The 55,121-nt window shown below is 73.4% G+C and carries 51 protein-coding genes and 3 pseudogenes (1 of these 54 running past the window's edge); 24 read left to right on the top strand and 30 right to left on the bottom strand.

All coding sequences use genetic code 11. From position 1 onward, the window contains the following. Positions 1-66: 66 nt before the first annotated feature. The 4 genes from katG to AB0F77_RS18035 all read right to left on the bottom strand — a co-directional run bounded on the left by katG (position 67) and on the right by AB0F77_RS18035 (position 4,974). Entirely contained in the window at positions 67-2,283 is a 2,217-nt protein-coding gene (gene katG / locus AB0F77_RS18020) for a catalase/peroxidase HPI (RefSeq protein ID WP_361948889.1), read from the bottom strand. Between the two features lie 33 nt (positions 2,284-2,316). Then, on the bottom strand, positions 2,317-2,754 hold the full coding sequence (locus AB0F77_RS18025) for a Fur family transcriptional regulator (RefSeq protein ID WP_361948892.1): 438 nt from the start codon (positions 2,752-2,754) through the stop codon (positions 2,317-2,319). A 132-nt stretch (positions 2,755-2,886) separates the two neighbouring features. Beyond that, positions 2,887-4,185, bottom strand: a complete 1,299-nt coding sequence (locus AB0F77_RS18030; protein ID WP_361948895.1) for an FtsX-like permease family protein — start codon at positions 4,183-4,185, stop codon at positions 2,887-2,889. A gap of 3 nt (positions 4,186-4,188) precedes the next feature. After that, complete coding sequence (locus AB0F77_RS18035) at positions 4,189-4,974, bottom strand: ABC transporter ATP-binding protein (RefSeq protein WP_361948898.1); 786 nt, start codon at positions 4,972-4,974, stop codon at positions 4,189-4,191. Positions 4,975-5,145: 171 nt separating this feature from the next. Between AB0F77_RS18035 and AB0F77_RS18040 the strand changes: the two genes are divergently transcribed. From AB0F77_RS18040 to AB0F77_RS18050, 3 genes are read left to right on the top strand one after another with little or no spacing between them, the layout of a single operon-like run. Beyond that, positions 5,146-5,826: an ABC transporter permease gene (locus tag AB0F77_RS18040; protein WP_361948901.1), complete on the top strand. Its 681-nt coding sequence runs from the start codon at positions 5,146-5,148 to the stop codon at positions 5,824-5,826. Further along, positions 5,823-6,494, top strand: a complete 672-nt coding sequence (locus tag AB0F77_RS18045) for an ABC transporter permease subunit (protein ID WP_361948904.1) — start codon at positions 5,823-5,825, stop codon at positions 6,492-6,494. The genes AB0F77_RS18040 and AB0F77_RS18045 overlap by 4 nt, the downstream gene beginning before the upstream one ends. Then, positions 6,491-7,429, top strand: coding sequence for an ABC transporter substrate-binding protein (locus AB0F77_RS18050; protein WP_361948907.1), 939 nt, complete (start codon positions 6,491-6,493; stop codon positions 7,427-7,429). Before AB0F77_RS18045 ends, AB0F77_RS18050 begins: the two co-directional genes overlap by 4 nt. 16 nt (positions 7,430-7,445) lie before the next feature. On the opposite strand, the gene AB0F77_RS18055 is transcribed toward AB0F77_RS18050, so the two are convergent. The 7 genes from AB0F77_RS18055 to rhaI all read right to left on the bottom strand — a co-directional run bounded on the left by AB0F77_RS18055 (position 7,446) and on the right by rhaI (position 16,370). After that, a complete protein-coding gene (locus AB0F77_RS18055) occupies positions 7,446-8,600 on the bottom strand; it encodes a betaine/proline/choline family ABC transporter ATP-binding protein (RefSeq protein WP_361948910.1) in 1,155 nt (384 codons plus the stop codon). Positions 8,601-8,625: 25 nt separating this feature from the next. Continuing rightward, a complete protein-coding gene (locus AB0F77_RS18060; protein ID WP_361948913.1) occupies positions 8,626-9,270 on the bottom strand; it encodes an LUD domain-containing protein in 645 nt (214 codons plus the stop codon). Beyond that, on the bottom strand, positions 9,267-10,772 hold the full coding sequence (locus AB0F77_RS18065; protein WP_361948916.1) for a LutB/LldF family L-lactate oxidation iron-sulfur protein: 1,506 nt from the start codon (positions 10,770-10,772) through the stop codon (positions 9,267-9,269). The genes AB0F77_RS18060 and AB0F77_RS18065 overlap by 4 nt, the downstream gene beginning before the upstream one ends. Then, positions 10,769-11,524, bottom strand: a complete 756-nt coding sequence (locus AB0F77_RS18070) for a (Fe-S)-binding protein (protein ID WP_361948919.1) — start codon at positions 11,522-11,524, stop codon at positions 10,769-10,771. Before AB0F77_RS18070 ends, AB0F77_RS18065 begins: the two co-directional genes overlap by 4 nt. Positions 11,525-11,595: 71 nt before the next feature. Then, a complete protein-coding gene (locus AB0F77_RS18075) occupies positions 11,596-13,056 on the bottom strand; it encodes a rhamnulokinase family protein (RefSeq protein ID WP_361948922.1) in 1,461 nt (486 codons plus the stop codon). Continuing rightward, positions 13,053-15,092: a bifunctional aldolase/short-chain dehydrogenase gene (locus AB0F77_RS18080; RefSeq protein ID WP_361948925.1), complete on the bottom strand. Its 2,040-nt coding sequence runs from the start codon at positions 15,090-15,092 to the stop codon at positions 13,053-13,055. Before AB0F77_RS18080 ends, AB0F77_RS18075 begins: the two co-directional genes overlap by 4 nt. Before the next feature lie 117 nt (positions 15,093-15,209). Further along, positions 15,210-16,370, bottom strand: coding sequence for an L-rhamnose isomerase (gene rhaI, locus AB0F77_RS18085; protein ID WP_361948928.1), 1,161 nt, complete (start codon positions 16,368-16,370; stop codon positions 15,210-15,212). Between the two features lie 273 nt (positions 16,371-16,643). Here rhaI and AB0F77_RS18090 point away from each other — a divergent pair, with 273 nt between their 5' ends. From AB0F77_RS18090 to AB0F77_RS18120, 7 genes and pseudogenes are all read left to right on the top strand, one after another. After that, positions 16,644-18,158 (top strand): sugar ABC transporter ATP-binding protein, encoded by a 1,515-nt coding sequence (locus AB0F77_RS18090; protein WP_361948931.1) that lies wholly within the window; start codon positions 16,644-16,646, stop codon positions 18,156-18,158. Further along, a pseudogene (locus AB0F77_RS18095) lies at positions 18,155-19,186 on the top strand (ABC transporter permease); the annotation flags it as partial. The gene AB0F77_RS18090 and the pseudogene AB0F77_RS18095, both read left to right, overlap by 4 nt. Before the next feature lie 127 nt (positions 19,187-19,313). Next, entirely contained in the window at positions 19,314-20,288 is a 975-nt protein-coding gene (locus AB0F77_RS18100) for an ABC transporter permease (RefSeq protein WP_361948934.1), read from the top strand. Between the two features lie 95 nt (positions 20,289-20,383). Further along, positions 20,384-21,469: a rhamnose ABC transporter substrate-binding protein gene (gene rhaS, locus AB0F77_RS18105; protein WP_361948937.1), complete on the top strand. Its 1,086-nt coding sequence runs from the start codon at positions 20,384-20,386 to the stop codon at positions 21,467-21,469. Positions 21,470-21,514: 45 nt separating this feature from the next. After that, complete coding sequence (locus AB0F77_RS18110) at positions 21,515-21,835, top strand: L-rhamnose mutarotase (RefSeq protein ID WP_361948940.1); 321 nt, start codon at positions 21,515-21,517, stop codon at positions 21,833-21,835. A gap of 226 nt (positions 21,836-22,061) precedes the next feature. Further along, positions 22,062-23,087 carry a LacI family DNA-binding transcriptional regulator gene (locus tag AB0F77_RS18115; protein WP_361948943.1) on the top strand — a complete coding sequence of 342 codons (1,026 nt, stop codon included), beginning with the start codon at positions 22,062-22,064 and terminating at the stop codon, positions 23,085-23,087. A gap of 99 nt (positions 23,088-23,186) precedes the next feature. Further along, on the top strand, positions 23,187-24,488 hold the full coding sequence (locus tag AB0F77_RS18120) for an alpha/beta fold hydrolase (protein ID WP_361948946.1): 1,302 nt from the start codon (positions 23,187-23,189) through the stop codon (positions 24,486-24,488). Positions 24,489-24,570: 82 nt separating this feature from the next. On the opposite strand, the gene AB0F77_RS18125 is transcribed toward AB0F77_RS18120, so the two are convergent. Together AB0F77_RS18125 and AB0F77_RS18130 are read right to left on the bottom strand one after the other, a co-directional pair. Continuing rightward, on the bottom strand, positions 24,571-24,771 hold the full coding sequence (locus tag AB0F77_RS18125; RefSeq protein ID WP_361948949.1) for a DUF5999 family protein: 201 nt from the start codon (positions 24,769-24,771) through the stop codon (positions 24,571-24,573). 143 nt (positions 24,772-24,914) lie between these two features. Then, positions 24,915-25,997: an aldo/keto reductase gene (locus tag AB0F77_RS18130; protein ID WP_361948952.1), complete on the bottom strand. Its 1,083-nt coding sequence runs from the start codon at positions 25,995-25,997 to the stop codon at positions 24,915-24,917. A 166-nt stretch (positions 25,998-26,163) separates the two neighbouring features. Here AB0F77_RS18130 and AB0F77_RS18135 point away from each other — a divergent pair, with 166 nt between their 5' ends. Continuing rightward, positions 26,164-26,994 (top strand): pentapeptide repeat-containing protein, encoded by an 831-nt coding sequence (locus AB0F77_RS18135; RefSeq protein WP_361948955.1) that lies wholly within the window; start codon positions 26,164-26,166, stop codon positions 26,992-26,994. Between the two features lie 178 nt (positions 26,995-27,172). Here AB0F77_RS18135 and AB0F77_RS18140 read toward each other — a convergent pair whose 3' ends face one another. Beyond that, positions 27,173-28,699: a cytochrome P450 gene (locus tag AB0F77_RS18140; RefSeq protein WP_361948958.1), complete on the bottom strand. Its 1,527-nt coding sequence runs from the start codon at positions 28,697-28,699 to the stop codon at positions 27,173-27,175. Between the two features lie 107 nt (positions 28,700-28,806). On the opposite strand from AB0F77_RS18140, the gene AB0F77_RS18145 reads away from it, so the two are divergent. Further along, positions 28,807-29,445 carry a TetR/AcrR family transcriptional regulator gene (locus AB0F77_RS18145; RefSeq protein WP_361948961.1) on the top strand — a complete coding sequence of 213 codons (639 nt, stop codon included), beginning with the start codon at positions 28,807-28,809 and terminating at the stop codon, positions 29,443-29,445. A 112-nt stretch (positions 29,446-29,557) separates the two neighbouring features. Beyond that, on the top strand, positions 29,558-30,283 hold the full coding sequence (locus tag AB0F77_RS18150; RefSeq protein WP_361948964.1) for a DUF2470 domain-containing protein: 726 nt from the start codon (positions 29,558-29,560) through the stop codon (positions 30,281-30,283). Here AB0F77_RS18150 and AB0F77_RS18155 read toward each other — a convergent pair. From AB0F77_RS18155 to AB0F77_RS18170, 4 genes are all read right to left on the bottom strand, one after another. Next, on the bottom strand, positions 30,251-31,456 hold the full coding sequence (locus AB0F77_RS18155; RefSeq protein WP_361948967.1) for a lactonase family protein: 1,206 nt from the start codon (positions 31,454-31,456) through the stop codon (positions 30,251-30,253). The two genes, AB0F77_RS18150 and AB0F77_RS18155, sit on opposite strands and share 33 nt — an antisense overlap. A gap of 138 nt (positions 31,457-31,594) precedes the next feature. Then, positions 31,595-32,650, bottom strand: coding sequence for a hypothetical protein (locus AB0F77_RS18160; RefSeq protein ID WP_361948969.1), 1,056 nt, complete (start codon positions 32,648-32,650; stop codon positions 31,595-31,597). Between the two features lie 63 nt (positions 32,651-32,713). Continuing rightward, a complete protein-coding gene (locus AB0F77_RS18165; protein ID WP_361948972.1) occupies positions 32,714-33,967 on the bottom strand; it encodes an aromatic acid exporter family protein in 1,254 nt (417 codons plus the stop codon). 100 nt (positions 33,968-34,067) lie between these two features. After that, the gene (locus tag AB0F77_RS18170; protein ID WP_361948975.1) at positions 34,068-34,646 is read right to left on the bottom strand and encodes an ABATE domain-containing protein; all 579 of its coding nucleotides are present in this window, start codon (positions 34,644-34,646) and stop codon (positions 34,068-34,070) included. A gap of 110 nt (positions 34,647-34,756) precedes the next feature. Between AB0F77_RS18170 and AB0F77_RS18175 the strand changes: the two genes are divergently transcribed. Then, positions 34,757-35,761 (top strand): zinc-binding alcohol dehydrogenase family protein, encoded by a 1,005-nt coding sequence (locus tag AB0F77_RS18175; RefSeq protein WP_361948978.1) that lies wholly within the window; start codon positions 34,757-34,759, stop codon positions 35,759-35,761. Between the two features lie 236 nt (positions 35,762-35,997). Beyond that, complete coding sequence (locus AB0F77_RS18180; RefSeq protein WP_361948981.1) at positions 35,998-37,299, top strand: ROK family transcriptional regulator; 1,302 nt, start codon at positions 35,998-36,000, stop codon at positions 37,297-37,299. Positions 37,300-37,562: 263 nt separating this feature from the next. Here the strand turns inward: AB0F77_RS18180 and AB0F77_RS18185 are convergent, their stop codons facing one another. Then, a complete protein-coding gene (locus tag AB0F77_RS18185; RefSeq protein ID WP_361948984.1) occupies positions 37,563-38,591 on the bottom strand; it encodes a PHP domain-containing protein in 1,029 nt (342 codons plus the stop codon). A 110-nt stretch (positions 38,592-38,701) separates the two neighbouring features. Between AB0F77_RS18185 and AB0F77_RS18190 the strand changes: the two genes are divergently transcribed. Then, positions 38,702-38,947, top strand: a complete 246-nt coding sequence (locus tag AB0F77_RS18190) for a hypothetical protein (RefSeq protein ID WP_361948987.1) — start codon at positions 38,702-38,704, stop codon at positions 38,945-38,947. A 45-nt stretch (positions 38,948-38,992) separates the two neighbouring features. Here the strand turns inward: AB0F77_RS18190 and AB0F77_RS18195 are convergent, their stop codons facing one another. From AB0F77_RS18195 to AB0F77_RS18205, 3 genes are all read right to left on the bottom strand, one after another. Further along, positions 38,993-40,225, bottom strand: coding sequence for a family 16 glycosylhydrolase (locus AB0F77_RS18195; protein ID WP_361948990.1), 1,233 nt, complete (start codon positions 40,223-40,225; stop codon positions 38,993-38,995). Positions 40,226-40,352: 127 nt separating this feature from the next. After that, on the bottom strand, positions 40,353-40,811 hold the full coding sequence (locus AB0F77_RS18200) for a VanZ family protein (RefSeq protein WP_361949383.1): 459 nt from the start codon (positions 40,809-40,811) through the stop codon (positions 40,353-40,355). A 329-nt stretch (positions 40,812-41,140) separates the two neighbouring features. Then, entirely contained in the window at positions 41,141-41,803 is a 663-nt protein-coding gene (locus AB0F77_RS18205) for a DUF4230 domain-containing protein (RefSeq protein WP_361948993.1), read from the bottom strand. A gap of 174 nt (positions 41,804-41,977) precedes the next feature. Here AB0F77_RS18205 and AB0F77_RS18210 point away from each other — a divergent pair, with 174 nt between their 5' ends. Further along, the gene (locus tag AB0F77_RS18210; protein WP_361948996.1) at positions 41,978-42,940 is read left to right on the top strand and encodes a ribose-phosphate diphosphokinase; all 963 of its coding nucleotides are present in this window, start codon (positions 41,978-41,980) and stop codon (positions 42,938-42,940) included. Positions 42,941-42,986: 46 nt separating this feature from the next. Here AB0F77_RS18210 and AB0F77_RS18215 read toward each other — a convergent pair whose 3' ends face one another. Beyond that, complete coding sequence (locus AB0F77_RS18215) at positions 42,987-43,379, bottom strand: anti-sigma factor antagonist (protein WP_361948999.1); 393 nt, start codon at positions 43,377-43,379, stop codon at positions 42,987-42,989. 228 nt (positions 43,380-43,607) lie between these two features. Next, on the bottom strand, positions 43,608-44,558 hold the full coding sequence (locus tag AB0F77_RS18220) for an NADP-dependent oxidoreductase (protein ID WP_361949002.1): 951 nt from the start codon (positions 44,556-44,558) through the stop codon (positions 43,608-43,610). Between the two features lie 71 nt (positions 44,559-44,629). Between AB0F77_RS18220 and AB0F77_RS18225 the strand changes: the two genes are divergently transcribed. Continuing rightward, the gene (locus AB0F77_RS18225) at positions 44,630-45,589 is read left to right on the top strand and encodes a helix-turn-helix domain-containing protein (RefSeq protein ID WP_361949005.1); all 960 of its coding nucleotides are present in this window, start codon (positions 44,630-44,632) and stop codon (positions 45,587-45,589) included. A 425-nt stretch (positions 45,590-46,014) separates the two neighbouring features. Here AB0F77_RS18225 and AB0F77_RS18230 read toward each other — a convergent pair whose 3' ends face one another. Both AB0F77_RS18230 and AB0F77_RS18235 read right to left on the bottom strand, forming a co-directional pair. Next, the gene (locus tag AB0F77_RS18230) at positions 46,015-46,578 is read right to left on the bottom strand and encodes a TetR/AcrR family transcriptional regulator (RefSeq protein ID WP_361949008.1); all 564 of its coding nucleotides are present in this window, start codon (positions 46,576-46,578) and stop codon (positions 46,015-46,017) included. Next, the gene (locus AB0F77_RS18235; protein ID WP_361949011.1) at positions 46,575-46,937 is read right to left on the bottom strand and encodes a DUF1304 domain-containing protein; all 363 of its coding nucleotides are present in this window, start codon (positions 46,935-46,937) and stop codon (positions 46,575-46,577) included. Before AB0F77_RS18235 ends, AB0F77_RS18230 begins: the two co-directional genes overlap by 4 nt. Positions 46,938-47,250: 313 nt before the next feature. Here AB0F77_RS18235 and AB0F77_RS18240 point away from each other — a divergent pair, with 313 nt between their 5' ends. The 5 genes from AB0F77_RS18240 to AB0F77_RS18260 are packed head-to-tail and all read left to right on the top strand — an operon-like array spanning position 47,251 to position 51,742. After that, positions 47,251-49,086: an ATP-binding protein gene (locus AB0F77_RS18240; RefSeq protein ID WP_361949014.1), complete on the top strand. Its 1,836-nt coding sequence runs from the start codon at positions 47,251-47,253 to the stop codon at positions 49,084-49,086. A gap of 5 nt (positions 49,087-49,091) precedes the next feature. Beyond that, complete coding sequence (locus AB0F77_RS18245) at positions 49,092-49,502, top strand: roadblock/LC7 domain-containing protein (RefSeq protein WP_360750736.1); 411 nt, start codon at positions 49,092-49,094, stop codon at positions 49,500-49,502. Beyond that, positions 49,499-49,909 carry a DUF742 domain-containing protein gene (locus AB0F77_RS18250; RefSeq protein WP_361949018.1) on the top strand — a complete coding sequence of 137 codons (411 nt, stop codon included), beginning with the start codon at positions 49,499-49,501 and terminating at the stop codon, positions 49,907-49,909. The genes AB0F77_RS18245 and AB0F77_RS18250 overlap by 4 nt, the downstream gene beginning before the upstream one ends. Then, the gene (locus tag AB0F77_RS18255; RefSeq protein WP_361949021.1) at positions 49,890-50,498 is read left to right on the top strand and encodes an ATP/GTP-binding protein; all 609 of its coding nucleotides are present in this window, start codon (positions 49,890-49,892) and stop codon (positions 50,496-50,498) included. Before AB0F77_RS18250 ends, AB0F77_RS18255 begins: the two co-directional genes overlap by 20 nt. Then, positions 50,495-51,742 (top strand): cytochrome P450, encoded by a 1,248-nt coding sequence (locus AB0F77_RS18260; protein WP_361949024.1) that lies wholly within the window; start codon positions 50,495-50,497, stop codon positions 51,740-51,742. Before AB0F77_RS18255 ends, AB0F77_RS18260 begins: the two co-directional genes overlap by 4 nt. Positions 51,743-51,876: 134 nt before the next feature. Here the strand turns inward: AB0F77_RS18260 and AB0F77_RS18265 are convergent, their stop codons facing one another. The 4 genes and pseudogenes from AB0F77_RS18265 to AB0F77_RS18280 form a co-directional block, all read right to left on the bottom strand. Beyond that, positions 51,877-52,908, bottom strand: a complete 1,032-nt coding sequence (locus tag AB0F77_RS18265) for a 7-epi-alpha-eudesmol synthase (RefSeq protein ID WP_361949027.1) — start codon at positions 52,906-52,908, stop codon at positions 51,877-51,879. A gap of 397 nt (positions 52,909-53,305) precedes the next feature. After that, positions 53,306-53,755, bottom strand: a complete 450-nt coding sequence (locus AB0F77_RS18270; protein WP_361949030.1) for a nitroreductase family deazaflavin-dependent oxidoreductase — start codon at positions 53,753-53,755, stop codon at positions 53,306-53,308. 85 nt (positions 53,756-53,840) lie between these two features. After that, a pseudogene (locus AB0F77_RS18275) lies at positions 53,841-54,143 on the bottom strand (lysine transporter LysE); the annotation flags it as partial. A gap of 342 nt (positions 54,144-54,485) precedes the next feature. Next, positions 54,486-54,779 (bottom strand): annotated as a pseudogene (locus AB0F77_RS18280) (LysE family transporter); the annotation flags it as partial. Between the two features lie 290 nt (positions 54,780-55,069). Here AB0F77_RS18280 and AB0F77_RS18285 point away from each other — a divergent pair. Next, positions 55,070-55,121, top strand: the 5' end (the start) of a protein-coding gene (locus AB0F77_RS18285; RefSeq protein ID WP_361949033.1) for a cytochrome P450. 1,190 nt of this gene lie beyond the right edge of the window; only the first 52 of its 1,242 coding nucleotides appear in the window; the start codon lies at positions 55,070-55,072; its stop codon lies beyond the right edge, outside the window.

Here is a 55,121-nt window from a genome sequence, read left to right on the forward strand (position 1 = left end):
GGGGGGGGGGGGGTGGGGCCCCGGACCTCAGGGCCGGGGCACCACCCGCTCAGTCGCCGGCAGGCGTCAGCGCAGGTCGAAGCGGTCCAGGTCCATGACCTTCGCCCACGCCGCGACGAAGTCCGTCACGAACTTCGCCCTGGCGTCGTCGCTCGCGTACACCTCGGCGACCGCACGCAGCTCCGAGTGGGAGCCGAAGACCAGGTCGGCACGGGTGCCGGTCCACTTGACCTCGCCGGTGGCGTCGTCGCGGCCCTCGAAGGTGTTCTGGTCCTCGGAGGTCGCCGACCATGTCGTGCCCAGGTCGAGCAGGTTGGCGAAGAAGTCGTTGGTCAGCGTGCCCGGGGTGTCCGTGAAGACACCGAGCTTCGAGTTGTCGTAGTTGGTGCCCAGCACCCGCAGACCGCCGACCAGGACGGTCATCTCGGGCGTGCTCAGGGTGAGCAGGTTCGCGCGGTCGACCAGCAGGAACTCGGCGGGCAGCCGGTTGGCCTTGCCGAGGTAGTTGCGGAAGCCGTCCGCGCCGGGCTCCAACGCGGCGAACGACTCGGCGTCCGTGTGCTCCTCCGTCGCGTCCACACGGCCCGCGTGGAACGGCACCTCGACCTCGAAGCCGGCGTCCCGGGCGGCCTTCTCGACGGCGGCGGCACCGCCGAGCACGATCAGGTCGGCCAGCGAGACGTTCTTGCCACCGGCGTTGAAGTCGCGCCGGACGCCCTCCAGGGTGCGCAGCACCGAGGCGAGCTGGTCGGGGTTGTTGACCTCCCAGCCGCTCTGCGGCTGGAGCCGGATGCGGGCGCCGTTGGCACCGCCGCGCTTGTCGCTGCCGCGGTACGTCGAGGCCGACGCCCACGCGGTGGAGACCAGCTGGGAGACGGTCAGACCCGAGTCGAGGAGCTTCGCCTTGAGCGCGGCCACGTCGGCGGCGTCGATCGTCTCCTCGGGGGCCGCCGGCAGCGGGTCCTGCCACAGCAGGGTCTCCGCCGGGACCTCCGGGCCGAGGAACAGCGACTTCGGACCCATGTCACGGTGGGTCAGCTTGTACCAGGCGCGCGCGAAGGCGTCCGCGAACTCCTGCGGGTTCTCGTGGAAGCGGCGGGAGATCGGCTCGTAGATCGGGTCGAAGCGCAGCGACAGGTCGGTGGTGAGCATCGACGGCGCGATCTTCTTCGAGTCGTCGTGGGCGTGCGGGACGGTGCCCTCGCCCGCGCCGTCCTTCGGCTTCCACTGCTTGGCGCCGGCCGGGCTCTCCGTCAGCTCCCACTCGTAGCCGAAGAGGTTGTCGAAGAAGCCGTTGCTCCAGCGGGTCGGCGTGGTGGTCCAGGTGACCTCCAGGCCGGAGGTGATGGCGTCCGCGCCCTTGCCGGTGCCGTACGTGCTCTTCCAGCCGAGGCCCTGCTGCTCCAGCGGGGCGCCCTCGGGGTCGGCGCCGACGTTGTCCGCCGGACCGGCGCCGTGCGTCTTGCCGAAGGTGTGACCGCCCGCGATCAGGGCGACCGTCTCCTCGTCGTTCATCGCCATCCGGCGGAACGTCTCACGGATGTCGCGGGCCGCGGCGATCGGGTCCGGGTTGCCGTTGGGGCCCTCCGGGTTGACGTAGATGAGGCCCATCTGCACCGCGCCGAGCGGGCTCTCCAGCTCGCGGTCGCCGGTGTAGCGCTCGTCGCCGAGCCAGGTGGTCTCGGGACCCCAGTAGACGTCCTCCTCGGCCTCCCAGACGTCGGCCCGGCCGCCGCCGAAGCCGAAGGTCTCGAAGCCCATCGACTCCAGGGCCACATTGCCGGCGAGGACCATCAGGTCGGCCCAGGACAGGCTCTGGCCGTACTTCTTCTTCACCGGCCACAGCAGCCGGCGGGCCTTGTCGAGGTTGCCGTTGTCCGGCCAGCTGTTGAGCGGGGCGAACCGCTGCTGACCGGCACCGGCGCCGCCGCGGCCGTCGCTGATGCGGTACGTGCCCGCGCTGTGCCAGGCCATCCGGATCATGAACGGGCCGTAGTGCCCGAAGTCGGCCGGCCACCAGTCCTGCGAGGTGGTCAGCACCTCCTCGATGTCCCGCTTCACGGCCGGGAGGTCGAGGGTCTTGAACGCCTCCGCGTAGTCGAACTCCTCACCGAGCGGGTTCGAGACCGAGGGGTTCTTGGCGAGGACCTTCAGATTGAGCCGCTCGGGCCACCACTGGCGGTTGCCGCCCCCCTGCGTCGGGTGCGGAGCGCGCCCGTGCGCGACCGGGCAGCCACCCGCCTCCGTCGCCTCTGCGCCGATGGCCTCGTGGTTCTCAGACATGGATTTCCTTCCGAACGTGGCGTGACACGGTGCTCAAGAACTGCGCGCGGTGGAACATTCGGGACACAGGCCCCAGTAGATGACCTCGGCCTCGTCGATCGAGAAGCCGTGGTCCTCGGACGCGGTCAGACAGGGCGCCTGCCCCGTGGCGCAGTCGACGTCGGCGACCACGCCGCAGGAGCGGCACACGACATGGTGGTGGTTGTCCCCGATGCGCCCCTCGAACCTGGCCGGGCTGCCGGCCGGTTCGATACGCCGTATGAGGCCCGCCGCGGTCAGCGCGTGCAGGGCCTCGTAGACGGCCTGGAGCGAGATGTGGCCCACCCGGTCCCGCACCCGGATGGCGATCGCCTCGACCCCGAGGTGATCACCGTCGCGGACGGTCTCCAGGAGGGCGACGCGGGCCGCCGTCACCCGCAGGCCGGCACCGCGCAGTTCGTCGGCGGTGTGCGGAGTCCGGGGCGAGGTCATGGCGCCGAACCTACCGCCACAAACACGAACGGTACAAGAAAACGACACGTTCAATTCTGGTGTCGCCGAGGATCCGCGCCGGAACACACCGACGCGGTACGGGGTGACCGCCCCGTACCGCGTCCGGGCAGGTCAGCCCGCAGAGGCGACGGCCGCGACCGCCGGGGTCCGCAGCACCCTCCTGGCCGTGCCGAGCCCCGTCCCGAGCGTCACCGCGGCGCACACCGCCGCCACCGCGAGCCAGATCCCGAGCGCCCGGCCGGGCAGCGTGCCGTCGGTGCGCACCACCGTGAACGGGACGATCCCGGCGAGCGCGGCCGCCGTGCCCAGCAGGACCCCGGCCGCCGTCAGCACCGCGGTCTCCACGCCCACCGCGCGCAGCACCTGGCCCGGCGTCGCGCCCGCGAGCCGCTGCGCGCCGAACTCGGGACCCCGGTGGACGGTCGCCGCGTAGAGCGAGTTCACGAGCATCAGGCAGACGAACACCGCGATGATCCCGACGACCGTCAGGTTCACCGCCTCCACCGTCCGGCCGTCGGCCGTCCTCGCCGCCCCCGTGCCGGACTCCACGGACTGCATGGTCAGCGTCGCCGTGCTCACCGCCGTGAACAGCACCAGGGACATCAGCACACCGGAGACGTGGTCGAGGCGGCGGCGCAGCGTGCGCACCGCCAGCCAGCCGCTCGCCCCGGCCGGCACCGGCGCCGCGAGCAGCGCGGACAGCAGCCGCGGCGCGAGCAGGGCCAGCCCCACCGACAGCAGGATCGTGCCGTACGCCGGAGCCGCCATCAGCGCCGGATCCGTCGACGGGAACAGGAACGTCGCGGACACCGAACCCGCCCCGGCGACCAGCGCGCCGTACGCCAGGACCGTGCGCCCCCGGCCCCGGCGCACCGCCGCCCGGCCCGCCCGGCGCAGCGCGAGCAGCGCCGCGCCCGCCGCCGCGCCCAGGGTGGTCCCGGCGCCCGTCAGCAGCGCGCCGGGGCCGAAGACGTGGTCGGCCGAGCGCGCCACCAGGCCGCCGTCCTGGAACAGCCCGAGCAGGACCCGTCCGCCGAGCACCGCCGGGCCGATCGCGAGCAGCGTGCCCGCCAGGGCCACGGCCACCGCCTCGCCCGCCACCATCCGCCGCAGCTGTGCCGGGGTCGCCCCCGCGCGGCGCAGCAGCTCCAGCTCGGGGGCGCGCCGGCGGACCTCGACCGTCAGGGCGGAGGCCACCGCGAAGAACACCAGCAGGGAGCCGTAGCCGCCGACGACGCTCGCCGAGATGCCGAGCGCGTCCGCGCTCGCCGGGTCCAGACCGCGCTGGGCGGCCGTGTCGCGCAGGGAGCCGAACGCCATGACCACCGTCGCGCCGAGGAACGCGGACAGCAGCGTCGCGAGGAAGCGGCCGGGGCGCCGCCGTATCGACCGCAGAGCCAGGACGAGCATCGCTCACACCCCCGCCGGCACGTCGTCGCCGAGGTGGGCGAGGCGCTCGGCGACCGCGTCGGCCGTCGGCGCGTGCAGCCGTCCGGCGAGCCGGCCGTCCGCGAGGAACAGCACCGAGTCGGCGTACGAGGCGGCGACCGGGTCGTGGGTCACCATCACCACCGTCCGGCCGTGGACCCGCACCGCCTCCTGGAGCAGCGCCAGCACCTCCCGCGCGCTGCGGGTGTCCAGCGCGCCGGTCGGCTCGTCCGCGAAGATCACCCGGGGCTCGGCGAGGAGCGCCCGCGCGATCGCCACCCGCTGCCGCTGACCGCCCGACAGCTCGCCCGGCAGATGTCCGAGCCGGTCGCCGAGCCCGACGGACGCCAGGACCTCCCGGGCCCGCCGCCGGTCCACCCGACGGCCCGCCAGCCGCAGCGGCAGCACCGCGTTCTGGGCGACCGTCAGCGTCTCCAGCAGGTTGTACTGCTGGAACACGAACCCCACCCGGTCCCGCCGGAACCGGGTCAGCCCGGCCTCCCCGACCCCCGTCACCTCGGTGCCGTCGAGCATCACGATCCCGCTGTCCGGCCGGTCCAGGCCGGCCGCGCACTGCAGCAGCGTCGACTTGCCCGAACCGGACGGGCCCATCACCGCGGTGAACGAGCCCCGCGGCAGACCGAGCGTGATCCCGTCCAGCGCGGTCACCGCGCTCCCGTCGCTGCCGTAGGTCTTCGTCACCTTCACCAGGCGCAGCGCCTCGGCGGCGGGCCCCGTGTCGTGGTCGCGTCGCGAACCCGTGCGAAACATCCTCGTCCACCCTTCGTCCCGGGCACCGTCCGTGCCCCCGTGAACGACGCTACGGAGCGGGAGTGTCCGGCACACGGGGCGCAGGACCCGTGTTCCGGGGTGTACCCGGCGACACCCCGGACGGGTCACCACAACGAGCCGGGCCGAGCGCCCGCCCGGTCCAATGGACCCGTGACCGCGCCCCCGGACGACTGCCTCGCCCGCAACGAGTGGATCTGCGGCGAGTATCTGAGCACCCGCCGCCACGTCCTGCTCGACGCGGTCCTCCAGCACCTCCAGCTGACGGCCCTCTCGGTGCTCCTCGCCCTCGTCGTCGCCGTGCCCCTCGCGGTGCTCGCCCGCCGCCTGGGCTGGGCCGCGGGACCCGTCCTCGGCGTGACGACGGTCCTCTACACCATCCCCTCCCTGGCGATGTTCTCCCTGCTGCTGCCGCTGTACGGCCTGTCCGCCACCCTGGTCGTCGCCGGACTGGTGCTGTACTCGCTCACCCTGCTCGTGCGCAACGTCCTCGCCGGCCTCAGGGCCGTCCCCGAGGAGACCCGGCAGGCCGCGCGCGGCCTCGGCCACGGCCCCCTCCGGCTGCTGCTCACCGTCGAACTCCCGCTCGCCCTGCCCGCCGCGATGGCCGGGCTGCGCATCGCCACCGTCTCCGCGGTCTCCCTGGTGACGGTCGGCGCGATCGTCGGCTTCGGCGGACTCGGCAACCTCATCTACTCCGGCATGAACACCTACTTCAGGGCCCAGGTCCTCACCGCGTCCGTGCTGTGCGTGGTGATCGCCGTCGCGGCCGACCTGCTGCTCCTCGCGGTGCAGCGGCTCATCACGCCCTGGACCCGGGCGGCCCGCGCATGACGGTCCTCGCCGACGCCTGGCGGTGGCTCACCGACCCCGCGCACTGGACGGGCGACGACGGCATCGGCAACCGGCTCCTGCAGCACCTGGTGCTCACCGCCGTCTGCCTGGCCGTCAGCTGCGCCGTCGCCCTGCCCGTCGCCCTCGTCCTCGGCCACCTCGGCAGGGGCGGCGCCCTGGCCGTCAACCTCGCCAACGTCGGCCGGGCCGTGCCCACCTTCGCCGTGCTGGTCCTGCTGCTCCTCACCCCGGTCGGCACCTGGGGCGAGGGGCCCACCGTGGTCGCGCTGGTCCTGTTCGCCGTGCCGCCGCTGCTCACCAACGCCTACGTCGGCATGCGCGAGGTCGACCGGGACGTGGTGCGTGCGGCGCGCGGGATGGGGATGACCGGCCGGCAGACCCTGCTGCGGGTGGAGCTGCCGCTCGCGCTCCCGATGGTCATGACCGGGGTGCGCCTCGCCGCCGTCCAGCTCGTCGCCACGGCCACGGTCGCGGCACTGGCCGGCGGGGGCGGGCTCGGACGCCTCATCACCGCCGGGTTCAACCTGGCCAGCACGCCCCAGGTCGTGGCGGGCGCCGCGCTGGTCGCCGTGTTCGCGCTGATCGTCGAGGGTCTCTTCGCGGCCGCCGAACGCCTCGTGCCCCGCCGCGCGGGGAGACCGGGATGAGACGCCCCTCCGCGCCGCTCCTGGCCGCCCTGCTCGCCCTCGCCGGCTGCGCCACCGGCCCCTCCCTGGAGAACCGCGGCGCGGTCACCGCGCCGCCCGGGGACAGCCACCGGCTGACGATCGGCTCGGCCGGGTTCACCGAGAGCGACCTGCTCGCCCGGATGTACGCCCTGCTGCTCGGCCGGGCCGGGTACCGGACGTCGATCCTGACCGTCGCCAACCGCGAACTGTACGAACCCGCCCTGGAGTCCGGGCAGATCGACGTCGTGCCCGAGTACGCGGCGACCTTCGCCGACTGGCTGAACGCCAAGGCCCACGGTCCGGAAGCGCCCCCGGTCGGCTCGCCCGACCTCGCCGTCACCATGAAGGCCCTGCGCTCCCTGGCCGCGCCGCGCGGCCTCGCGGTCCTGGACCCCGGCGGGGCCGTCGACCAGAACGCCTTCGCCGTGACGCGCGCCTACGCCGGGCGGCACCGTCTCAGGACCCTCAGCGACCTCGGCGCCTCGGGACTGGAGGTGCGGCTCGCGGCGGGCGACGAATGCGTGCGACGGCCGTACTGCGCACCCGGGCTGAGGAAGACCTACGGCATCGACGTCACCGCCGTCGACCCCAAGGGCGTGGGCACCACCCAGGCCAAGCGGGCCGTGCAGAGCGGCCGGGACCAGATGGTCCTCACCACCACGACGGACGCCACCCTCGACGAGTTCGGTCTCGTCCTGCTCGCCGACGACAGACACCTCCAGAACGCCGACCACGTCGTCCCCGTCGTCAACCGCGCCCGCGCCGGAGGCCCGGGAGTCACCCGGGCGCTCGGCCGTCTCACCGACGTCCTCACCACCGCCGACCTCGCCTCCATGAACCGGCAGGTCGACAGCTGGCGCCGGCTGCCCGAGGACGTCGCCCGCGCCTGTCTGAAGGACAAGGGCCTGCTCTGACACCCGGGGAGGGGGATCAGGCGCCGGCGACCGAGGCGAACGGCACCTGACCGCGCGGCACGCCCCGCGCGTCCGCGTCCACCGAGCGGCGCAGCGCCTCGTGCAGCCCCGCCGGGGTGAGCACGCCCAGGAAGCGCGCGCCGTCCAGCACCGCTACCCATCCGGCGTCGTACTGGAGCATCACCCCGAACGCCTGCTTCAGCGGGGCGCCCACCGGCACCCACGCCGTCATCCGCCGGGCCGCGTCCCCGACCGTGCCGCCCGCGCCCAGGTCGTTGATGCCGACCCAGCCGTGCAGGTCACCGGCCGCGTCCAGGACGACGGCCCAGCGGGCGCCCCCGGCCGCCAGCCGCTCCCGGGCCGGTCCGGCGTCCTCGTCCGGGCGGGCGACGGGCGGCTGTTCCAGGTCGTCCGGCTCGATCGCGGTCACCGACAGCCGCTTCAGCCCCCGGTCGGCGCCCACGAACCCGGCGACGTACGGCGTGGCCGGGTGGCCCAGCACCGTGCCCGGCGTGTCGAACTGCTCGACGCGGCCCCGCCCGTACACCGCGATGCGGTCGCCGAGCCGCACCGCCTCCTCGATGTCGTGGGTGACCAGCAGCACCGTCTTGCGCACCGCGGCCTGCATGCGCAGGAACTCGTCCTGCAACTGCTCGCGCACGACGGGGTCGACCGCGCCGAACGGCTCGTCCATCAGCAGCACCGGCGGATCGGCGGCCAGCGCCCGCGCCACCCCGACACGCTGGCGCTGGCCGCCGGAGAGCTGGTCCGGATAGCGCGGCCCGTACGTCGACGGGTCGAGGCCGACCAGGTCCAGCAGCTCGGCGGCGCGCGCCCGTGCCCTCGCCCTCTTCCAGCCGAGCAGCGCGGGCACGGTCGCCGTGTTGTCGAGGACCGTGCGGTGCGGGAAGAGGCCGACCTGCTGGATGACGTACCCGATGCGGCGGCGCAGCAGCACCGGGTCGACCGCGGCGACGTCCTCGCCGTTCACGAGGATCCGGCCCGAGGTGGGTTCGACGAGCCGGTTGACCATCATCATGGTCGTCGTCTTGCCGCACCCGGACGGGCCGACCAGGGTGACGAGTTCGCCCTCGGACACCTCGAACGACAGCCCGTCCACCGCGGTCGTGCCGTCCGGATACCGCTTGGTGACCTGCTCGAACCGGATCATTCCCCCACGCTAACGGCGCGGGTCGCTACCCGCTCACCAGCACCACCTCCAGGGTGCGCGGACCGTGCACCCCCTCGACCCGGTCCAGTTCGATGTCGCTGGTCGCCGACGGGCCCGAGATCCAGGTCAGCGGGCGCGTGGGGTCGAGGCGTCCGAGGGCCTGCGGGACGGAGGCCACCACCTGGTCCGGGACCCGGACCACGCAGACGTGGTGGTCGGGGACCAGGGTGATGCGGCGGCGGCCCTGGTCGGGCGAGCCGTCGAGGACCAGGGTGCCGGTCTCGGCGATCGCGACCGCGCAGCCGGTGACCACGCTGTCCACCCGGTCCAGCTCGTGCGGTGTGCCGTCCGCCCGGTCGGCGACCCGCGCCACCTCCGTCGCGGCCAGCCAGCCCTCGTCGAGTCCGGGCGGCACCAGCACCGACGCCGCCTTCCGCGCCGCCAGCAACCCGGCGATCACCCCGGGCAGTTCGGCGGCCGTGCAGCGGTGCACGAGCGCCCGGTAGTCCGCCAGGTTCTCCGCGAGCAGATCCACCGTCGCGGCGACGTCCCGGTCACCGTGCTCCCGCAGATAGTCGCGCGGCACGGCCTGTTCGTACGGCGTGTCGTCGGGCGGCACGTCCGCGAGCGCGCGCCGCACCCGGCCCAGGATCCGGTCCCTGCCGCTCACTCGGCGTCCCCCTTCGGTCCGTGCGTGCGCTGCCACCAGTCGCGGAACGGCTCCGCCGGTACGGCGGGCAGGTCCCGGGTGCCGCTCCACGCCCTGCCGGGCCCCGGCAGCGTGCGCGGATGCAGCCGGCGGGTGCGCGAGGCGAGCCGCTGCCCGGTGCGCAGCGCGCCCGGACGGGTGAACGCCCAGCGTGCCGCGCGCATGGCGGCCCGCTCGGCGGCGTGCCCCTTCGCGGGCCGCAGCACCACCTTGTTGCCCCGCAGGACCGTCTCGCCGCCCTCCACGACCCGCTCCCTGAGGTGCACCAGCACCTCGGGGATGTCGATGGCGACCGGGCACACCTCGTAGCACGCCCCGCACAGCGAGGACGCGTACGGCAGCGAGGCGTCGATCTCGCTGCCGGTGCCCCGCAGCTGGGGGCTGAGGATCGCGCCGATCGGGCCCGGGTAGACCGAGCCGTACGCGTGCCCGCCCGCCCGCTCGTACACCGGGCACACGTTGAGGCAGGCCGAGCAGCGGATGCAGCGCAGCGCCTGCCGGCCGACCTCGTCGGCGAGGGTGTCGGTGCGGCCGTTGTCCAGGAGCACCAGGTGGAAGGTCCGGGGGCCGTCCTCGTCGGTGGTCCCGGTCCACATGCTCGTGTACGGGTTCATGCGCTCGGCGGTCGAGGAGCGCGGGAGGGTCTGGAGGAACACCTCCAGGTCCCGCCAGGTCGGCACGATCTTCTCGATGCCGACGACCGAGATCAGCGTCTCGGGCAGGGTGAGGCACATCCGCCCGTTGCCCTCGGATTCGACCACGACCAGCGTGCCGGTCTCGGCGACCATGAAGTTGGCGCCGGAGACACCGACCTTGGCCCGCAGGAACTTCTCCCGCAGGTGCAGCCGGGCCGCCTCCGCGAGTTCGGCCGGCGTGTCCGTCAGGCCCTCGGGCGCCGGGCGGCCCCACTCGGCCATCTCGGAGCGGAAGATGTCGCGGATCTCCCCGCGGTTGCGGTGGATCGCCGGGACCAGGATGTGTGACGGCCGGTCCTTGCCCAACTGCACGATCAGCTCGGCGAGATCGGTCTCGTAGGCGTGGATGCCCTCGGCCTCCAGGGCCTCGTTCAGCCCGATCTCCTGTGTGGCCATCGACTTGACCTTGACGACCTCCGACTCGCCGGTCGCCCTGACCAGGTCGGTGACGATCCGGTTGGCCTCGGCGGCGTCCGCGGCCCAGTGGACGGTGCCGCCCGCGGCCGTGACCGACTCCTCCAACCGCACCAGGTACCGGTCGAGGTGGCGCAGCGTATGGTCCTTGATCCGCTTGCCGGCCTCCCGCAGCGCCGCCCAGTCGGACACCTCCGCCACCGCGTTCGCGCGCTTGGCGCGGATGGTGTGCGTGGCGTGCCGCAGATTGCCGCGCAGGGTCTCGTCGCGCACGGCGACCCGCGCCGCCTCGGGAAACGCCGGGAGGTCCTCGGGAGCGGGGAAACCGGGCATGCCCACGAACGTTCCGCTCATCCGGCCGTCTCCTCCTCCGTGCTCGCCAGGATCTCGGCGATGTGCACCGGCCGCATGCCGGTCCGCAGCCGGGCCATGGTCCCGCCGATGTGCATGAGACACGAGTTGTCGGCCGCGCACAGCACCTCGGCGCCGGTCGACTCCGCGTTGCGCACCTTGTCCGCGCCCATCGCCGCCGAGACGTCGGAGTTCTTCACCGCGAACGTCCCGCCGAACCCGCAGCACTCCTCCGCGCCCGGCAGCTCCACCAGGTCGAGCCCCTTCACCGCCTCCAGCAGCCGCCGGGGCCGGTCGCCCAGACCGAGGCTCCTCAGGCCGTGGCAGGTCGGATGGTAGGTCACCCGGTGCGGGTAGTGGGCGCCCACGTCGGTCACGCCGAGCACGTCCACCAGGAACTCCGTGAGTTCGTACGTCTTCGGGACCACCGGCGCCAGCGTGGCCGCGAGGGTGTCCCCGCGCCCCTCCGCCCGCGCCCGCTCGCCCATCCGCGGATACAGCTCCCGCACCATCGCCCCGCACGACCCGGACGGGGTCACGATCGCCTCGTACTCCCCGAATACATCGGAGAAATGCCGGGCGAGCGGCTCCGCCTCGTGCCGGTACCCGGTGTTGTAGTGCGCCTGCCCGCAGCAGGTCTGGGCCATCGGGAAGTCGACCTCGACGCCCAGCCTGGTCAGCAGTTTCACCACCGCACGGCCGGTATCCGGATAGAGCGTGTCGTTGACGCAGGTCAGGAACAGGGCGACACGCATCGCGGCTCCTTCTCGTCGATCATCGGATGGGTGCAGCGTACTGTGACCTGCCCCGCAGGGGGAGACCGGTCTCACCCCGTGGTGAGCCGGGCCTGCGCCGCCCGCCAGACGGCGGTGTCCCCGCGGGGTGTGTACCGGGTCAGCGGCTGGGTGCGGGCGAGCAGCGCGCGCAGGTCCTTCCAGTCGCCGACGAGGCCGTGCGAGCGGGCCTGCACCAGCACGTTGCCGAACGCCGCGGCCTCGGCGGGTCCTGCCACCACGGGCAGTCCGCAGGCGTCGGCGGTCAGCCGGCACAGCAGCGCGTTGCGGCTGCCGCCCCCGACGACGTGCACCACGTCCACCGCGCGGCCGGACAGGCGCTGCGCGTCCTCGACGGCCCGCCGGTGGGCGAGGGCGAGGGAGTCGAGGATGCAGCGCGTGGTCTCGGCCGGGGAGCCGGGCACCGGCTGCCCGGACGCCCGGCACGCCGCGGCGATCCGCTCCGGCATCCGGCCCGGCGCGAGGAACGCCGGGTCGCCCGCGTCCACGACCGACCGCAGCGCGGGCACCTCGGCCGCCGCCCGCAGCAGACCGTCCAGCTCCGGCGCGCCCCAGGCCCGCAGACACTCCTGGAGCAGCCACAGGCCCATGATGTTGCGCAGGTGGCGGACCGTGCCGTCGATGCCCAGCTCGTTGGTGAAGTTGGCCGCCCGGCTCTCCTCCGTCAGCACCGGCGCGTCCAGTTCGACGCCGGCCAGGGACCAGGTGCCGGTGCAGATGTACGCGAACCGCTCGTCCGCCGCGGGCACGGCGGCGACCGCCGACGCGGTGTCGTGCGAGGCGACCGCGGTGACCGGCACCGGCCCGGTCAGCCCGGTCTCCTCCAGCACCTCGGGCCGCAGCACCCCCGCCGGATCGCCCGGCAGGCGCAGCGGCGGGAACAGTCCCAGGTCGATGCCGAGCCGGTCCGCCACCGTGTACGACCAGTCGCGGGTGCGCGGGTCGATCAGCTGGGTGGTGGAGGCGTTGGTCAGCTCGGTGCCCTGTTCGCCGGTCAGCCAGTGCGTCAGCAGGTCGGGCACCAGCAACAGCCGCCGGGCCTCGGCGAGTTGCCGCGTCCCCCGGGCCGCCGTGAGCTGGTAGAGGGTGTTGAAGGGGGCGTACTGCACCCCGGTCGCCGTGTACAGCTCGGCGGCCGGCACCGTCTTCCACACCCGCTCGGCGACGCCCTCGGTGCGGGCGTCCCGGTAGTGCACCGGGTTGCCGAGCAGGGCGCCGTCCGCGTCCAGCAGCCCGTAGTCCACGGCCCAGCCGTCCACGCCGACCGAGTCGAGCCGTCCGGCGTGCGCGCCCGCCGCCCGCAGCCCGTCCAGCACCCCCGCGTACAGGGCGAGGACGTCCCAGCGCAGCCCCTCCGGCACCCGCACCGGCCGGTTGGGGAAGCGGTGCGCCTCGGTCAGCTCCAGCGTGTCGCGGCCGACGCGGCCGACCATGACCCGCCCGCTGGAGGCGCCCAGGTCGACCGCGGCGTACGCCTCGGGGGTACCGGTCATCGCAGGAACGCGGCCGCCACACCCGCGTCGACCGGGACGTGCAGCCCCGTGGTGTGGGTGAGGTCGCCGCCCGTGAGCGCGAACACCGCGTTCGCCACGTGTTCGGGCAGCACCTCGCGCTTGAGGAGGGTCCGCTGCGCGTAGAACTCGCCCAGCTTCTCCTCCTCGACCCCGTACACGGCGGCCCGCTGCGCGCCCCAACCGCTCGCGAAGATCCCGGAGCCGCGCACCACACCGTCCGGGTTGACCCCGTTGACCCGGATGCCGTGCTCGCCCAACTCGGCGGCCAGCAGCCGCACTTGATGCGCCTGGTCGGCCTTGGTGGCGGAGTAGGCGATGTTGTTCGGACCGGCGAAGACGGCGTTCTTGGAGGCGATGTAGACGATGTCGCCGCCGAGCCGCTGCGCGATCATCACCCGGGCCGCCTCCCGCGACACCAGGAACGAGCCGCGCGCCATGATGGAGTGCTGGAGGTCCCAGTCCCGGGCCGTGGTCTCCAGCAGCGGCTTCGACAGGGAGATGCCCGCGTTGTTCACGACCAGGTCGACCCCGCCGAAGGCGAGCACGGCCGCCCGGAACGCGGCGGCGATCTGCTCCTCGTCGGTGACGTCCACGGTGACGGCGACGGCCCGGTCGGGCCCGCCCAGTTCCCCGGCGACCCGGGCGGCGCCCTCGGCGTTCACGTCGGCGACGACGACACAGGCGCCCTCGGCCGCCAGCCGGTGCGCGATCGCCTTGCCGATCCCGCTGCCCGCGCCGGTCACCAGCGCCACCCGCGTCGCGAGCGGCCTGGGCGCCGGCATCCGCCGCAGCTTGGCCTCCTCCAGCGCCCAGTACTCGATGCGGAACTTCTCCGACTCCTCGATGGGCGCGTACGCCGACACCGACTCGGCGCCCCGCATCACGTTGATCGCGTTGACGTAGAACTCGCCGGCCACACGCGCCGTCTGCTTGTCCTTGCCGAAGCTGAACATGCCCACGCCGGGCACCAGCACGATCGCCGGGTCGGCGCCGCGCATCGGGGGCGAGTCCGGCAGGGCGTGCCGCGCATAGTAGGCGGCGTACTCCTCGCGGTACGCGGAGTGCAGCTCCGCGAGCCGGGCGACGGCCTCCTCCAGCGGGGCGCTCGCCGGCAGGTCGAGCACGAGCGGGCGTACCTTCGTGCGCAGGAAGTGGTCCGGGCACGACGTCCCGAGCGCGGCCAGCCGCGGGTGCCCGGCCCGTGCGAGGAAGTCGAGGACGGCCCCGGAGTCGTCGAAGTGCCCGACCTGGGCGCGGTCCTGGGAGGCGAGGGCGCGGACGTACGGCGCGAGGGCCGCCGCCCGCTCCCGCCGCTCGGCCTCCGGCAGCGCGCCGTACCCCTCCAGCACGGGCCCGAACGGCTCGGCCTTCCCGCGCTCCGCCAGGAACCGCTCGGCGGTGCGGATGATGTGCAGCGAGTTGCGCTCGCACTCCTCGGAGCTGTCGCCCCACGCGGTGATCCCGTGCCCGCCGAGCACACACCCCACGGCCCGCGGGTTGGCCTTCTTGACCGCGGCGATGTCCAGCCCGAGCTGGAAGCCGGGCCGCCGCCACGGCACCCACACCACGGTGTCGCCGAAGCACTCGGCGGTCAGCTTCTCCCCGTCGGCCGCGCAGGCGAGCGCGATGCCCGAGTCGGGGTGCAGGTGGTCGACGTGCGGGGCGTCCACGAGCCCGTGCATCGCGGTGTCGATGGAGGGCGCGGCGCCGCCCCTGCCGTGCAGGCAGTAGTCGAACGCGGCGACCATCTCGTCCTCGCGCCCGACACCGGGATAGACGTCGGCGAGCGCCCGCATCCGGTCGAGCCGCAGCACGGCGAGCCCGCCCTCGGTCAGTGTGCCGAGGTCCCCACCGGACCCCTTCACCCACATCAGCTCGACGTCACCACCGGTGACGGGGTCGGTGCCGGTGCCCTTCGCGGAGGCGTTCCCCCCGGCGTAGTTGGTGTTCCGAGGATCACGACCGAGCCGATGCGAACGGGAGAGCAGAGCATCGACTTGGGGGTGGACAGCCATGAGGATCCCTAACTTTGAATCAGCGTGAGGCAGAGGCGCCCCCGAAGGGGCGCGGGGAACGGCGCGATCAACCACGACGGACCCGCGGTCCGAATCCAGCAGAAATCCGGCAGACGCTTACGCCCCCCACCCCGCTTGCTGCCCACCCACCCGTTCAGCGACAATTTTCTCGGCCCACCCCGACAGGGCATACGCGGCCATGGGCTCGGGATCCAACCCCATCTCCTCCCGCACCTCACGGAGCAACGGCCGCACATCGGTGTTGTAGGCGTCCATCAGCACCCCGTTGGCCCCGAGCACATCTCCCGACCCCTGGGCCTCACGCAGGGCGTCACGGTCGACCAGCAGCGCCTTCGCCGTGGCCTCCTGCACGTTCATCACCGACCGGATGATCGCCGGGATCTTCGCCTCGATGTTGTGGCACTGGTCGAGCATGAACGCCACGTCGGCGGTGAACCCGCCCCCGCGCACCACCTCGTACATGATCCGGAACAGCTGGAACGGGTCGGCCGCGCCCACCATCAGGTCGTCGTCCGCGTAGAACCGGGAGTTGAAGTCGAACCCGCCGAGCTTCCCCTCCCGCAGCAGCGTCGCCACGATGAACTCGATGTTGGTGCCCGGCGCGTGGTGCCCGGTGTCGACCACGACCTGCGCCTTCGGTCCCAGCTTCAGGCAGTGCGCGTACGCCGTGCCCCAGTCCGGCACGTCGGTGGTGTAGAACGCCGGCTCGAACAGCTTGTACTCCAGGAGCATCCGCTGGCCGTCCCCGAGCCGCGCGTACACCTCGGCGAGCCCCTCGGCCAACCGGTCCTGCCGCGCGGCGATGTCGTCCTGGCCGGGATAGTTCGTGCCGTCGGCGAACCACAGCTTCAGATCGGTGGAGCCCGTCGCGTCCATGATGTCGACGCACTCCAGGAGGTGGGCGACGGCCTTGCGGCGCACCGCCGCGTCGGGGTGGCAGATGCTGCCGAGCCGGTAGTCGTCGTCCTGGAAGGTGTTGGAGTTGATCGCGCCCAGCCCCACGCCGAGCTCCCCGGCGTACGCGGCGAGCGCCGCGTAGTCGTCGACCCGGTCCCAGGGGATGTGCAGGGCCACGGTCGGCGCGACACCGGTGAACGCGTGCACCCGCGCCGCGTCCTCCAGCTTCTCCCGGGGATCGCGCGGCACGCCCTGCTGGGCGAACACCTTGAAACGTGTCCCCGAGTTCCCGTACGCCCACGACGGCGTCTCGACGGCCTGGGTCTTCAGCGCGGCCTTCACCGCGGCGAGGTCGGTCACGAGGGCTCCTGACAGCAGGGGGCTTGAACGCGGTTCCTGGAAACCGCGGTGTGAAACGATTCAGGGAGTGAAGCTAAAAGCCGGCCGACAGGGTGTCAACCCTCAAGGCGGCCCGGGTTCTCCGTGACTCGTACGTGACCTTGGGGCATCGGAAATTTATCGAGACGAACCCATTGACGGGACCTGTGTTGGCTGCCTAACGTCCCGGCAATCCAGTTGAAACCTTTCACGACGCCGTGGGGGCCGACCCGCCGGCGTCGTCGAGGAGCCCCCATGACCCACCCGTCCGACACGGGACCCCCGGTGCTGGCGCTGAAGGACGTCTCCAAGTCCTTCGGCGCGGTCCGGGCGCTGCGGGACGTCTCCCTGGAGCTGTTCCCCGGCGAGGTGCACGCCCTCGCCGGGGAGAACGGCGCGGGCAAGTCGACGCTGATCAAGACGCTCGCCGGGGTGCACCGACCGGACGCCGGTCAGGTGCTGCTCGACGGTGAGCCCGTCGTCTTCCACGGCCCCGGCGACGCCCGCGACGCCGGCATCGCCGTGATCTACCAGGAACCCACGCTCTTTCCCGACCTGTCGATCGCCGAGAACATCTTCATGGGCCGCCGGCCCCGCCGGGCGCTCGGCCGGATCGACCACAGGGCCACCCGCGCGGCGACCGCCGCCCTGATGGAACGGCTCGGTGTCGCCCTCGACCCCGACCGGCCCGCGCGCGGACTGTCCATCGCCGACCAGCAGATCGTCGAGATCGCCAAGGCGCTCTCCTTCGACGCCCGCGTCCTGATCATGGACGAGCCGACGGCGGCCCTGACCGGCAGCGAGGTGGCCCGGCTGTTCGGCGTGGTCCGCACCCTGCGCGAGCAGGGCGCCGCGGTGCTGTTCATCTCGCACCGCCTGGAGGAGATCTTCCAGATCTGCCGACGCGTCACCACCCTGCGCGACGGCGCCCTCATCGCCAGTGAGGTCCTCGACGGCATGACCGAGGACGACCTGGTCCGCCGCATGGTGGGCCGCGACCTCGACGAGCTGTACCCCAAGCAGGACGTACGGCCCGGCGACGTCGCCCTGAGCGTGCGCCGGCTGACCCGGGAGGGCGTCTTCACCGACGTCTCCTTCGAGGTCCGCCACGGCGAGATCGTCGGACTCGCGGGACTCGTGGGCGCCGGGCGCACGGAGGTCGCCCGCGCCGTGTTCGGGGTCGACCGCTGGGACGCGGGGGAGGTCGAGGTCGAGGGCCGCAGGCTCGTGGGCGGCGCCCCCTCCACGGCGATGGCCGCCGGCCTCGCCCTCGTCCCCGAGGACCGGCGGGCCCAGGGCCTGGTGATGGACATGTCCATCGAACGCAACATCGGCCTGACCGGGCTGCGCACGACCGTGAGGGCCGGGTTCATGGACCGCGGCGCCGAACGCAGCCGCTCCCTCGACTGGGCGGTGCGGCTCCAGGTGAAGTACGCCCGGATCGCCGACGCCGTCGCCACGCTCTCCGGAGGCAACCAGCAGAAGGTCGTCCTCGCCAAGTGGCTGGCCACCGCCCCCAAGGTGCTCATCGTCGACGAGCCCACCCGCGGCATCGACGTCGGGACCAAGGCCGAGGTGCACCGGCTGCTGGGCGAGCTGGCCGCCGACGGGGTCGCCGTCCTGATGATCTCCTCCGACCTGCCCGAGATCCTCGGCATGGCCGACCGCGTGCTCGTGATGCACGAGGGCCGGATCACCGCCGAGATCCCCCGCTCCGAGGCCACCGAGGAGACCGTGATGGCCGCCGCCACGGGGAGGGCCGTCGCATGACGGTGACCACGCCCCACGAGACACCCGTCGCCGAGGTACCCCGCTCCAGCGGGACCCGGCTCGTCGACCGGGTCTTCCGGATGCGCGAACTCGCCATCCTCGTCGTCTTCCTGGTGATGATCGCCGTCACCCAGGCGGGCAACAGCCAGTTCCTGTCCGAGCAGGGCATCAAGGACCTGCTCCTCAACGCGACGATCCTGGTGCTGGTCGCCACCGGCCAGTCCCTCGTCGTCATCACCCGCAACGTCGACCTCTCCGTCGGCTCCACGCTCGGCATCAGCGCCTTCGCCGCCGGCACCTGGCTGCACGGCGGCGGCGACCCGGTCGTCGCGGTCCTCCTCGCCGTGCTGCTCGGCATCGGCTCGGGACTGCTCAACGGGCTGCTGGTCAGCCTCGGTCAGGTGCCCGCGCTCGTCGTCACCCTCGGCACCCTCTACATCGTCCGCGGCGTCGACTCCATCTGGGTCGGCTCCCGGCAGATCACCGCGGCCGACCTCCCCGGCGGCTTCGTCGACTTCGGCTCCGGCGGACTCTCCGCGATCCCCTGGCTCGCCCTGATCGCCCTCGCCGTCCTGGTCGCCACCGCCTACTACCTCAAACACTTCGGCGGCGGACGGGAGTTGTACGCCCTCGGCTCCAACCCGGAGGCCGCTCGGCTGGCCGGCATCCCGGTGCGCCGGCGCATCCTCGTCGCGTACACGGTCTGCGGCGCCCTCGCCGGCCTCGCCGGCGCGCTCTACCTGGCCCGGTTCGGCAACGTCGACTCCGGCACCGGCACCGGCTACGAACTCACCGTCGTCAGCGCCGTCGTGGTCGGCGGCGTCGCCTTCACCGGCGGCGCGGGCAGCGTGTACGGGGCGGCGCTCGGCGCGCTGCTGCTCACCTCGGTCAACAGCGTGCTGCCCGCCCTGGGGGTCAGCTCGGTGTGGGTGCTCGCCATCAACGGCGTCCTGCTCCTGCTCGCCATCGCCGTCGACCGGATCGTCGCACTGCGGGTGGCCGCCGCCCTCAAGAAACAGGCCGCCCGCCGGCCGGCCGGCCCGGCCGCGCCGACGGACACCCCGCCGCGGGACCCGGAGCGCGGGGACCCCACGGACCCGGCGGCGGAGCAGGGCGCCGTACGGAAGAAGGACCCGCGGAAGGGAAACGCCCGCCATGTCTGACTCGTTGACACGCGCGATCCGCTGGGACACGGTCGTCGGCGCGCTCCTGATCGTCCTCCTGCTGCTGTCGTTCGGCTTCGTGGACGGCTTCGGCAACGCCCTCAACCTGTCCTTCCTGATCGGCAACACCCTGCCGATCGCCCTGATCGCCCTGCCGATGACCCTGCTCGTCGTTGCCGGGGAGATCGACCTCTCGGTCGCCTCCACCGCCGGTCTGTCCGGCGCCGTCATGGGCAGGCTGTGGAACGAGGGCCTGGCGATCGAGACGATCATCCCGCTCTGCCTGCTCCTGGGCGTGGCCTGCGGACTGGTCAACGGGCTTCTGGTCACCCGGCTCGGACTGCCCTCCCTCGCCGTCACCATCGGCACCCTCGCCGCCTACCGGGGCATCGCGCAGATCGTGCTCGGCTCCGACGCGGTGACCGACTTCCCCACGCAGTACCTGGACTTCGCGGCCGGCCGGGTCGGCGACTCGTTCCTGCCGCGGGCGTTGCCGCCGTTCCTGGTGCTCCTCGTCGTCGCGGTGGTCGTCCTGCACGCCACCCCGTTCGGGCGGTCGCTGTTCGCGATCGGCGCGAGCGAGGAGGCGGCGCGGTTCGCGGGCATCCGCGTCAAGCGGGCCCGGCTGCTGCTGTTCACCGCGACGGGGCTCATGGCCTCCCTCACCGGAGTCTTCTGGGCGCTGCACTACGCGAGCGCCCGCTACGACAACGCCACCGGCCTCGAACTCTCCGTCGTCGCCGCCGTGCTGCTCGGCGGGATCGACTTCGACGGCGGCCGGGGCACGCTCGGCGGCGCGATCGCCGGGGTGTTCCTGCTCGGGGCGCTCCAGAACGTGATGAGCCTGCTCAACGTCTCCGCCCAGTCGCAGATCGTCGTGACCGGTGTGCTGCTCGTGGTCTCGGTGCTCGGACCCCGGGTCGCCCGGCGGATCTCGCTCGCTCGGGCGCAAGCCCTCCGGCAGTAGGCCGTTCGTCGACTGCGGGCCCGCCGTGGCCGGTCGCGCAGTTCCCCGCGCCCCTCGGGGCGTGCTCAGCTGGCCCTTCTCATAAGGAACTCCTCATGCGCAAAGCGGTTCTCCGTCGTAGCTCCGTCTCCCTCGTCGCCGTCGCCTCGCTCGCCCTCGTCTCCACCGCGTGCGGTGGCACCACCAAGGAGGACGTCAAGAGCGGCGGTGGCGGCGCCGCCTCCTCCTCCGCGGGGAAGGCCGATCCGAACGCCCCCCTCAAGAAGGGCCTCACCGTCGGGTTCCTGCCCAAGCAGGTCAACAACCCGTACTTCACCTCCGCCGACAAGGGCGGCGAGAAGGCGCTCGCCGAACTGGGCGGGAAGTACAAGGAGGTGGGCCCCTCCAGCGCCACCGACACCTCCGGCCAGGTGAGTTACGTCAACACGCTCACCCAGCAGCAGGTCGACGCGATGGCCGTGTCCGCGCAGGACCCCGGCGCCCTGTGCACCGCGCTCAAGCAGGCCATGACGAACGGCATCAAGGTCGTCACCTACGACTCCGACACCAACACGGACTGCCGCAACGCCTTCGTCTCGCAGGCCAGCGCCGAGGACCTGGGCCGCACCGAGGTGCAGCTGCTCGCCCGGCAGATCGGCTACAAGGGCGAGATCGCCGTCCTGTCGGCCGCGCAGACCGCGACGAACCAGAACACCTGGATCGGCTTCATGAAGGACGAGCTGAAGGACCCCAAGTACAAGGACGTCAAACTCGTCAAGATCGCGTACGGCAACGACGACGCCCAGCAGTCCTTCCAGCAGACCCAGGGCCTCCTCCAGGAGCACCCGGACCTGAAGGGGATCATCTCCCCGACCACCGTGGGCATCAAGGCCGCCGCCCAGTACCTGTCCGGCTCCAAGTACAAGGGCAAGGTCAAGCTGACCGGCCTCGGGACGCCCAACGACATGCGCAAGTACGTCAAGAACGGCACCGTCGACGCGTTCGAGCTGTGGGACCCGTCCAAGCTCGGCGACCTCGCCGCCCGCACCGCCGTCGCCCTGGCCTCCGGGCAGATCACCGGCAAGGAGGGCGAGACGTTCCAGGCCGGCGGGACGTCGTACACCCTCGGCAAGGACGGCGTGATCAACCTGGGCAAGCCGACCGTGTTCGACGCGAAGAACATCGACGAGTTCGACTTCTAGTGCTCCGGCAGGCGACGTTTGCCCGTCGAGGAGCGGGGACCGCCGATGCAGCGTGTGTGCTTCCTGCTGAAGGTCCGGGCGGACCGCCTCGACGCCTACCGCGAGCGGCACGCCGCCGTCTGGCCGGAGATGCGCGCGGCGCTCTCCGCCACCGGCTGGCACAACTACTCGCTCTTCCTGCGCGAGGACGGCCTGCTCGTCGGCTACCTGGAGACCGAGGACTTCGCCGCCGCCCGGGACGCCATGGCCGCCACCGACGTCAACGCCCGCTGGCAGACGGAGATGGCGCCGTTCTTCGAGTCGCCGGACGGCTCCCGCCCGGACGAGGCGATGACCCCGCTGACCGAGGTCTTCCACCTCCCCTGACGGGCCCGGCGGCGATTGCCCGCGGGGCGCCCGGTCTCCTCGGCGGCGCCCCCGCGGGGCCCCTGCCGTCCCGTTGTCCGACCGTCCCCCCGGGAGGGGGCCGTCACCCGTTCCGCCGCCCCCGGCGGTGCCCTCCGCGGCGCCGTTCCGGGCGGACCGTTGTGGGGCGTGGTGACGGTAATGTGAACCCCTCCCGCCGCCCCTCGCCCCAGGAGGTCCCCGCCCGATGGCCCAGTCGGTGGGTATCAAGGACGTCGCCCGCGCCGCCGGAGTCTCCGTCGGCACGGTCTCGAACGTCATCAACCGCCCGGACACCGTCGCCGGCGAGACCCGGGCACGCGTCCTGTCCGCGATCGACCGGCTCGGCTACGTGCGCAGCGAGTCCGCGCGCCAGCTGCGCGCCGGCCGCAGCCGGATCATGGGCCTGCTCGTCCTCGACATGGGCAACCCGTTCTTCGTCGACGTGGCGCGCGGCGCCGAGCGGGCCGCCCGGGAGGCCGGCCTCGGCGTCATGGTCTGCAACAGCGCGCAGAACCCCGGCGACGAGGCCGAGTACCTGTCGCTCTTCGCCGAGCAGCGCGTCCGCGGCGTCCTGCTCACCCCGGCCGACGCCACCGGCCGCAACATCGACGCCTTCCGCCGGCACGGCATCCCCTTCGTCCTCGTCGACCGGGTCGCCGAGGGTGCCACCGAGTGCTCCGTCTCCGTGGACGACGTGGCGGGCGGGGCGCTCGCCGTGCGCCACCTCCTGGACGCCGGCCACCGCTCCCTCGCGTACGTCAGCGGACCGCCCGGACTCAACCAGGTCCGCGACCGCCGCACCGGGGCGCTGAACGCGCTCGCCGAGGCGGGGCTCGGGCCCGACGCGCTGCGCGAGCTGCCCACCGAACGGCTCGACGTCGCCGCAGGGCGGGACGCCGGTGCCCGCCTCCTCGGCCTCGCCGACCGCCCCACCGCCGTGTTCTGCGCCAACGACCTGCTCGCCCTCGGCGTCCTCCAGTCCCTCTACGCGGCCGGTGTCGTCGTCCCCGACGACCTCGCCCTCGTCGGCTACGACGACATCGAGTTCGCCGCCGCCGCGGCCGTCCCGCTCACCTCGGTCCGCCAGCCCGCCGTCACCATGGGCGCCCTCGCCGCCGAACTGCTCCTGGAGGAGACGGAGGCGCGCGAAACGCCCGGAGCGCACGAACACCGGCGGGTCGTGCTCCAGCCCGAGCTGGTGGTACGCCGCTCCAGCCTCATCGCCCGCTGACCCAGGATTCAGTACGGTTTCATGATCCCGGGGGTCCGCCCGCCGCGCGCCATGTGCTGAACTGGGACGCGCGAGCATCCGTCCGTCCCGGGAGAACCGTTGAGCCTCAGCTACCGCCAGCCCGGCGTCGTCCTCACCGACCGCCGCTTCACCGTGCCCCTGGACCACGCCGACCCCGCGGGCGAGACCATCGAGCTGTACGCCCGAGAGGTCGTCGCCACCCGCAAGGCCGCCGAGGAACTGCCCTGGCTGGTCTTCCTCCAGGGCGGCCCCGGCTTCGGGGCGAACCGTTTCGTCGGAAGACAGTCCTGGCTCGACCGGGCCCTCGACGACTACCGGGTGCTCCTCCTCGACCAGCGCGGCACCGGTCACTCCACGCCCGCCGACCGCCGGACCCTCGCACTGCGCGGCACCCCGGCCGACCAGGCCGACTACCTCACGCACTTCCGAGCCGACTCGATCGTCCGCGACTGCGAGCTGATCCGCCCCCGGGTGACCGGCGGCGACCCCTGGACCGTGCTCGGCCAGAGCTTCGGCGGCTTCTGCGCCGTCTCCTACCTGTCCCTGGCCCCCGAGGGCCTGGCCACGGTCCTGATCACCGGCGGCCTGCCCTCCCTGGACGCCCACGCCGACGACGTCTACCGCGCCGCCTATCCACGTATCGAGCGCAAGGTCGCCGCGCACTACGCGCGTTACCCCCAGGACGTCGAGCGCGCCCGCCGCATCGCCGACCACCTGTTGCAGCACGAGGTGGTGCTGCCGGGCGGCCAGCGGCTCACCGTCGAGGCGTTCCAGTCCCTCGGCCTGATGCTCGGCGCGAGCGACGGCAGCCACCGCCTCCACTACCTGCTGGAGGACGCCTTCGTGCGCACCGCGGACGGCACCGCCCTCTCCGACGCCTTCCAGGAGGAGGTCCGGGGCCTGCTGTCCCACGCCGGGCACCCGCTCTACGCCCTGATCCACGAGCCGATCTACGGCCAGGACGCCCGCCCCACGAACTGGGCCGCCGAACGCGTCCGCGCCGAGTTCCCGCAGTTCGACGCCGCCAAGGCCCTCGCGGGCGACGCGCCGGTGCTGTTCACCGGCGAGACCGTGCACCCCTGGACGTTCGACGCCGACCCCGCCCTGCGGCCCCTGCGCGAGACGGCCGAACTGCTCGCCGCCCGCACCGACTGGCGCCCGCTGTACGACCCCGCCCGGCTCGCCGCTAACGAGGTGCCGGCCGCCGCGGCCGTCTACCACGACGACATGTACGTCGACACCGGGCACGCGCTCGCCACCGCCCGCGCGATCCGGGGCCTGCGCACCTGGGTCACCGACGAGTTCGAGCACGACGGCCTGCGCACCGGCTCGCCCCGGGTGCTGGACCGGCTGCTCGCCCTGGCCCGCGACGAGGCGTGACACCGGGCCGCCGGACGGGGGACACGGCGCCCGGCGCCGAACCGCTCGCCCGGCGCCCGGCGGAGCACCCCGGGAGTACGGCTCAGACGGCCAGGGCCGGGGGGTCCACGACGCGGCACGGTCCGACGGCCCGCCCGTCGGGCAGCACCTCCCCGGTGTCGTCGAAGACGATCGTGCCGTTGCACAGCAGACTCCAGCCCTGTTCGGGGTGGGCCGACACCGTGACGGCGGTGCGGTGGTCGGGGTGGCCGGCGTCGGGGCACGGCGGCTGGTGGCTGCACATGGTCCGTCTCCTGGGTTCGGCGGGCTCCTCACCCAGTGGTAGCCGGGCTTGATTTCCGACGTATGAGAAGACCCCCACAACGCAGGAAACTCGGCGGTGAGTTTGCGTGCGCCGCGGGGGTCGGGGAGACCGGGCTGCGGGGTTCAGTAGCGGGCGGTGTACGCCCGGAGCGGCGGGTACACGGCGCTCGGCACGCCGTCCACGGTGGCCCCGGCGTACTTGAGCATGGCGCCGACCTGGCGGTTGAGGTCGTGGGGGAAGTTGAGGACGGGCGCGGACACCTCGTCGAGCGCGGCCCGCTGCGGCTCCGTCAGCCGCACCTCCAGACCGGCCAGGTTGCCCTCCAACTGCTCGACGCTGCGCGGTCCGACGAGGGTGGAGCTGACACCGGGCCGTCCTTGCACCCAGGCCAGCGCCACGGCCGCCGGGCTCGCGCCGGCCTCCTCGGCGACGGAGACCAGGGTCTCGATCACCGCGAACTGGGCGTCGGTGGGCTGCCCGAGGAAGGCCGAGCGCCGGGTGTCGGCCGGGATGTCCCGTCCCTTGCGGTACTTCCCGGACAGATAGCCGCTCTTGAGCGGGCTCCACGGCAGCAGGCCCATCCCGGCGTCCTGGGCCAGCGGGACCAACTCGCCCTCGATGGTCCGCTCCAGCAGCGAGTACTCCATCTGGAGCGCGGTGAGCGGGGTCCAGCCGCGCAGCACGGCCATGGTGTGGGCCTTGGCGGTGAACCAGGCCGGTGTGTCGGAGAAGCCGACGTAGCGGATCTTGCCCGCGGTGACCAGGTCGTCCAGCGTGCGCAGGGTCTCCTCGACGGGCGTGGACCAGTCGTGGTTGTGCAGCCAGTACAGGTCGACGTGGTCGGTGCGCAGCCGGCGCAGCGACTCCTCCAGCTGGCCGATGATCGCCTTGCGGCCCGCGCCGCCGCCGTTGGGGTCGCCGAGGTGCAGGTTGCCGAAGAACTTGGTGGCCAGCACGGTGCGGTCGCGCAGGCCCGGGCGGGCGGCGAAGAAGTCGCCGAGGATCGCCTCCGAGTGGCCGTTGGTGTAGAAGTTCGCGGTGTCGACGAAGTTGCCGCCGCGGTCGAGGTAGGTCTGGAGGATCTTCTCCGACTCCTCGACCCCGCAGCCGAACCCGCCGTCCTCGCCGAAGTTCATCGCGCCGAGGCAGAACGGGCTGACCTTGAGACCGGACCGGCCGAGACCGACGTATGAGTCGAGTGCCATGAAAGTGCTCCGTGGGAGATGCGGGGGAGTTCCTGCCCTTTGATGGAACCACCGTGAACTGCGCGGCCGTTAGAACGATCGCACCGCCTCCTTGCACGATCCTCTCTCCCGCGCCCGGAAGGTAATTCGGTCGGAGAGCCGCGCACCGCACAGTAGGCTGAACGGCATGTCAGATCGGACGACCGGCCCGGCCCCGCTGCGCGGGGACTGCGCCCGGTGCTTCGGGCTGTGCTGTGTCGCCCTGTCCTTCGCCGCCTCCGCCGACTTCCCGCACGACAAGCCCGCCGGCCGGCCCTGTCACAACCTGCGGGACGACCACCGCTGCGGCATCCACACGGACCTGCGGGAGCGGGGCTTTCGCGGCTGCACGGTCTACGACTGCTTCGGTGCCGGCCAGCGGGTCTCGCAGTTCACCTTCGGCGGCCGGGACTGGCGCACCGGACCGGCGGAACGGGCCCACCGGATGTTCGACGCGTTCGCCGTCGTACGGCAGCTCCACGAACTGCTCTGGTACCTCACCGAGGCGCTGGCGCTGCCCGCGGCCCGCCCCCTCCGCGCCGACCTGCGCACCGCCCTGGACACGACCGAACGGCTCGCCCGGCTGCCGGCCGAGGACCTCGCCGCCCTCGACGTCGCCGCGCACCGCCGGGAGGTCGACGTCCTGCTGCTGCGCACCAGCGAGCTGGCGCGGGCCGGGGCGCGCGGGCGGAAGAAGGACCGCCGGGGCGCCGATCTCGTCGGGGCCCGGCTCGGGGGAGCCGACCTGCGCGGGGCGAACCTGCGCGGCGCCTGTCTCATCGCGGCCGATCTGACGGGCGCCGATCTGCGGGGTGCGGACATGATCGGCGCCGACCTGCGCGACACCGACCTCACGGACGCCGATCTGACCGGCGCCTTCTTCCTCACCCAGCCCCAGGTGCAGGCCGCGCGGGGCGGCGCCGGCACCCGGCTGCCGGGGTCACTCGCCCGGCCCGCGCACTGGACGGCGGGCCGCTGACGGAACGTCCTCCCCGGCCGCGGTGGGACCGGCCACGGTGGGACCGGCCGGGCCGGGTTCGGCCGTGGGTGCCGGGGTCACTGGTCCGGCCCGTGCGTTGGACGGCGGGCGGCTGACGGAACATCCTCCCCGGCCGGGGTGGGACCGGCCGGGGTGAGACCGGCTGTGGGTGCCGGGGTCACTGGTCCGGCCTGTGCGTTGGACGGCGGGCGGCTGACGGAATGTCCTGCCCGGCCGCGGAGGGGCCGGCCGCGGGTGCCGGGCGGCGTTCCAGGCCCAGGCGCAGCCCCTCGGGCATCAGCGTCAGCCGTTCGGCGATCCTCAGCCGGTAGGCGGGGTCCGGCAGCAGCTCGTAGCGGCGCAGCAGCAGCCCCAGGACGAGGGTCGCCTCGTGCAGGGCGAACTGGCGGCCGATGCAGGCCCGCGCCCCGGTGCCGAACGGCTTGAAGGTGTGCGCGGGCCGCCCGCGCACGGCCGCGGCGTCGAACCGGTCCGGGTCGAAGTCCTCCGCGTCGGCGCCCCACACCTCGGGGTCGCGGTGCAGCATCGGCGTCAGCACGAGCGCCCAGGCCCCGCGTCGCATCGGGTGCTCACCGGCGAGCACCGTGTCCTGCCGCGCCTCGCGCGAGAAGGCGGGTGCCGTGGGCCACAGCCGCAGCGACTCGTCGAGGACCCGGCGCACGTACCGCAGCCGGGCCACCTGGTCGTAGGCCGGCGCCGGGGTGTCGCCCCACACGCGGTCCACCTCGGCGCGGGCGCGGGCGGCGATCCCGGGGTTCCGGGAGAGGTGGTGGAGGGCGAAGGAGAGCGCGCCGGAGGTGGTCTCGTGCCCGGCGACCAGGAAGGTGATCACCTGGCGCCGTACGTTCCGCGGGGACAGCCGCTCCCCGGTCTCCGGGTGGGCGGTCTCCAGCATCCGGTCGAGCAGGTCCCCGTCCCCGCGGCCGGACTCGCGGCGGGCCCGCACCAGGTCGTCCACGGTGCGGTTGAGGTACGCGATGTCGGCGGCGTTGCGCCGGCCGGCCTCCCGCAGCAGCAGCGGCGCGAGCGGCGCGGGCACGGTGTTGAGGCGCTGGGCGTGGGCCAGCGTGCCGACCATCGCGGTCACGAAGGGGTGCGGGCGGTCGCGCTCGAAGGAGCCGAAGTCGTGCCCGAACCCGGTGCGCGCGATGGTCTCCAGGGTCAGCCTGGTCATGTCGCCGGGCACGTCCACCGTGCGCCCCGCGGCCAGCTCCCGGTCCCAGTGGTCGGTGAGCCGCCCGGCCACCGCGAGCATCATCCCGTGGTAGCCCGCCATCGCCTCGCGGCTGAAGCCGGGGGCGAGGACGTCGTGCGCGAGCTGCCAGTTGGGCTCGTGGCCGTAGGCCGTGAACAGGCCGTCCCCGGCCACCGGCCGCAGGTTGGCGACGCCGAGGCCCACGTGCTTGGCGAAGCGGGAGTCGTCGGCGATGTCCGCCGCGAGCCGGGCGCCCCACACGAACACGAACTCCTTGCCGAACGCCTTGCGCCGGAAGATCGGTCCCAGCCGCCGGGCGAGCCGCAGCGAGTCCTGCACGGGGGTGCGCCGGTCGACCCCGAGGACGTCGCCGAGCAGCGGGACGCGGTGCGGCGGGCGCGGGATGCGGTGCAGTTCGGGCCAGCCCTGCTCGGCGCCGCGGAAGCCCTTCGGCAGTGCGGCCCCGGTGCCGGCGTGGGTCTGCGCCATGACGCGGTCTCCCTCGGTCCTGCGGCGGACGGAGCGTGTTGTACGTGGGTTCAACAGCGTCCCCAGTCTGGTGCCGTTGTTGAACCGACGTCAAGTAAGGTGCGGGCATGGCCGCGGACCCGGGGGAACGCACCCGTCGCAGACTGAGCACCGAGGAGCGCCGGGAGCAACTGCTGTCGGTCGGGGCCCGGCTGTTCTCGGAGAGCCCGTACGACGACGTCCGCATCGAGCGGGTGGCCGGGATCGCGGGTGTCTCGCGCGGCCTGCTGTACCACTACTTCCCGACGAAGCGCGACTTCTTCGCGGCCGTCGTGGAGCGCGAGAGCGAGCGGATGCTGCGGATGACGGCGGGGACGCCGGGCGTCCCGGTGCGCGCGCAGCTCACGGCCGGTCTCGACGCCCATCTGGCCCATGTCGAGGCCCACGCCCACGGCTTCCGCGCCTTCCACCGCGCCGACGCGGCGGGCGACCGGGCGGTGCGCCGGGTCTACCGGCGGGCCCTGGCCGCCCAGGAGCGGCAGATCCTGGCCGCGCTGGCGGCCGACCCGGAGTTCGGCCCGCTGTTCGCCGCCCGCCCGGACGTCCCGCTCGCGGTGCGCGGCTGGCTGGCCTTCACGACCTCGGTGTGCCTGGAGTGGCTGCGCGACCCCTCGCTGACCAGGGACCAGGTGCGGGATCTGTGCGCGCGGGCCCTGCTCGGTGTGCTCACCGAGCCCTCCGGGGGAGGGCCGGCCCCACCCCTTTAGGTCCTGGTCCCACTCCTTCGGGTCCGGCCCGTTCCCGTGTTCGGCGCGTCGGGTGGTTGGCCTGCGCCCGGAACTCCGATAGGTTAGGCAAGCCTAACCTAAGGAGGATCGGATGGGTGACAACCAGGACCGGGCCGCCGTGCCTGGCGCGGCCGAACGGGCGCGGTCGGTGCTCGCCACGACGTGGTCGTGCGCGGTGACGGCCGACGGCGGGCGCGAGGAGTTCGTCGGGGCGCACACCGTGAGCGACGACGGCCGGGTGCTCCTGCACGTGCCCGAGGACAGCGCCCTGCGCACGGCCGCGATCTGCGCCCCGCGCGGCGAGCCGTCCGCCGTGCTGGAGTTCGCCGACGTCGCCCCCGTCCCCGTGCGCGACCGTGTCCGCGCCCGCGTCTGGTGCGCCGGCTGGTTCACCCCCGACGGCGACCGCCTCGCCTTCCGGCCGACCCGGATCGTGCTGCGCCGGGCCTCGGGCGCGAGCGTCGTCGCCGTCGACGCGTTCGCCGCCGCCGCGCCCGATCCGCTCGCCGTCGCCGAGGCCCATCTGCTGACCCACCTCGCCGACGCCCACCCGGACGCCGTCGAACGCCTCACCCGGCTCGTCGACCCCGCGAGCCTGCACGCCGCGGTCCGCGTCCAGCCCCTCGCCGTGGACCGGCACGGACTGACGCTGCGCATCGAACGGGCCCGCACCCACGGCGACGTACGCCTGCCCTTCCACGCGCCCGCCGACGACGTCGCCCAGCTCACCGAGCGCATGCACGTGCTGCTCGCCCGCGCGAGCGCCGCCTCCCGCCCCCGCCCGCTACAGCGGCAGCGCGCAGACGGCGACCGGTGACGGGAACGGCTCACCCGCGAGGCGCAGCCCGCCGCTCGCCGCGTCGACGTGGAAGACGCTCACCGTCCCCGAGCGCTGGTTGGCCGCGAACAGCAGCCTGCCGTCAGGCGAGAACGCGATCTGACGCGGGAAGTCCCCGCCCGCCGGCACCGTGTCCAGCAGCCGCAGCCGGGCGCCGTCCGCCTCGACGGCGTACCGCGTGAGGCTGTTGTGGCCGCGGTTGGCGAGATACGCGTACGCGCCGTCCGCGGTCACCAGGAACTGCGCCGGATAACTCGTCCCCGGCCCGGTCCCCGTCGGCTGCGCCGCCCCGATCGACACCCGCCCCGACGCGGGGTCGTACGCGCAGACCGCGACCGTGTTGTCGACCTCGTTGGCCAGGTACGCGTACCGCCCGCCCGGATGGAACGTCAGATGGCGCGGGCCCGCGCCCGGCCGGGTGTGCGCCTGCGCGACCTCGGTCAGCGTGCCCCGGCCCTCGTCCAGCCGGTACGTGTAGACGGTGTCGGTGCCCAGGTCCACGGCGAGGACGTGCCCGCCGTCCGGACCCGTGACGACCTGGTGCGCGTGCGGCCCCTGCTGCCCGGGTCCCGGCGGGGGAGCCGAGTGCGTGACCAGCGCCGTGCGCTCGCCGAGCGCGCCCGAGGCGTCGATCGGGTGCACGGCCACACTGCCCGAGGTGTAGTTGGCGCTCAGCAGCCAGCGCCCGCCGGGATGCACCGACAGATGGCAGGGACCCGCCCCGCCCGTGCTCCGCGTGCCCAGCACCCGGCGGTCGGACAGCCGCACGGCGGTCACGCCCCCGGCGTCCCGCTCGTCCACCGCGTACAGCGTCCGGCCGTCGGGGTGCGCCGCCAGATACGACGGGTCGGGTACGCCGGTGACGGTCCCGGCGCCGGTGACCACGCCCGAGTCCGGGTCGTACGAGGCCAGCCCGATGCCCTTGCCGCCGCCGTCGGCCGACGTGTACGTGCCGATGTGGAGGGGGCGCGGTCCGGACGGCCGCGCCGGGGCGCCGCGCCGCGCGGGTGCGGGGGCCGGCGCGGGCTCCACGGGCCCGACGTCCGGTGCGGCGGGCGCCGGGACCACCACCACGGCGGCCGTGCCCGCCAGGGCCCCGACGAACCGGCGCCTGCTCCAGCCGCCGCGTTGTGCTTCCGCGTCACTGTCCAATGCCCGCACCTCAGGTAGTCGGCCGCCCCGTCCGTCACCACCTTGGCCCGGCCCGACCTCCACATGCAAGACGGGCAACGGCCGTTGCGGCCGGTGCAACGCACTGGTCCGTGTCCGTCGGGCGCGGGCGCGTTCCGGCTAGTCGCTCCGTTCCCCGTGCTCCTCCGGGGCGCTGTCCCCGCCGTCCTTCAGGGGCTTGACCTGACCGGGCGCCGGCTCCTGCCAGGGGTCCAGGTCGTCGCCCAGCCAGTTGCCCACCGGCTGGACCCGGCCTAGGGCGTCGGCCGGGGCGAGGTCCTCGGCGTCCGCGTCGTAGTAGTCGTACCAGGGCAGCCCCGCCGCGGTGTACGCCGCCCGGTCCACCGGCGACGGCGGGGGCTCCTCGCCCGTGATGCGGCGCCACTCGGGCGGGGTCACCAGATGCACGAACACCTGCCCGGCGGGCCGCCGCGACCAGTCGTCGAGCGGCCGTTCGTCCCGGTACACCTCCTGGCGCATCGAGCCGCCCACACCGAGGCCCATCGCCGCGCGCCCGGCCGGAGCCGCCGCGGCCGGGCGCGCCGCGGGCGCCGCCGCCATCGGCATCGCCGCTCCGAACGCCCCGGCCGGACCGGCGAATCCGCCGCCCGCGCCCGTCCGCCCACGCAGCACCCGCTGCGCGCGCCGCCACTCGGCGAGCGGCCCCTCCTCCAGCGGGAACGTCCGCAACTGCACCCCGCCCCACACCTCCTCGCCCGTGACCTGCCCCTCCACGGTCGCGCCGAGCCCCAGCGGCACCGCCACGAACTGCCGGACCGTCCCCTCGCCCGAGTTGACGCCGTCGAGCCACGGCTGCCTCGGCAGCACCACGTAGTTCTGCGGATCGCGCGCGAGCCGGTCGCTCCACCGCTTCCCGGACACCGCGCACACCCTGCCCACACCGACCTGGAGGGCGGCCGGCTCCGTCGTGCCCGCGAAGCTCAGCCACATCGCCTCGCGCAGATACACCGGCAGCAGCACACCACCGTGCTCACGCCACCGCGCGGGCACCGTGTCCGGGTGATCGGACACCCGGCGCACCGGGAACTCGCCCAGGCCCGGCGGCAGCGGGTGCGTGCCCGTCTCGGGCAGCCGCAGCGTGCGTACGAAGCGCACCGCCACCCCGCCCGGCAGCCGCAGCGTGTTCCCGTCGATCCGCACCGCAGTCCCGCTCATGCCGCGTCCCCTCAGCCCGACGCCCGAGCCCGTTGCCCGCCTCGGTTCTCCGTGCCCGTTCCCTCACGGAAAACGCCCGTCGCCCCCCGTCCGGTTCCGCCACAGCCGCTCCTGGACGCCGACCCGCTCGCGCAGCCAGGCCACCCAGGGCCGCCGTTCCCGCTGGTCGCGCGAGACCCGGTCCAGCTCCTCCAGGAGCCGGTGCGAGCGGTGCTCGGTGTCCAGCTCGTCGAGCATCCGGTTCACCTCGGTCAGCGCGGCGCCGAGCAGCTGCCACTGCCGCGGGTCGCGGTCGGCCTCCTCCCGCAGCAGCAGCGCCAGCTTGTCGCGCGTGCCGGCCGCCGTGTGCAGCTCGGCGGCGAGCCGGGCCTCCGCGGACTCGGCGCTCACGCTCAGATCGGTGGTCACCAGCACCGAGAAGCTGACCACCGCGTCGGCGATCTCCGACAGCAGGCGTTCCAGCGTGGCGCCCGCCTCCCGGGAGAACAGCGGCTCCGGGTCGCGGGCCTTGGCCAGGTCGGTGAACGTACGGGCGAGCACGCGCAGCACGACCGTGCAGATCTCCAGCGTGTCGAGACCGGTCCGCAGCACCACCCGGTTCAGCAGGCCCTCCCGCACGCGCGGGTTGAGCCGCAGGCTGTCCTCGGCCTGGCGCAGGTCCGCGTCCACCTCGACGATGTCGTGGTCGAGGCGCCGTGCCTCGTGCAGCCGCTCGGCCGCCAGCTCCCACGGGGTGCGCCCGCCCGCCTCCTCGCCGAGCCGCAGCATCAGCTGCCGCACCCGGCGGGCCAGCCCCTCGATGGACCGGCCGGCCTCGCCGACCCAGACCGGGGGAGCGAGCAGCAGATTGCAGCCGAGGCCGACGACCGCGCCGATGAGCGTCTCCACCACCCGGGCCCAGGCGGTGTTGCCGACGGTGGTGACCCCGAGCACCAGCATGGCGCTGATCGCCACCTCGGGCACGTACTCCTCGACGCGCACCAGCCGTCCCACGGCCAGCGAGGCCACGATCAGCAGGGCCAGGCTCCACCAGGTCAGACCCACCAGCAGGCTGAAGGCGATGGCGACGAGCACACCGGCCACCACCGCGTTCACCCGGCGGACGCCGTTGGTGAGCGTGGCGTACAGGGTGACCTGGACGACGAGCAGGGCGGTCAGGGGAGCGGTCAGCGGGGCGGGCTCCGGACTCAGCCGCAGCGCGATGACATAGGCGAGCGTCGCGGCCACGGCGGAGCGCACGGTCTGGACGGCGACGGGGTCCCGGTGCCGTCCCGCGACCCGCCGCAGCCCCTCGGTCCACCTGCGTACCTCTGGCATCCCTTGCCTGTTCCCCGTCGTCAGGTGGGTCGAACGTGCCCGTCACGGACGGGCGATCACGGCGGACGGGCGGGCCGGGGCCCCGGTCGGGACGGCGTGATCAGCGTGCGCCGGCCGCGCGGCCGCGGGAGCGGTAGCCCGCCACCTTCGCCAGGTTGCCGCAGCGCTCCATCGAGCACCAGCGGCGGCGCCGTGCCTGGGAGTCGTCCAGGAACAGCAGCGAGCACTCCGGGTTGCCGCACTCCTTGACCCGCTCCAGCAGCGGCCCGCCCACGAGCAGGACCGCGTCACGGGCCACGGTCGCGAGGGCGGCGCGGGCGGGGTCCCGGGCGCTCCAGCGTGCCGCGCCGAGCTGGGGCGCGAGATCGGGCCGGGCCGCCGCCGCGTTCACCCGCGCCACGTCCGCCGCGTCCGGCTCCCCACCGGCCATCGCGGTCCGTACGACGCGGTGGACGGCCTCGCGCAGCCCCCGGGCCTCGGCCAGCTCGCGCGCGGTGACCTCGGTGGGGGTGTCGCCCGGGGCGAGCTCCGCCTCGGCGAACCAGCGGGAGAGCGCGGCGGGGTCCGGCAGCCGCTCCACGGGGTCGGTGTGCCGCTTGCCGAGCGTGGCGACGAAGTCCAGACAGGGGCGGCCGCCGAGGAACGGGAACGCGAGCGCCGGATCGGATGCGGAGGTCATGCCGGCCAGCCTAGCGCTTGACACCGGTTGATGCGGTGTCGGAGGCTGACACCGGTTGAACCGGTGTCACAGCTCATGGCGCCGGAGGTCCCGAGCGAGGACGGAACGGCATGCGTGCGATACGGATCGAGGAGTTCGGCGGACCCGAGGTGCTGGTGGAGGTGGAGGTGCCCGACCCGGTGCCCGGCCCCGGGCAGGTGCTGGTGCGGGTCGCGGCGGCGGCCGTGAACCGGGCGGACGCCCTGATCAGGTCCGGCGTCTACCATCGGGCCCCGCGCCCGCCGCTGATCCCGGGCCTGGAGGGCGCCGGGGTCGTGGCGGCCGTGGGAGAGGGGGTGACGGGGCTCGCCGCCGGACAGCGCGTCCTGGCCCTCGACGGCGCGGGCGCCCCGGGTTTCTACGCCGAACTGGCCGTCGTCCCGGCCACCCAGGTGGTCGCACTGCCCGACGCGGTGGACTCGGCGCAGGCGGCCGCGCTGCCCGTGGCCTGGCTCTCCGCCTGGTACTGCCTGCGGCGTCTCGCGAAGGCCGGCAAGGGGGACACGGTCGTGGTGAAGGCCGCCGCCAGCGGGGTCGGCAGCGCCGCCGTGCAGATCGCCGCGGAGGCCGGCGCCCGTGTGATCGCCCTGGCCGGATCGGCCGAGAAGGCCGACTGGGCGGGCGGGTTCGGGGCGAGCGACACCCTCGACACCTCACGGTTCCCGGAGGAGGCCGAGGTCGAGGAGGTGCTGCGGCTGACCGGTGGACGCGGGGCGGACGTCGTCCTGGACACCGTCGGCGGCCGGTCCTTCGCGCGCAGCCTGCGCGAGACCGCGTACGGCGCGCGGGTCGTCTCCCTCGCCAACGTCGCGCTGGAGCCCAGCACCGTCGACACCCGCGACTTCTACCCGAAGAACGTGGCCATCCACGGCTTCCAGCTCACCAACCTCCAGGTCCACGGCTACGACCCGCGCGCCGACCTGCGCGAACTGGCCGAGGGGGTGGCCGCGGGCACCTACCGGGTGCCGATCGAGACGGTCCTCCCCCTGGACCGGGCCCGCACCGCCCACGAACGACTGGCGGACCGCGCCAACCGGGGCAAGATCGTCCTCGCGGTCGACAGCACGCTCCCGTAGGCGCGTCGAGCGCGACGCCCCGGCCTCCGAGTCCACCGGACGGCCGGGGAGTTGTACGCCCCGCGGACCTCCGGGGCCCGGAGTGTGCCGAGTTGGGCGCCCGGTCGTCGAACGCGTCCCGCCCACCCCGCGGACGCTCCTCTTTGCTCACAGCGTGAACTAAGGGTTGGAGGATCTCGCGCCCGCCCGGCACCCGGGGGTATGTTGCAGGTCGTGCAGGGTTCGAAGGGAGCCACATGGCGGGGCGGAACGGGCGCACGGTACGCGACCTCAGACGAGGCAACCGCACGGCCGTGCTGCAACGGCTGTACTTCGACGGGCCTCTCAGCCGTTTCGAACTGGGCCCGGCGACCGGCCTGAGCTCGGGTTCGGTCAGCAACGTCGTCGCGGACCTGATCGCCGACGGCCTGGTCGAGGAGGCCGGCAGCGTCGACTCCGACGGCGGACGCCCCCGGACCCTGCTGCGCGTCGCCCCCGACAGCGGCCACATGATCGGCGTCGACGTCGGCGAAACCCGCGTCCGCGTCGAGCTGTTCGACCTCACCCTCACCGAACTCGCCCGCGTCGAACGCCCGCTGGCCCCGCAGAGCTACGACGTGGACGTCATCGTCGGCCACATCCGCGACGGCGTCGCCGAGGTGCTGCGCGCCGCCGGGATCGACGCCGGGCGGCTGCTCGGCGTCGGCGTCGGCGTGCCCGGCATAGTGGAACGCACCCCCGACCGGGGCGCCGTGGTGCACGGCCAGACCATCGCCTGGGACGCCGTCCCGCTGGAGGCACTGCTCCGCTCCGGCACCCAACTGCCGGACAGCGTGCCGTACTTCATCGACAACGGCGCCAAGACCCTCGGCCAGGCCGAGATGTGGTTCGGCGCGGGGCGCGGCGCCCGCAACGCCGTGGTGGTCCTCTTCGGCTCCGGCGTCGGCGCCTGCCTGGTCACACCCGAGGTCGAGCACGGCAGGGCCGTCGAGTGGGGGCACCTGACGGTACGGGTCAGGGGGCGCCGCTGCCGCTGCGGCGCGCTCGGCTGTCTGGAGGCGTACGCGGGAGCCGAGTCGCTGCTGTCGCGCTGGCGCGAGGAGGGCGGACGGCAGCCCGAGGACCCCGGGGGCAGCGACGAGGAGACCTCGCTGACCGCGATGCTGGCCGCCGCCTACCCGCCCGAGGGCACCGAGCCCGACCCGGTGGCGCTCGCCGTCCTGGAGGAGACCGCCGAGTACCTGGGCGCCGGGCTCTCCGACCTGATCAACCTCTTCCAGCCCGAGCGCATCCTGATCGGCGGCTGGGCCGGACTCCAGCTCGGCGCCCGGTTCCTGCCCGCCGTGCGCCGCCACGCGACGACGTACGCGCTGCGCCACCCGGCCGAGAAGGTCACCATCGACCTCGGCCGGCTCGGTCCGGACGCGGTCACCGTCGGCGCCGCGATCCTGCCCCTCGCGGACTTCTTCGCCCGCGGCGGCCGGCGCGCCGAACCGGCCGCACAGGACCACCGCCTCCCGGCCTGGCGCACGGCCCTGGAGGAACGCGCCCCGCACTGACCGCCGCCCGCCGCGGGCGGACAGGGGACGGACAAGGGGAAAGCCCCGACCGCGACGGGGGAATCACGGCCGGGGCGGCCAAACGGTGGGCGCGCATGGCGGTCGCCTCGCGGCGAAAGGCTCCACAGGGCTTCAGCCGAACGATCGTCCCTGTGGGCAGAGGTGAGGCCCGGGGACACTGTCCCATCCGCACCCACGGTCTGGTCAACGGGTGACGCCCCCCGCGTGTTCCCGCCCCCTGCGCGGTCAACCGGTGACGTGCGTCACCCCTGCGGAGTACGTCCGTGCCGCGTCCAGTCCAGCAGCTCCGGCGCGGACCAGGTGGTCACCACCCGCTCGGCCGGCACCCCGCACTCCTCGGCCCGGGCACAGCCCAGGACCTGCCAGTCCAGCTGGCCCGGGGCGTGGGCGTCGGTGTCCACCGCGAACAGCACGCCCGCCGCGACGGCCCGGCGCAGCAGCCCCATGGGCGGGTCGAGCCGCTCCGGACGGCTGTTGATCTCCACGGCCGTGCCCGCCTCGGCACAGGCGGCGAACACCGCGTCCGCGTCGAACTCCGACTCCGGCCGCTTCTTCCCGTCGCCGATCAGCCGTCCGGTGCAGTGCCCGAGGACGTCCGCGTGCGGATCGCGGACGGCGGCCACCATCCGGCGGGTCATCGCGCGGGCGTCCATCCGCAGCTTGGAGTGCACGGACACCACGACCAGGTCGAGCCGCGCCAGCAGCTCCGGCTCCTGGTCGAGCGAGCCGTCCTCCAGGATGTCGCACTCGATGCCGGTGAGCAGCCGGAACGGCGCCACGTCCGCGTTCAGCCGGGCGACCGTGTCCAGCTGCTCGCGCAGCCGCTGCGGGGACAGCCCGCGGGCCACGGTCAGCCGGGGCGAGTGGTCCGTGAGCACCGCCCACTCGTGGCCCAGCCCGGCCGCCGCACGGGCCATCTCCTCGATCGGGCTGCCGCCGTCGGACCAGTCGGAGTGCAGATGGCAGTCCCCGCGGATCAGCCTCCGCAGCCGCTGCCCGCCCTCGGCGAGCGGGCCGCCCACCTCCTCCTCCAGGGTCCGCAGATACTCCGGCACCCGCCCGGCCAGCGCCTCTTGGGCCACCCGCGCGGTCTTCGGGCCGACGCCCCCGAGGGACTCCAGCGTGCCGGCGGCGGCGCGCTCGGCGACCTCGCCCGCGGGCAGGCCGCCGAGGACCCGGGCGGCCGTGCGGAAGGCGCGGACGCGATAGGTGGGGGCCAGGGACCGCTCCAGCAGGAAGGCGATCCGCTCCAGTGCCTCGACGGGGTCCATCGCCACCTCCACCCCCAGGGTTGCCCAGGCCCGGCCGCACCGCACGACGGCCCGGCAGGCGGAGTGACGTGGGTCACTCACTTCGGACGGCGGCGTTCTACGCTCTATGCATGACCGAAATAGCTAGCCCGCACATCTCACAGCCGCGGATCCTGGTGCTCGGGGTCATGCAGGGCGCTCCGGGGAGTCCGCCCTTCCGCATCGTGGAGATCGACGGCGAGGTGGTCGCCCAGGCCCGGGCGGTGACCGAGGTGCTGGAGGTCTGCGCGATCTTCGGCATCACCGTCCACGACCTCGACGACCCGGAGGTCGTCCGCTGGGTCGGCGGCGACAAGTTCACCTGGGTGGTGCGCTGAGGGCCCGCCCGGCGTGCGCCGGACGGGCCCCGGCCCGTGGGAGCGTCAGCCGACCGTCCACTTCTGGTTGGCCGTGCCCGTGCAGGTCCAGATCTGCAGCCGCGTCGCGTTGGCGGAGTTGTTGCCCGTGACGTCCAGGCACTTGTTGGCCTGGATGTTCACGATGTCGTGGGCCGCGGAGACCGCCCACTTCTGGTTGGCCCCGCCCGTGCAGTCCCACAGCTGGACCGTGGAGCCGTCGGCGGTGCCGTTGCCGGTCACGTCCAGGCACTTGCCGAGCGCGCGGATCGTGCCGTCCGAGCCGACCGTCCACTGCTGGGCGCCGGATCCGTTGCAGTCGTAGAGCTGCACGGGGGTGCCGTTGGCCGCGCTGGCCCCCGCGACGTCCACGCACTTGCCGGCGAGGCCCCGGATCGGGGAGCCGGACGCCGAGCTGCCGGTGGTCACCGACACCGAGTCCACCACGAGCTGCTGCGGGAACTGGGTCGAGCCGTCCGGGTCGCCCGGCCAGTAGCCGCCGACCGCCAGGTTCAGGATCAGGAAGAACGGCTTGTTGAACACCCATGTCCGGCCGCCCAGGTCGGCCGGGGTGCGCCGCTGGTAGACGTTGCCGTCCACCGACCAGGTGATCGAGTCGGGCGCCCAGTCGACGGCGAAGGTGTGGAAGGCGTCCGCGAACGCCTGGCCGCCCGGCAGCGAGTAGCCCGCGCCGATGCCGCCCGAGCCGGAGTAGCCGGGGCCGTGGATGGTGCCGTGGACCGTGTTGGGCTCGAAACCGACGTTCTCCATGATGTCGATCTCGCCGGAGTCCGGCCAGTTGACCGGCGTGCCCAGCATCCAGAACGCCGGCCACATGCCCTGCCCGCGAGGCACCTTCATCCGGGCCTCGACGTGCCCGTACTGCGCGTTGAACTTGCCCGAGGTGTTGAGCCGGGCCGAGGTGTACTGGCAGGTCCCGTACCAGCACTGGTAGTTGGACGGGTTCTCCCGGCGGGCCGTGATGACCAGATGGCCCTGGCCGTCCAGCGCGGCGTTCTTGTTGCCCGAGGTGTAGTACTGCCGCTCGTGGTTGTTGACGTTGTCGCCGGTCTCGATCTGCCACTTCGACGAGTCGACCGCGGAACCGGCCGCCCCGTCGAAGTTGTCGGAGAACGTCACCGCCGCGGCCCCAGCCGCGACGGAACTGTCCGCCTGGGCCGGGCCGATGGCGGCGGACGCGACGAGCGCGGCCGACATGGCGGCGAAGAGACATCTGCGCAGAAAGCGTGGGGAGGCCACGGACTTCCCTTCCGTACGGCGGCCCCGACGCGGGAGCGCCGACTGTGGTGGGGGGTGAAGGCGTCGCCTCTTGATTTAAGGAGTGAGCTAAGGGCCCGTCAATACTCTGGTACAGACCACTAGGTGTTTATCGCCGCTTCCGCTTCCCCTTGTGCACCACACGTCCGAAACGCCGCCCCAGGAGGAGGTAACCCACCAGCGCGCCCGAGGTGTTGAGGATGACGTCGTCCACGTCGAAGGCCCGCCCGGTGACCAGCGCGCCCTGCGCCAGCTCCACCAGCAGCATCACGGCCGCCGTGAGGAAGAGCACCCACAGCACCCCGCGCGCCCGCGGCGCGAGCACCGGCACCAGGATGCCGAACGGGATGCCCAGCACCACGTTCCCGCCGATCTGCTTGACGGCGTCGCGCAGTTCGGGCTGGTCCAGGTACGCCTTCAGGGAGCGGCCGGGGTGGAGGTTGGTGTGGGTGAGCGCCACCGACGCCGGGGAGGGCTGCAGCGTGAGCCGGGCCAGGACCACGGCGAACGCCACCATGAACACGAAGGCGCACAGCATCGCCAGCAGCCGCACCGGCAGCGGGAGCACCCGCCGTTCGGGCTCGGCGGGGCGCGGTGCCGCCCGTTCGGCGGCGGGCCGGGAACGGCGCGTCCAGGGCAGCAGTCCGGTGCGGGAACTCGCCGCCTTCTTCCCGGACTTGGTGCCCTTGGCGCTCCGCGAAGACCCGGTCGTGCGGCTCGCCCTGCCGGTCTTGGCGGAGCGGCCGATCCCGGCGGCTCGCAGTAGTGAAATGGTGCGCAGGTGTGGGGCGCTGCCGGCCATCTCGTTCGGTCCTCCCTGTCGTGTTGTCGTCCCCGTGATGGCGCGGTTACCCGCGAAGCGGCGGCGGATGCACCGCCGCGGCGCGGGACCGGCCGTCATGAGCCGTACGAGACGTGCACCTCCTTGAAGCCCAGGGAGCGCAGCAGGCCCTGGAGCATGTCGGTGGTGTTGCTCTCCGCACGGGTGGTCAGCCCGCTGTCCTTCGCCGCGTCCCCGATGTGCCGCACGGCCAGCTTCTGCACGGCCTGCTCGCTGTTGGGATTGTCCGAGAACAGGTCCCCGAGCCGGTCGAGCAGACCACGCTGCTTGGACACGGCGTACGAGTGGGCGGGGTCCAGCGCGGGCGAGCCGAGCCGCGCGTGCGGCAGCCGCAGCGTGGCCGAGGTGCGGTCGGCGTTCAGCGTCACGTCGTCCTCCCCGACCTGGCCGAGGTCGACGTACGCGTCGACGGTGCCGGCGCCGACGTACAGCGTGCGCGTGCCGCGGAGTGCGTCCGGCAGGTACTTCGTGTCCTTCTCCAGGTCCACGACGACCTGGAAGTTGCCGGACGCGGCGTCGTAACGGCTCATGTCCTGGATGGACTTGAGCAGCGCGGGGCCGGTGCGGTCCTGGGTCTCGGTGCCGAACAGGTCCTTGATGCCGGGCAGTACGGCCAGCTTGATGCCGGCGAACAGCACGACGAGCACCACCACGAAGGCGCTCAGCACCTTCGCCCAGCCGGGCATGCGCGTGGGCAGTCGCCCGAGGGTAGACGTCATGGGGACGGCCCTCCTTTCTGCCTAGCGAATGCCCATCCGACGACCGCGCCAGACACGTTCGCCGAAGGAAGATCGCGCGGGATCGGGAGGGCCGCCGCAGCCGTTCCGCGGTGAGGCGCGCGGGGCGTCGGTAGCATGAGCCGCAGCCCGTGATGATCATGCGAGGAGCGGATCGTGCGAGACATCGCCGTCTTCAGCGGCAGCGCCCACCCGGAGCTGGCCCAGGAGGTGTGCGCCCACCTCGGCGTGCCCCTCAGCCCCACCCGTGTCAGCCGGTTCGCCAACGACTGTCTGGAGGTGCAGCTCCAGGCCAACTGCCGGGAACGGGACGTGTTCCTGATCCAGCCGCTGGTCAGGCCCGTGCAGGAGCACCTCGTCGAGCTGCTGATGATGTGCGACGCGGCGCGCGGCGCCTCCGCGGCCCGGATCACGGTGGTCATGCCGCACTACTCCTACGCCCGCTCCGACAAGAAGGACGCGCCCCGCATCTCGCTGGGCGGCCGGCTGGTGGCGGACCTGATGGTGGCCGCCGGCGCGAGCCGGGTCCTCGCGATGACCCTGCACGCGCCGCAGGTGCACGGCTTCTTCTCCGTGCCCGTGGACCATCTGCACGCGCTGCGCGAACTCGCCGCGCACTTCCGGCAGTACGACCTCAGCCGCACCACCGTGGTCTCGCCGGACCTCGGCAACGCCAAGGAGGCGGCGGCCTTCGCCCGGATGATCGGGGCGCAGGTGGCCGCCGGCGCGAAGCAGCGTTTCGCCGACGACCGGGTGATCATCAGCTCGGTGATCGGCGACGTGGCCGGGCGGGACCTCATCGTGCTGGACGACGAGATCGCCAAGGGCAGCACGGTGCTCGAACTCCTGGACCGGCTGCGGGAGTCGGGGCCGCGCTCGATCCGGGTGGCGTGCACCCACGGGCTGTTCGCGGGGGGTGCGCTCGGACGGCTGAGCGCCCAGCCGGACGTGCTGGAGATCGTGTGCACCAACACGGTTCCGGTCCCGGCCGAGGCACACGAGGAGTACAAGGAGAAGCTGCGGGTGCTGTCCATCGCGCCGGCGCTGGCCGAGGCCGTGCGCCGCATCCACAACGGCGAGTCGGTCAGCGCGCTGTTCGACTCGCCGCGCGGGGAGTAGGGGCCCGCCGGTCGCACCGGGCCCGCGGTCGCACCGGGCGTGCCGGTCACACCGTGCCGGACGTGGCCTCCGGCTGGTTCAGGGCCGCGTCCAGGCTCGGCAGCGGCGGCAGCAGCCGGGACAGACCGGTGACCCGGAAGACGCGCAGGGTCAGCGGGTGGGTGCACACGACCTGGAGCTGTCCGCCGCGGTCGAGCACCCGGCTGCGGGCGCGGTACATCAGCCGCAGCCCCGAGCAGTCGAAGAACTCGATGCGCCGCAGGTCGATCACGACCCGGGCGCCGGGCCGGTCCGTGACCCGGTCCAGATGCGGCCCGACCTCGGCCGCCGTGGCGATGTCGATCTCACCCCGCAGTTCCACCACCGTGTACCCGCGGTCCTCGTGGACGCGCAGGTGCCGGGGGAGCGGCGCGGGCTCGTGACGCGCTTCCTGGCGCACGACGACATCACCTCCACCCACTACCGGTAAGTCCGTACCCCGCCCAAGCAAGTTACCCTCGATAGAGGGAATTTGAGCATGTTCGATTGACATATGTCTTCGGGTTTGGGGCGCAACTTTTTGTGGATTGCGTGACGGTGGGGTGTCGAAGTCGCCGGGGAAGCCCGTGAGTTGGCACGGGGCCGGCCCGATCACCCCGATCGGTCCGGCCCCCGTCCCGGTGGTGCGTCAGTCGGCCAGCAGGACCAACTTGCCCGTGGTACGGCCCGTTTCGCCCAGCTCGTGCGCCTTGGCCGCCTCGGACAGCGGGAAGGTGCCCGCGATCGTCGGACGCAGCCTGCCGGACTCCGCCAGCTCGGCGATCGCCGTCATTCCGGCCCGGTCGGCGTCCACCAGCATGCGCACCGCCCGTACGCCCAGCCGCTCGGCCTCGGCGGGGAACTCCTCCGAGCCCCTCGGCAGGATCGACACCACGATCCCGCCCGGCCGCACCACGCGGAGCGAGCGGACGGCGGTGTCGCCGCCGATGGTGTCGAGCACCACGTCCACGTCCCGCACCGCCTCGGTGAAGTCCGCGGTGCGGTAGTCGACCGTCTCGTCCACGCCGATCCCGCGCAGGAAGTCGTGCTTGCCCGCGCTCGCCGTGCCGATCACATACGCCCCGCGCGCCTTGGCGATCTGTACGGCCACGTGGCCGACGCCGCCGGCCGCCGCGTGCACCAGGACCCGCTGTCCCTCGCGCAGCCCGGCCGTCTCCACCAGCGCCTGCCACGCGGTCAGCGACACCAGCGGCAGCGCGCCCGCCAGGGTGTGGTCGAGCGAGGCCGGCTTGTGGACCAGGGCGCGCACCGGCGCGAGGACGTACTCGGCGTGTGAGCCGTGGCCGTAGGGGTAGGGCAGCATGCCGAAGACCTCGTCCCCGGGGTGGAAGGCGGCCACGCCGACGCCGACCGCCTCGACCACGCCGGACACGTCCCAGCCGAGCACGAACGGGGGCCGGCCGAGGAAGCCGCCGGTCGCCCGGTGCTTCCAGTCGGTGGGGTTGACCCCGGCGGCCCGCATCCGGACCAGGACCTGGTTGGCGCCCGGCTCGGGGCGTTCCGCCTCCGCCGTCCGCAGCACCTCGGGGCCGCCGAGGACGTCCTGTGTGATGACGCGCATCGTGTTCACATCGTTCATGGTCGTCCAGCCTGCCCGGGCCCGCACCCCCGGTAAATGGCACGAATGCCAAGCTTCGCTAGGATCGTGCCATGCGTGAGGAACACCGGGCCGAACGGGTGGCCGTCCTGGCCCTCGACGGCGTCTACCCCTTCGAGCTGGGCATCCCCAGCCGCATCCTCGGTGCGGCGGAGGGGCGGTACGAGGTGCTGACCTGCACCGTCGACGGAGAGCCGGTGCGCACCTGCGCCGACTTCTCGATCACCGTCGACCACGGGCCGGAGATCCTGGCCACCGCCGGTACGGTGGTGATCGTCTCCGTCGAGCCGTCGTACATCCCGGCGCGGCTGCCCGACGGGGTCGCCGCGGCGCTCGGCACGATCCGCCCGGACGCGCGGATCGTGTCCATCTGCACGGGGGCGTTCGTGCTGGCGGCGGCCGGGCTGCTCGACGGGCGCCCCGCCACCACGCACTGGCAGCTGGCCGAGCGGTTCCGGCGGGAGTACCCGCACGTCGATCTCGACCCGGACGTGCTGTTCGTGGACGACGGCCGCGTGCTCACCTCGGCCGGGGCCGCCTCCGGTGTGGACGTGTGCCTGCACCTGGTGCGCACCGACCACGGCAGCGAACTGGCCAACCGGGTCGCCCGCCGCTGTGTCGTACCGCCCTTCCGGGAGGGCGGGCAGGCCCAGTACATCGAGCGGCCGTTCCCGCCCGGCGGTACGTCGGGCACCGCCGCGACCCGGGCCTGGGCGCTGGAGCACCTGGGTGAACCGCTCACCCTGGCCGACCTCGCCGAGCACGCCCGGATGAGCCGGCGCACCTTCGTCCGCCGCTTCGGCGACGAGACCGGGCTCAGTCCCGGCCGCTGGCTCATCCAGCAGCGGGTCGCCCGCGCCCGGCACCTCCTGGAGTCCAGCGACCTGTCCGTCGACCGCATCGCGACCCAGGTCGGCTTCGCCACGGGCGCGTCCCTGCGCCAGCACCTCCACGCGGCGATCGGAGTCTCCCCCCAGACCTACCGCCGCACCTTCCGAACGACAGCCCACTGACGGGCCCTGCCGGGGACTTCGGCCGGGCCGACGGAAAGCGACGACGCGAAGCCGTCACGTCCCACCGGCACCCACCCGCACACCGGCCCCGCCTCCGACGCGGCACGCCCGTCCCGGCGCGGGCCTCGTCGCCGCCTTGCCCGGCGGGCGACTCGGCCGTGGCGGGAGGGTGGGTGGCGCCGAGGCGGTTCGTGGGTGCGCGGGTCCTGTCGGTGGGGGGCGCGGATGCCGTCATGCGCGGTGCGGGGGCTCGTCGCCTTGCCCAGGGGGGCAGCCCGGCCCTGGCGGGAGGGTGCGGGGCTCGGGCGGCGGGCGGTGCGGACGGTGTCGTCCGCGGTGCGGGGGCTCGTCGCCGCCTTGCCCCCCGCGGGGTGCCGGGGGCGGAGCGTGGGTGCGCGGTCTCGTCGGGCGGCGGCGCCGTCCCCTCATCTGCTGCGGTGCAGGGCGACCAGTAGTTGCCAGGTCTGGTCGGCGATGGTGTGGGGGGTGGCGGGCAGGAGGTCGTGGAGCCAGTCGGCGAGGACGCCGGTGAAGGTCGCCGCCACGGCCGAGGCGACCAGGGGTGCGTCGGGGGCGCCCGCCAGTTCGCGTTCCGTCCGGCTGCGGGCCCGCAGATCGCGGTGCAGGACCAGGCCGAGCGGCCCGCCCCCGCCCGGCGCGAGCAGTGAGCGGTACAGGCCGGCGTGCGGGGCGAGGCCCTCGAAGAACGCGCGCAGCGCCGGCGGCGCGTGTACCGGGTCGGGCCGCCCGCGCCAGGCGTGCAGCGCGTCCACGGCGTCCCGCACCACGTCCGCGCAGGCGTCCACCGCCAGCGCCTCGAGACCGTCGTAGTGCACGTAGAACGTGGCCCGCCCCACCCCGGCTCGCCGCGCCAGCGCCGCGACCCCCACCTCCGCGAGCGGACGCTCGGCGCACTCCGCGAGGAGGGCCGCCCGCAGCCGCGCCCGCGTCCGCTCGGCCCTCGGATCCCCGGCCGCCGTACGCGTCACCGCGCCACGAGGACGGCCACCAGGGCGATCGCCCCCGGCAGCGCCTGCGCGAACAGGATGCGGCGGTTGGCGGTGAACGTGCCGTACACCCCCGCGATCACCACGCACGACAGGAAGAAGACCTGGGCGCGAAATCCGGTCGGATCCGCGGCGATCAGACCCCACACCAGACCCGCCGCCAGAAAGCCGTTGTAGAGCCCCTGGTTGGCGGCCATCGGCGCGGTCGCGCGGGCCATCTCCGGGTCGAAGCCGTGCAGCCCCCGCCCCGGCTTCCGCTCCCACAGGAACATCTCCATCACCAGGATGTACGCGTGCAGCGCGGCCACCAGACCGACGAGCACGTCCGCCACGATTTCCATGATCGTGAACCCCTCCCCATTCTTGGACAGGTGTCCAGCATACCTGGACGGCTGTCCAGGGGATCGCACCCCCGGGATCGCGCAACTTCCCTGCGCTCATAGGAATTTGTCGATGTGTCACCCCCTGGCGGAGAGTGACGGAACCCTCACTTCCGCAACGCCGTGCGGTTGATCTTTTCGGCTTCAAACCCGATAGGCTCCCGTACGTCACCGTGAGTTGACGCGCGCGCCACGCGGTCCGCTCGCCGTGCGTACGCGTGAGTGCGGCCCCGGCACGGCACTCCTCCTCAGTTGTGCTTCTCGAAGGATGCAGATGGAACTCGCCACCCCGCCACCGGCGGCGCGGGCCCCCGTCGCCTGGTACAGCTGGTGGCTGATGCCATCGGCGTTGGGCGGTGGAACGGTCGCCGCGACGTTCATGAGCTCGGAACGCCTCACGGTCGCCCTGGCGGGCGCCGCCGCGACCGCCGCGAGCGCCGTGTGCGTAAGACTCCTGATCCGCTCGCAGCGGCAACTGCGCCGCGCCGCGGCCGACTCCCGCACCACCCAGGCCGAGCACTCCCAGCAGTGGCAGCAGCACGTCTCCGGTCTGGAACGCAAGTTCAGCGCCGAACGCGCCTCGCTGGACGCCCAGTTGACCGAGGAGCACAGCGGCCACGAGGCCCGGATCACCGAGCTGACGGCGGCCTTCGAGGCGCAGCTCGCGGACAGCGCACGGGCGTACGAGGAGCGGCTCGCCGACCAGGCCAAGTCCTACGAGTCCCAGCTGGAGGACCGCGCCGAGGTCTGGCAGGACCAACTCGTCCACCAGCGCGACGCGGTGGCCAGGCTCGCCGACCAGCAGCTGCCCGAGGCGCTGCGCCGGCTGCGCGAGGGCGACGGCGTCGACGACCTGCTGCCCGCCCCCGACCGCTCGGGGAAGGTCGGCCAGGAGGTCCAGGCGGACCTGCGCCGCGTGCTGCGGACCTCGCTGATCGGCGTCGAGCAGGAGCTCAACCGCTCCACCTCCGCCGAGCAGGCCGTCATCAGCATCGGCAACCGCATCCACGTCCTGACCAGCAAACTCCGCGGCCGGCTGCACGAGATGCAGGGTGAGCACGGGCGGCTGCCCGCGGTCGCCCAGGGCCTCATGGAGCTGGACCAGGAGATCGGCCCCGCCGACTGTCTCGCCGCCAGCATCGGCGTCCTCGGCGGCTCCGACCGCCCCGGCCGCCAGTGGCAGGAGCCGCAGCGCCTGCTGAGCGTGGTCCGCGGCGGCATCGGCCGGATCAAGGACTTCCACCGCATCGAGGTACGGCACCTGCCCGAACTCGGCGTCGACGGCGGTCTGGTGGACCACCTCACGCTGATCTTCGCCCACCTCCTGGACAACGCCGCCCGCTACTCGCCGCCCACCGAGCCGGTCCTGGTCTCCGGCAAGGAGGTCCCGAACGGCGTCGGCATCGAGATCCAGGACTCCGGCAAGGGCCTGAGCGAGGAGAAGAAGCGCGAGGCCGAGCAGTCCCTCGCCGGCACCGAGGGGGGACCCGGTCTCGGCGGCATCTCGGAGGACGCCAACATCGGCCTGCGCGTCGTCGGCATCCTCGCCCGCCGCTACGGCATCCGCGTCACCTACGCCGACTCGCCCTGGCTCGGCACCTCGGTCGTGGTCGTCGTCCCCCACAAGTACTTCTCCCCGCTGCCGACCGCGAACACGCCGGCCGCCCCGGCCGCCGAGGTCCTGGCGCCCGTCGAGCCCCCCGCGCTGATCGTGCCGGACTTCCCGGAGGACTTCCCCGCGCAGGTCATCGACGCCCAGGACACCACGCCCGGCGGGCTGCCCCGGCGGCGCAGCATTCGGCGCGGGGAGGATGACCGGGCACGGACGCCGGAGCCGGCCGGAGGTGACGTCTCGGCGATCCCGCCGGAGGCGTCCTTCGCGGGCCTCGCCGCGTTCGCCACGGCGGGCCGCGAGGCCATCGGCGCCCCGCGGACGTCCCCCGAGAACCGCCCCGACGAGCCCGAACCGGCGTCCCGGGGCAGCGAGTCCACCGAATCCGACCCGGACACCGCGCACGGCCGTCCCGAGTCCGCCTTACCCGAAGCCGTGGCACCCGCGCCGTCCGAGGACCGCGAGTCCACCGCGCACCGCACACGAGAGAGCGACTAGTCCACATGACGCAACAGGGAACCGACGTGAGCTGGGCGCTCCGCGATCTGGTGGAGAGCATCCCGGAGATCCGCTTCGCCCTCGTGGCCTCCAGCGACGGCAAGGCGATCACCTCGTTCGGCGCCGACGACCCCGACGACGTGGACCGCTTCGCGGCCGTCGTGGCGGGCCTCCAGGCCCTCGCCCAGCCGGTCGCGGAGCAGTTCCCCAAGTACGCGGGCCAGCTGCGGCTCGCCATGATCGAGGTCGACGGCGGTCATCTCTTCGTCGTCCGCGCGGGTGTCGAGACCTATCTCGGCGTCCTCGCCCGGGAGGGCCTCGACCAGGGGCTGCTCGGCCATCAGATGAGGGATCTGGCCCGTCGCATGGGTGAACTGCTCGGCACCACGCCGCGCCTGGAGGAGCACTCTGGATGAGTGCTCCCCGCAGGCCCAGCGATCCTCCCCCTGGCTCTCGGCATCGCTCGACCAGGGGGGACCCCCAGGGCCTTGAGCGCTACTACGTCCTCACGGGCGGGCGCAGCGGACCGGGCGGGTCGGCGTCGAGCCTCGACGTGGCGACCCTCATCGTGTCCCTCACGGCCCCCGCGCCGGGCATGCAGCACGAGCACGAGGAGATAGTCCGGCGCTGTCGTGATCCGCTGTCGGTGGCCGAACTCGGCGCCCACCTCGGACTGCCCTTCAACATTCTCGCGGTGCTGCTGGCGGATCTGCTGGACGCAGGCCGCGTCGAAGCCCGTGACCCCATCCCGGCGCACCACGCCGGGCACGGGCCCGACCTCGCGCTCCTTCAGGAGGTACTCAGTGGACTTGAACGGCTTTGACCGTCCCGGCCGCCCCGCCGACGGTGGCACCCGCTCGGTGAAGGTGATGATCGCCGGAGGGTTCGGCACCGGGAAGACCACCATGGTCCGCTCCGTCAGCGACATCAAGCCCCTCACCACCGAGGAGACCCTCACCCAGGCCAGTGTCGGCTCCGACCACCTCATCGGCATCACCGACAAGGCCGAGACCACCGTCAGCCTGGACTTCGGCAAGATCAGCCTCAACGAGAGCCTGATGCTGTACCTGTTCGGCACCCCGGGCCAGGAGCGGTTCTGGTTCCTGTGGAACGGGCTGTTCAAGGGCGCGCTCGGCGCGGTCGTCCTGGTGGACACCCGCAGACTGGCCTCCAGCTTCCGGGCGATCGAGGAGATGGAGCGGCAGAAGGTGCCCTTCGTCGTCGCCCTCAACGTCTTCCCGGACTCCAAGGACTTCCCGGTCGACGAGATCAGGGACGCCCTGGACATCTCGCCGCACACCCCGATCGTGGCCTGCGACGCCCGCGACCGGCACTCCAGCCGCGATGTGCTCGTCGCGCTGATCCGCCATCTGCAGGAACGCTCGGAAGCCGTCGCCCTGGAGCCCCGATGAACGACCAGCCGCACAGTTTCGACCCGGCCGCCGGAGGCTGCCCGGTGGCGCACGGCGCCGGGGCCACCCGGCTGTACGGGCCGGAGTCGGAGAAGGATCCGCACGGCATCTACGCCCGGCTGCGCGAGCGGCACGGTGCGATCGCGCCGATCCTGCTGGAGGGCGACATCCCGGCCTGGCTGGTGCTGGGCTACCGCGAGAACCGGCGGGTGCTCGACAACCCGCTCCAGTTCAGCCGCGACTCGCGGATCTGGCGGGACTGGAAGGAGGGGAGGGTCGCCGACACCTCACCGCTCATCCAGATGCTCGGCTGGCGGCCCGACTGCGTCTCCCAGGACGGCGAGCCGCACCGAAGACTGCGCGCCGCGGTCACCGACAACCTGCACGGTGTCGCGGGTCGCGGTTTCCGCCGTCATGTCACGCACTTCGCCAACAAGCAGATCGACGCGTTCGCCGGCACCGGCCGGGCCGACCTGGTCACGGACTTCGCCGACTATCTGCCGATGCTGGTCCTCACCCGGATCCTCGGGCTCGCCGAGGGGGAGGGGCGCGCCCTGGCCGAGTCCAGCAACCGGGTCCTCATGGGCGGCGACGACGCCCTCGTCCACAACCAGAAGATCATGGACGTCCTCGGGGAACTCGCCGTGCGCAAGCGCGCCGAGCCGGGCTCCGACTTCGCCAGCGGGCTCATCGACCACCCCGCCGACCTGGACGAGGACGAACTCGTCAACCACCTGCGCCTGGTGCTCATCACCGGCCACACCATGACGAGCAACCTGCTGGCCCGGGTGCTCCACCTCGTCCTCACCGAACCGGCCCGGCGCTCCGGGCTGGTGAGCGGACAGCTCAACCTCTCCTCCGTGGTGGAGGAGGTCATGTGGGACACCCCGCCGCTCGCGGTGCTGCCGGGCCGGTTCGCCACCTCCGACCTGGAGCTGGGCGGCTGTCCGGTCAAGGAGGGCGACCTGCTGGTCCTCGGGCTCGCGGCCGGCAACGCCGACCCCGAGGTCCGGCCGGACACCGAGGTGTCGGTCGCGGGCAACCAGTCGCACCTGGCGTTCAGCGCCGGGCCGCACGAGTGCCCGGGGCAGAACCTCGGCCAGGGCATCATCGAGACGGCCGTGGACGTCCTGCTGCACCGGCTGCCGGGCCTCAGGCTCGCGGTCCCGCCGGAGGAACTCACCTCGACGGCCTCCACCTGGGAATCCCGCCTGGACAGCCTGCCCGTCGAGTTCGCGGCCTGACCGGCCTGAGCGACCTGACCGGCCTGAGTGGCCGGGCCGCAAGAGCGGCCGGGCCGGGAACCGGCGGGTTCCCGGCCCGGTGCACGGCCCATGGGGGTCGCCGTCCGTCCGGGCGGCGGCCCCCACGGGTCCCGTCACACCGTGAGCAGGTCGTCGACCGAGCCGCGTCCGGCCAGTTCCGCGGTGGCGGCCGGACCCTCCTTGGCCGCGGCGTAGCGCCCCGTGGTCAGCGCCCACTCGTAGTTGCCGTTGATCCAGTGCTGGATGGCCTCCACGCCCATCGCCACCCGGGCCCGCCCGTCCTCGTCGAGACCCAGTTCCTCGCACATCCGGGGCACCTTCGCCTCCAGGGCGACGTACTCCTCCAGACACGCGCTCGTCATGCGGTACGCCTCGGCGGCCGCCTCCTGCCAGGAGCAGTCCTTCTCCCGCTGGAGGACGCAGATCAGGTTGTGGCCGTCGCCCCGCCGCCGCTCGCGCTCGAAGGAGTGGATGTCGTTCATGAAGCCGATGGTGTCCGCGGCCAGATCGCGCATCCGCTCCATCAGCGGATGGGCCTGCGCCTCGGCGGGCACCTCGAAGCGGCGGCTGCGCTCGCCCGCGTCGATGCTGTGGTGGATGCCGACCGTACGGCGGCGGAAGGCGGCGTACTCGTCGAGGCCCAGCGTCCCGGCGAGCCCCCGCGCCGCCAGGTCGACCTCCTCGCAGTGCGCCACCAGGAAGCGGCCCCAGGAGGCCGCGAACCGGCTCCGCCAGGTCAGGGACATGCCATCGGAGAGGCTTTCCCAGACCTGGGCCCACGCCACGGTGATCGGGCACACCACCCGTGGCCGGACGCCCGAGGGCCGCAGCGGAGTGGCTATCAGCTCACGTGCCACCTCCGCGATCCGGTCGGCGCGGTCGGGTTGGTTGGCGTCGAACTGGTCGTCGAAGAGGAAGGCCAGCGAGAACCAGTTCATCAGGACGACCATGTCCTCCGCCGAGGCGTGCGGATAGGTGCGGGCGGCCGCCTGCGGCAGGTCCCAGGACTGGTACTCGTCGAACCCCGCCCGGCTGCGCACCAGACCCATGTCCCAGACCCAGCGCAGATGGCGGGCGCGCGCGTGCGCCAGATGTTCGCTCACGGGCGTGTCGAAGGGCAGGTCGAACGTGACGTCCTGAGGCATGAGCGTCCTTTCGGGAGACGGTGACGCAGAGTCCCCCGGCCCTGCGAGGGGGCGGCCACGACGCCACTCCCCACTCGAACTCGGCTTCCCGGCCCGCGTGTTGGACCATGAAGCGGTACGAGAATGCCCAGAGCCTAAATGATCTACACCGCGAGCAGCCCCCGAGGTGTGTTACTTCCGGCACACCATTCCGGCCACCCCCGTGCACGCGAGGGGCGTAAACCGGACACCCCCCGTCCGCCACGGGCGCCCGACCGCACGGTCCGTGCACCGACGCAAACGGGCCCCGCCGCGACGGGGGAACGCGGCGGGGCCCGACGAGCGGGTGCCCGGGGCGGAACGCCTTCATGCGTTCCCTGAACGGAATTCTTCGGGCGGCACGGGCACCCGGCCGGAATCAGCTCCCGGTGGCCGGTTCCAGGACGAACACCGGGATCGTCCGGTCGGTCTTCTCCTGGTACTCCGCGTAGGGCGGGTAGGCGGCGACGGCCCGCTCCCACCACCGGTCCCGCTCGTCGCCCGTGATCTCACGGGCCGTCATGTCCCGCTTGACCGGGCCGTCCTGGAGCTCCACGTGCGGATCGCCCTTGAGGTTGAAGTACCAGACCGGGTGCTTGGGCGCGCCGCCCTGCGAGGCGACCACGGCGTACCGGCCCTCGTGCTCGACCCGCATCAGCGGGGTCTTGCGGATCTTGCCGCTCCGGGCACCCCGGCTCGTGAGCAGGATCACGGGCAGTCCCGTGTCGCGGAGCGTCGTCCCCTCGGTGCCGCCGGAGCCCTCGTACAACTCGACCTGCTCCCGCACCCACTGGGTCGGACTGGGCTGGTACTCGCCCTCAAGAGGCATCGCTGTCGTTCCCCTTCGTCGGAACACGGCTGTCTGACACGGTGATTCAACACCCGGACGCGCACGGATCATCCGACCCGCGCCGTCACGGGGACGACAGTGTCGTCCGTACGGCCAGCGCGAGGATCACGCCGCTCGACAGCAGCGCCGTCACCAGCCGCCCCCGCCGCCCGGTCAGCGCCCGGCCCAGCAGCGCGCCGCTCCCGGCCAGCAGCACCTGCCAGACGGCCGAGGCCGCGAACGCCGCGAGCACGAACACGGCCTGCTCCCACGGGCGCACCTCGCCCGCGGCACGGGCGCCGATCACCAGCGCGGCGAAGTACAGCACCGTGGCGGGGTTGAGGAGCGTGATCCCGAGAAGGCCGAGATACGCCCTCACCGGACCCGGAACCGGCCGCCCGGTTCCAGCCGCCGGGCCACCTTTCCCGCCCGCCGCCGGGTCGCCCTTGTCGCCCGTCGCCGGGCCGCCTTTCTTGCCCGCCGAGGGGCCGCTCCTCCCGGCCGCTGCTGGGTCGACCTTTTCGCCCGCCGCCGGGCTGGCGTCCTCGCCTGCCGCTGCACCACCCTTGTCGACCGCCGAGGGGCCGCCCTTCTCGCTCGTCGCCGGGCCGCTCCTCCCGGCCGCCGTCGGGCCGACCTTTTCGCCTGCCGCCGGGCCGGCCTCTTCGCCCGCTGCCCGGTCGGCCGCCTCGCCCGGCTCCCCGTCGGCCCCCGCCCCGGCCCGCGACCCCCGGTGCTCCCGCAGCGCGGTGAGCGCCCCGCGCACGGCCAGCGCCACCAGGACGGCGGCGGACGCCCAGCGCAGCGGGCCGAGCACCGGCCGCAGGACGGCCGCGAGCGCGGACCCGCCGACCGTGGCGAGCAGGGCGTAGAGCCCGTCGGCGCTCGCCACGCCGAGCGCGGCGCACACCCCGGTGCGCAGCGAGGTCCGGGCGGTGAGGGAGACCAGATACGTCCCGACGGCGCCCACGGGGACCGCGATGCCGAAACCGGCGAGCAGCCCCGCGGTGAACGCGCCCGTCACCGGCGTACGGGACCGGGCCTCCGGGGACGGCCGGGCTGCTGTCGCACCCGCTCGGCGAGGACGGCGGAGTACGGTGGCAGGAGGGCGTCGGTCGTGGACATGCGCCGCATCCTGCGGTGTGCCGACCGGTTGTGGCAACCGGATTTCGGCGTGGACCGTGCGCCCGGGACCGCGAGGTTCGGCCAGATCGCCCCTGTGGGCGATCTGGCCGAACTTGCCGTCGTTCATTGGGTGCCCCGGGCATCTAATGAAGATCGGTACGACGCACACCCTTCGTCTGCGAGGTCTCCATGACGGAACTGACGGACCTGACGGAATCCACCGACCCGGCCCGCCCCCACG

It is taken from the genome of Streptomyces sp. NPDC026672, from assembly GCF_040638185.1.
Classification (GTDB): Bacteria; Actinomycetota; Actinomycetes; order Streptomycetales; family Streptomycetaceae; genus Streptomyces.

Bases quoted from the DNA above. Each gene is read 5' to 3' on its own strand.
- AB0F77_RS18025 (WP_361948892.1), bottom strand. From the start codon at position 2,754: ATGACCTCGCCCCGGACTCCGCACACCGCCGACGAACTGCGCGGTGCC.
- AB0F77_RS18170 (WP_361948975.1), bottom strand. From the start codon at position 34,646: ATGACCTCCGCATCCGATCCGGCGCTCGCGTTCCCGTTCCTCGGCGGC.
- AB0F77_RS18050 (WP_361948907.1), top strand. From the start codon at position 6,491: ATGAGACGCCCCTCCGCGCCGCTCCTGGCCGCCCTGCTCGCCCTCGCC.
- AB0F77_RS18150 (WP_361948964.1), top strand. From the start codon at position 29,558: ATGGGTGACAACCAGGACCGGGCCGCCGTGCCTGGCGCGGCCGAACGG.
- AB0F77_RS18035 (WP_361948898.1), bottom strand. From the start codon at position 4,974: ATGTTTCGCACGGGTTCGCGACGCGACCACGACACGGGGCCCGCCGCC.
- AB0F77_RS18180 (WP_361948981.1), top strand. From the start codon at position 35,998: ATGGCGGGGCGGAACGGGCGCACGGTACGCGACCTCAGACGAGGCAAC.
- AB0F77_RS18250 (WP_361949018.1), top strand. From the start codon at position 49,499: ATGAGTGCTCCCCGCAGGCCCAGCGATCCTCCCCCTGGCTCTCGGCAT.
- AB0F77_RS18225 (WP_361949005.1), top strand. From the start codon at position 44,630: ATGCGTGAGGAACACCGGGCCGAACGGGTGGCCGTCCTGGCCCTCGAC.
- AB0F77_RS18140 (WP_361948958.1), bottom strand. From the start codon at position 28,699: ATGGCGCAGACCCACGCCGGCACCGGGGCCGCACTGCCGAAGGGCTTC.
- AB0F77_RS18265 (WP_361949027.1), bottom strand. From the start codon at position 52,908: ATGCCTCAGGACGTCACGTTCGACCTGCCCTTCGACACGCCCGTGAGC.
- AB0F77_RS18245 (WP_360750736.1), top strand. From the start codon at position 49,092: ATGACGCAACAGGGAACCGACGTGAGCTGGGCGCTCCGCGATCTGGTG.
- AB0F77_RS18070 (WP_361948919.1), bottom strand. From the start codon at position 11,524: ATGCGTGTCGCCCTGTTCCTGACCTGCGTCAACGACACGCTCTATCCG.
- AB0F77_RS18240 (WP_361949014.1), top strand. From the start codon at position 47,251: ATGGAACTCGCCACCCCGCCACCGGCGGCGCGGGCCCCCGTCGCCTGG.
- AB0F77_RS18270 (WP_361949030.1), bottom strand. From the start codon at position 53,755: ATGCCTCTTGAGGGCGAGTACCAGCCCAGTCCGACCCAGTGGGTGCGG.
- AB0F77_RS18080 (WP_361948925.1), bottom strand. From the start codon at position 15,092: ATGGCTGTCCACCCCCAAGTCGATGCTCTGCTCTCCCGTTCGCATCGG.
- AB0F77_RS18100 (WP_361948934.1), top strand. From the start codon at position 19,314: ATGTCTGACTCGTTGACACGCGCGATCCGCTGGGACACGGTCGTCGGC.
- AB0F77_RS18235 (WP_361949011.1), bottom strand. From the start codon at position 46,937: ATGGAAATCGTGGCGGACGTGCTCGTCGGTCTGGTGGCCGCGCTGCAC.
- AB0F77_RS18135 (WP_361948955.1), top strand. From the start codon at position 26,164: ATGTCAGATCGGACGACCGGCCCGGCCCCGCTGCGCGGGGACTGCGCC.
- AB0F77_RS18260 (WP_361949024.1), top strand. From the start codon at position 50,495: ATGAACGACCAGCCGCACAGTTTCGACCCGGCCGCCGGAGGCTGCCCG.
- AB0F77_RS18205 (WP_361948993.1), bottom strand. From the start codon at position 41,803: ATGACGTCTACCCTCGGGCGACTGCCCACGCGCATGCCCGGCTGGGCG.
- AB0F77_RS18175 (WP_361948978.1), top strand. From the start codon at position 34,757: ATGCGTGCGATACGGATCGAGGAGTTCGGCGGACCCGAGGTGCTGGTG.
- AB0F77_RS18125 (WP_361948949.1), bottom strand. From the start codon at position 24,771: ATGTGCAGCCACCAGCCGCCGTGCCCCGACGCCGGCCACCCCGACCAC.
- rhaS (WP_361948937.1), top strand. From the start codon at position 20,384: ATGCGCAAAGCGGTTCTCCGTCGTAGCTCCGTCTCCCTCGTCGCCGTC.
- AB0F77_RS18130 (WP_361948952.1), bottom strand. From the start codon at position 25,997: ATGGCACTCGACTCATACGTCGGTCTCGGCCGGTCCGGTCTCAAGGTC.
- AB0F77_RS18110 (WP_361948940.1), top strand. From the start codon at position 21,515: ATGCAGCGTGTGTGCTTCCTGCTGAAGGTCCGGGCGGACCGCCTCGAC.
- katG (WP_361948889.1), bottom strand. From the start codon at position 2,283: ATGTCTGAGAACCACGAGGCCATCGGCGCAGAGGCGACGGAGGCGGGT.
- AB0F77_RS18185 (WP_361948984.1), bottom strand. From the start codon at position 38,591: ATGGACCCCGTCGAGGCACTGGAGCGGATCGCCTTCCTGCTGGAGCGG.
- AB0F77_RS18090 (WP_361948931.1), top strand. From the start codon at position 16,644: ATGACCCACCCGTCCGACACGGGACCCCCGGTGCTGGCGCTGAAGGAC.
- AB0F77_RS18075 (WP_361948922.1), bottom strand. From the start codon at position 13,056: ATGACCGGTACCCCCGAGGCGTACGCCGCGGTCGACCTGGGCGCCTCC.
- AB0F77_RS18190 (WP_361948987.1), top strand. From the start codon at position 38,702: ATGACCGAAATAGCTAGCCCGCACATCTCACAGCCGCGGATCCTGGTG.
- AB0F77_RS18045 (WP_361948904.1), top strand. From the start codon at position 5,823: ATGACGGTCCTCGCCGACGCCTGGCGGTGGCTCACCGACCCCGCGCAC.
- AB0F77_RS18030 (WP_361948895.1), bottom strand. From the start codon at position 4,185: ATGCTCGTCCTGGCTCTGCGGTCGATACGGCGGCGCCCCGGCCGCTTC.
- AB0F77_RS18160 (WP_361948969.1), bottom strand. From the start codon at position 32,650: ATGAGCGGGACTGCGGTGCGGATCGACGGGAACACGCTGCGGCTGCCG.
- AB0F77_RS18145 (WP_361948961.1), top strand. From the start codon at position 28,807: ATGGCCGCGGACCCGGGGGAACGCACCCGTCGCAGACTGAGCACCGAG.
- AB0F77_RS18115 (WP_361948943.1), top strand. From the start codon at position 22,062: ATGGCCCAGTCGGTGGGTATCAAGGACGTCGCCCGCGCCGCCGGAGTC.
- AB0F77_RS18055 (WP_361948910.1), bottom strand. From the start codon at position 8,600: ATGATCCGGTTCGAGCAGGTCACCAAGCGGTATCCGGACGGCACGACC.
- AB0F77_RS18165 (WP_361948972.1), bottom strand. From the start codon at position 33,967: ATGCCAGAGGTACGCAGGTGGACCGAGGGGCTGCGGCGGGTCGCGGGA.
- AB0F77_RS18065 (WP_361948916.1), bottom strand. From the start codon at position 10,772: ATGAGCGGAACGTTCGTGGGCATGCCCGGTTTCCCCGCTCCCGAGGAC.
- AB0F77_RS18220 (WP_361949002.1), bottom strand. From the start codon at position 44,558: ATGAACGATGTGAACACGATGCGCGTCATCACACAGGACGTCCTCGGC.